Source organism: Kitasatospora sp. NPDC040550 (assembly GCF_055594965.1).
Genome location: NZ_JBVIWC010000002.1, coordinates 62,925 through 120,595, shown reverse-complemented (window position 1 = coordinate 120,595; position 57,671 = coordinate 62,925). Strand labels below are relative to the sequence as shown.

Below are 57,671 nucleotides of genomic sequence, written 5' to 3'. Positions count from 1 at the left end.
GGTGTTGCGGGCGACGTCGCCGGTGACCTTCCAGTGCGCCTGGGCGCCCAGGTCGAAGCCGATCGAGGCGGTACGCGGGCTGGTGGCCTGCGCGCCGTGGTAGGCGAAGTGGACGGCCGGGTGCAGCTGGAGGGAGCCGGAGGCGTCCAGGCTCGCGCCCTCGGGCAGCGGGACGGGGGCCTTGACGTCGATCCCCAGGGTGCCGGAGGCGTCGGCCTTCACGCCGTTGCCGTCGATGCCGGCGGTGGCCTTGAGGTCCTTGACCAGCGGGGTCACCCGGATGCCGTGCACGTCGATCGGCACCTGGCCGTCCGCCTCGGTGCCGCCGAGGAGTTCGGCCAGGGTGGCGGGCCGGGTGGTGAGGTTGACGGTGTTGCCCGCACCCGGGGTGGCGCCGGTGACGGCGACCAGGGCGCCCTGCGGGGCGGCGGCGGTGGGCGGGCTGGCGAGCAGCTGGCCGGGCCGCACGGCGGCGGCTGCGGCGGTGCCGCCGGCGGCCGAGGGGGCCGCGCTCGCGCTCGTCGCAGCGGCCGGCGGCGCACTCGGCGAGGTGGTCGGCGACGCACTCGCCGAAGCGGTCGGCGAGGCGCTCGGAGCCGCGCTCGCGCCACCGGAGGTGAGCACGGCCGTGCCCTTCCCCGGGTCGTACGCGATGAGCTGGAGTGCCTTGGTCGCGGCCGTGACCGCGCCGCCGTCCTTGCCCGGGACGCCGATGGCGGCCTGCTGGTCACCGGCCGGCGCCACCGTGACGTTGCCGGTGCCGCTGGTCGGCGTCGGACGGGCGGAGGCGGCGGCACCGGCCCGCGCGCGCGGCGCGCCGGAGGCGGGGGCGCCGCCCGCCGGGCTGCCCCCGGCGGTGGTGGCGCCGGTGTCGGCGGTGCCGGTGGCGGCGACCGGTTCGACGGCGGCCTGCGGGGTGCTGCCGGAGCCGGTGGGCCCGCACGCGGCCGTTCCGGCGAGGATGAGGGTGAGCAGGGCTGCGGGCGCGGCCCGGCCTATCGAGGGTTTGAACACGCGGCGTCATGTTACTGACGAGGAATAAGTTTGTCGAAGACAGGCCAACGGGATCCCCCGGCGCCCTGAACCGCAGGTCAGACCAGGCGTGCGACAGGCAGTCGACCGTCCGGCAGTGTACCCGCCGCGAGGCCCCCGACAGCCGCGGCGAGCTCCCCGAGGTAGCGGGAGCGCTCCGCCGGCTCCGCCCCGAGGCTACGCACGTACGGCCCGTCCCACTGGGCGTCGAGCAGCCGCCCGCCGGCTGCGCCGAACCGGGCCCCGAGGTCGGCGACGGCGATCCGGGCGGCGTCCGGGCGGCGGTGGAACATCGAGTCCAGGCTGAGCGCCGCCCCGACGGCCACGCCGAAGACCCCGCCGATCAGCTCCTCGCCCTCCCACACCTCGACGCTGTGCGCCGCGCCCTGCCGGTTCAGCTCGACCAGCACGGCCCGTAACTCCTCGGTGAGCCAGGCGGGTTGGCGCCCCTCGGCGCAGGCAGCGAGGACCGCGCCGAAGGCCCGGTCCGCGGTCGTCCACCACTCCGGGGCGCCATTCGCATCCCCTGCACCGCCCGCATCCGCCGCGCCGCCCGCATCCCTCGCACCGCCTGCACCGCCTGCACCGCCCGTACTGCCTGCACCGCCCGCATCCGCCGCGCCGCCCCCACCGCCCGCGGCGCGCAGCCGCCTGGCGAGCCGACGGGGCAGCCGGACGGCGCCGGGCCGCAGCACCGGCCGTGGGTCGGGCGACCACCACGCCAGCGCGTACGGGTCCGCCCCGCCGGGTAGCAGGGCCACCTCGCCGGCCTCGACGGCGTCCCCGTGCAGCGCCTCGTTGTAGGCGGCCGCGTAGTCGTCGGCGGCGGGCAGCGGGAACAGCCCGCGCCGGTAGGCCGACAGCAGCAGCCGCGGGCCGAGCACCCCGCCGAAGGCCACCGGCCCCTCCGTCGGCGCGTGGTGGAGGTCGAGGGCATCGAAGTCCGCCACCGTGCGGGTCACAGGAAGCCCTCGTCGGTCAGCCGCGCCAGGTAGTGGTCCAGCAACCCGGCGTCCACGTCCGGCAGTTCGATGCCGCTGCCCTCCAGGGCCGCGTCCGTGTTGAGCCGGTCGAACCGGGGGAACACCGGTTGGAAGTACAGCTCGCTGATGGACAGCCGGGAGCCGGGAGCCCGGTCGACGAACAGCGGCACGAACGGCGTGATCGGGTGGGTCGGGTGTCCGGCGGCGAACCGGACCAGCCGTTGCACCCAGTGCCGGTACGGGAGTTCGGCGATCCGGTGGCCGCGCGCCCGGAGCCGGTCGGCGAGTTCGGGGAGCCCGGCCGGGTTCGGCGAGGTGAGGTGGTAGACCTCGCCGTCAGCGGGCGCGTGCGCGGCGATGTGGGCGACCGCTCGGGCGAAGCGGTCGGCCGGCACGAAGTCCAGCGGCAGCCGGACGTCCGGGCAACTGCCGCTGTCGGCGAAGTACTTGATCAGCGCGCAGAGTTCGGTGCCGGTGTTCATCACCCCGGTGGTGAGGTCCCCGGTGACGTCGTTGGTGCGCAGCACGGTGACCGGGAGCCCGCTCGCGGCCGCGTTGTGCAGCAGCTGTTCGGCGACCCACTTGCTCTCCACGTAGCCGACGCCGAGCCGCTCGGGGTGGGCCAGCGGCGTCCGCTCGGTGACCTCGCGGACGCCGGCCGCGCCGAACCCGGCCAGCACGGCCAGGGTGGAGAGGTAGTGCACGGGCACACCCCGGCTGTGTCCGGCGAGCCGGACCACCTCCCGGGTGCCGTCGACGTTGGGCGCGCGCAACTGGTGGTACGGATAGAGGAAGTTGACCTGGCCGCCGAGGTGGTACACCGCGTCCAGGTGGCCGGCCAGCCAGTCGAACTGATGTTCCGTCAGGCCGAGCCGCTCGGCGGCCAGGCCGCCGACCAGCGGGACCACCCGGGCGTCCGCCAGGTCGTGCCGCAGGAACCGCTGCTGGGTGGCGCGTAGTCGTTCCAGGGCGTGTTCCTGGTCCGGCGCGCGGACCAGGCAGTGGATCCGTGCCCCGGTGGTGGCGAGCAGTTCGTGCAGCAGGTGGGCACCGCAGAAGCCGGTCGCTCCGGTGAGCAGGATCTCGGTGGGCTCGGCCCGGGAGGGCGCCGGGCTCCAGGACTGGCCGACGGGGTGGGTGAGCCGGGCCTCGGCCTGCCAGTCGACGGCGGCCTCCCCGGAGGCGGTGCCGCTGCGGGCGGCCTGGAGGGCGGCCGTGAAGTCGCGCAGCACGGGCGAGCGCAGCAGTGCCCGGGTGAGGGTGCGGACGTGGCCGACGTCCAGGCCGAACATCATCCGGGCCCGGGCGAGCATCTCCATGGCGAGCAGCGAGGTGCCGCCGAGGGCGAAGAAGTCGTCCTCGGGACGGACGAGTTCGGCGCCGAGCAGTTCCGCCCAGAGGTGGCCGACGGCGGCCTCGACGGCGGTCGGTTCGCCCTCGCCCGCCTGGCCCGGGGCCGGTTCGCCCCTGGCCTGCTGGGCCGCGGGCCCGGGTGCGGACACGGACTGGGACTGGGACTGGGATACGGACTCGGTTACGGATACGGCCGGCTGGTCGGTCCGGACCGGGGCGTGCGGCAGCGCGCGCCGGTCGATCTTCCCCGCCGCCGTGAGCGGCATGGCCTCCAGCACGACGTACTCGGCCGGCACGAGGTACTCCGGCAGCCGCTCCGCGAGGAACGCCCGCAGCCCCTCCGGCCGCTCCGGACGCTCCACCCGGTCGGACCGGTCGGACCGGTCGGCGAGCGTGTAGTAGGCGACGAGCAGACGGCTGCCGTCCGGCGCGCTGCCGTCGGCCGCGACCCGGGCCTGCCGCACCGCCGGGTGGCCGGCCAGCACCGCCTCGATCTCGGCCGGGTCGACCCGGTGCCCGCGCACCTTCACCTGGTCGTCGAAGCGCCCGAGGAGCTCCAGCTGCCCGTCGGCGCGCCAGCGCCCGGCGTCGCCGGTGCGGTACATCCGCTCGCCGGGCAGCGGCGCGTACGGGTCGGGCAGGAACGATTCGGCGGTGAGCCCGGCCTGTCCCCAGTAGCCGCGGGCCAGCCCCGGCCCGCCCAGGTGGATCTCCCCCCGTTCACCGGGCCGCACCGGGCGCAGCCGCCCGTCCAGCACGTGCACCCGCACCCCCGGCAGTGGGCGGCCGATCGGCACGTGCGCGGCCGGGGAGTCCAGCAGCCCGGGGGTGAGCTCGCAGTGCAGGGAGGTGACGGCCGCCTCCGTCACGCCGTACGCGTTGAGCAGCCGCACGCCCGGCAGCCGCTCCGCGCAGGCCAGGCAGTCGTCGGCGTGCACCACGTCCCCGCCGACCACCACCAGCCGCAACCCGGCCGGGGCCGGTCCGCCGGGCGGCAGCAGGTCGAGCACGTGGTGCCAGTACGCGGGGGTGAAGTCGGCGACCGCCAGGCCGAGCCCGGGCAGTCGCCGGACCAGTTCGGTCGGCGCCCAGGTGTCGCGGCCGCCGAGCACCACCGTCGCCCCGGCGAGCAGTGTCGAGAACACCTGCTCCAGCGCGGTGTCGGCGCCGAGCGCGGCCAGCTGGAGCACCCGCTCGCCGGGGGCGAGGGCGTAGGCGCGGACCACCCGGTCGAGGGTGAACAGCAGCGAACGGTGGGTGACCGGGACGCCCTTGGGTCGGCCGGTGGTGCCGGAGGTGTAGATCAGGTAGGCGAGGTCGTCGGGGGTGGCGCCGTCGATGGCATCGTCCGGCCCGGGACCGTCCTCCAGCCCGGGCCCGCCCTCCGACCCGGAACCGCCCTCCGACCCGAGCCCGTCCTCCGGTCCGGCCGGTACGGGAGCGCCGACGTCAACCTCCACCCGCTCCACCCCGTCGAACCCGTGCCCGTCCGTGACCGCCACCCGCGCCCCCACGTCCGCCACCAGCCCCGCGAGCCGCCGCTGCGGGTGCGCGGGGTCCAGCGGCAGGAAGGCCCCGCCCGCCTTGAGCACCCCCAGCCAGGCCACCACCAGCTCCACCCCGCGCCCCAGGCAGACCGGCACCACCTGCTCCGGCCCGACTCCCCGGGCGCGCAGCTCGGCCGCCAGCCGGTCGCTGTGCGCGTCCAGCTCGCGGTAGCTCAGCGTGCCCTCCTCGCTCACCACCGCGACCGCCGCCGGGTCGTGCGCGGCCCGGGTGCGGAACAGTCCGTGCACGGTGTCCGCGAAGCCGGCCCGGGCGCCGCCCGTGCCGCGCCGCGGTGCGGCCGATCCGTGCCGCTCCACCCAGGCGCGGCACTGCTCCCGCCCGTCCGGCCCGTACACCTGGCGCCACCCGCCGGGCAGGGTCAAGTCCCCGGGCCAGAGCGCGTACTGGCCGTCGTCGTTCCGTACCACGGCGTGACGCCCGGACCTCACGTCCGCGCGTACGCCCTGTGCGCTGTCGACTGCGTCGTCCACCGGCTTGACCTCGTGCTGGAGCGGCAGAATGCTGGGAGGTGCGACATTTCCGACTATACGCACTCAGGGGACACCCACCACGTCCGTCGCACAGCCCGCCGGACGCCACTCCGCCGTGGGCCGACCGGCCCCGGAGGACCGTCCGCAAGACCCGCCCTCGCCCGAACTCCCCCGCCCGAACGGCGGGTTGGTGTCGCGGAGGAGGTAGCCTCGTTGACTCGCCGGCGACAACGCCTGATGGCCTGTTACCTGCTCTGGATGGTGCTGTTCACCGGCATCTACTTCGCCGACCCCGAGCTGCGGATCATCTGGTGGACGGGCATGGGCCTCGGCGGCGTCGCCGCCGTGGTGGTCGGCGTCCGGCTCAACCACCCCCGCCACCCGATGTCCTGGTACGCCCTGGCGCTGGCCAACCTCAGCTTCACCACCGGCGAGGCGGTCCAGGCCCTACAGCTCGACATCCTGCACCTGCACAACCCGTTCCCGTCCGTCGCCGACGGCTTCTACCTGGCCGAGTTCCTGCTCTACGCGGTCGGCCTGGTCGGCTTCATCCGCTGGCGCACCGCCCGTCAGGACCGGGCCGGCCTGCTGGACGCCCTGATCATCACCCTCGGGCTGGCCCTGCTGGTGTGGATCTACCTGATCCTCCCGTACGCCCGGAACCCGGACCTCAGCTGGATCCAGAAGGCCGTCTCGATCGCCTACCCGCTCGGCGACGTGGTCGTCCTCGCCCTGCTGCTACGGCTGTTGACCCCGCGCGGCGGCAACTCCCGCTCGCTGCAACTGCTCACCGTCGGCGCCCTGGGCCTGCTCACCTCCGACATCCTCTACGGACTGATCCAGCTGCACGGCACCTGGCGGATCGGCACCGGCGTCGAACTCGGCTGGGCCGCCTTCTACACCGCCTGGGGCGCGGCCGCCCTGCACCCCTCGATGGTCGAGCTGACCAGACCCGTCCCCACCCAGCAGCCGGACCTCTCCGCCGGCCGGCTCACCCTGCTGACCCTGGCCTCGCTGATCGCGCCCGGCATGCTGATCATCGAGTCACTGGCCGGGAACACCAGCAACGCGGGCGTGATCGGCGCCTTCTCCGCCCTGCTCTACCTGCTGGTGCTGGCCCGGCTGGCCGTGGTGGTGGTGGCCCGCCGCGAGGCGGTGGCCCGGGAGCGGACGCTGCGCGAGACGGGCGCGCGGCTGACCGCCGCCGTCACGGTGGCGGAGGTCGCCGACGCCGTCCAGTCCGCCGCCGCGACCCTGATGCCCGCCGAGCGGGGGCACGTCGCCCTGCTCGCGGTCACCGAATCGGGCGTGCTGCACGTCCGCCGGGCCGGCAACCACAAGGACGACCGCCGGGACACCGCCGAGCGGAACGCGACAGGAAGCGAGGCAGGAAGCGCGGAGCGTGACCCCGGGCACGACCAGCACGATGCACACGACCAGCACGACCAGCACGACCAGCACGGACAGCACGACCAGCACGACCACGGCGAAGCCCTCGCCCGCCTCGCCGCCCACCGCGAGACCCGCCTGCTGCCCGTCGGCTCCGACGACCTCCCCGCCCACCTCGGCGGGATGCCCGCCGCCCTGGTCAGCCCGCTGATGCTGGCCGAACGCCCCTCCGGCGACCCGCTCATCGGCGCCCTGGTCGTCACCGGCACCGAGCAGGAACTGACCAGCCTCTGGGGCTCGCTGGAGATCCTCGCCGCCCAGGCCGCGCTGGCCGTGGAACGCGTGGTGCTGAGCCAGGAGGTCACCCGCCGCAACAGCGAGCTGTACTTCCGCACCCTGGTGCAGAACGCCAGCGACGTCATCCTGATCCTGGACGCCGACGACGGCATCCGCTACGCCTCCTCCTCCGCGGAGCGCGTCCTGGGCCACCCGGACCTGCACGGCACCCGGCTGACCGACCTCGTCCCGCCCGAGGACAGCCGGGAGGTCGGCGGCGCGCTGGCCCGGATGCGCGGCTCCGCCGAACCGCCCCGCGGCGACCAGCCGCGCGAGCACTGGCGCCTGCTGCGCCAGGACCGCACCCCGATCGAGGCCGAGGTCCGCTACACCGACCTGCGCGACGACCCGACCGTCGGCGGCCTGGTGCTCACCCTGCGCGACGTCACCGAGCAGCGCCAGATGGAGCGCGAGCTGACCCACCGGGCCTTCCACGACTCGCTGACCGGCCTCGCCAACCGGGTGCTGTTCCAGGACCGGGTCGGCCACGCGCTCTCCCGCGGCGAGCGCAGTGGCGCCGTCACCGGGGTGCTCTTCATCGACCTGGACGACTTCAAGGTGGTCAACGACACCCAGGGCCACGCGGTCGGCGACGAACTGCTGGTCGCCGTCTCGCTGCGGATCTCCACCGCGCTGCGCAGCTCCGACACCGCGGCCCGGCTCGGCGGCGACGAGTTCGCCGTCCTGGTCGAGGACGCGCTCCGCCCGACCGACGTGGACAAGATCGCGGCGGGCGTGCTCGCGGTGTTCACCGAACCGTTCAAACTCAGCGCCGGCGCCGTCCGGGTCAGCGCCAGCATCGGGGTGTCCACCACCGACGACAGCGTGGACCCCGCCGAACTGCTCGCCCACGCCGACCTCGCGCTCTACTCGGCGAAGGCGGCCGGCCGCCGCCAGTGGTGCCACTACCGGCCCGCCCTGCAGACCGGGATGGTGGAACGGCACGAGATGAACGAGAACCTGGACTCCGCCATCGCCGAATCGGCCTTCCAGCTGTACTACCAGCCGATCGTCGACCTGCGCACGGGCGACCTGGTGGCCTTCGAAGCCCTCGTCCGCTGGCCGCACGACCAGCGCGGCATGGTGCTGCCCGACGAGTTCATCGCCCTCGCCGAGGAGAGCGGCCAGATCGTCCCGCTCGGCGCCTGGGTCCTCGAACGCGCCACCGAGGAGGCCGCCACCTGGCACGCCGCCAGCTCCGCCGCCCGCACCGCCACCGGCCGCCCCCCGCTGCGCGTCAACGTCAACGTCTCCGCCCGCCAGTTCCGCGACGCCGGCTTCGTCGACGTGGTCCGGCACGCCCTGGACACCTCCGGCATCGACCCGCGCACCCTCGTCCTGGAACTCACCGAATCCGTCCTGATGCGCCACGACGACCGGCTGCGCGCCGACATGGCCACCCTCGGCGACCTCGGCATCGGCCTCGCCATCGACGACTTCGGCACCGGCTACTCCTCGCTCTCCTACCTGCGGGAGTTCCCGATCTCCCTGCTGAAGATCGACAAGTCCTTCATCGACGGACTCGGCCTCTCCCCCCAGCAGTACGCCCTGGTCGAGGGCATCACCCGGATCGCCGACACCCTCGGCGTCCAGGTCATCGCCGAGGGCATCGAACACCCCGACCAACGCGACCTGCTCGCCGCCATGGGCTGCCCACTCGGCCAGGGCTACCTCTTCGCCCACCCCATGGACGGCACCCAGGCGCGGGCCCTGGTCCGGCGCACGACGTACGAGCCGGCGTAGCCAGATATCCCGTCAGCAGTGCAATGTCCTGGAAAAGTGCCGGGAAACAACATTCATTCAGGCCCGCCCGGGAGGCCTGATCGCGCGCCAGACATTCTGCTGTTTTATCGACAAACCATCATCAATCCACACCCTGCGTGAGTGATCCGTTACGGAATCTTCATCCTGGCTGGTCACTGGGGGTCAGCCGGGAATGAGAGATTGTCGTTCGGCTTCGAAGAAGCCTTTACCAACAATGGCAATCTCTTGAGAGAGTCTTGATGTCACGACGGTCTCTGGCCTCGTCCGGTTCCACGGGCGGGGCCTTCTCCACGCGCAGGACCCGGCGAATAGCCGCGCTCCTGACGCTCGGTCTGCTGGTGCAGACCGGTGTCGCGGTGGACACCCTCACGGCGGCCCCCGCGGTCGCCGCGCCCACACCGCCCGCACTCCCGGTCACCCCCTCCACCGAGGCGCCCGACGAGGCGTCCGCCCTGCTCTCCGCCCGACTGCAGAAGCGGCGGATCGAAGTCACCGGCGCCCGCACCGAGTTCACCACCCTGTGGGCCAACCCGGACGGCACGTTCACCTCCGACCGGTCCACCGGGCCGATCCGGATGAAGGCCGGCGAGGCCTGGGTGCCGGTCGACACCACCCTGGTGCAGACGCCCGACGGCAAGGTCGCTCCGAAGGCCCACCCGGGCGGGGTGGTCTTCGAGGGCGGCGACGCCGGGGTGACGGTGGGCGACAGCCTGCCGGGTGCCGCGTCCGCGGTCGCTCCCACGGCCGCTCCGACGACCACGCCCAGCGCGGCACCGACGACGCCCGCTGCTACTCCGTCAGCAAGCAGTTCCACCGCGGCGGCTGCCTCGCCGTCGGCTGCCCCGTCCGCCTCCGGTCCGGCTTCCACCCCGGCCTCCCCGTCGGCCTCCGCGTCGGGTCCCGCCTCCGCGTCGGGTCCCGCCTCCGCGGAGCCGTCCCGGGCCTCCCGCAACGGCGCCCGCGCCGCAGCGGCCCCGGCCGCCGACCCGAAGCCCACCGACGCCAAGCCCACCGACGCCAAGCCCGCCGAGCGCGAGCTGGTCAAGATCGGTTCCGGTGAGCAACAGGTCAAGTTCGGCTGGCTGGGCAAGCTGCCCAAGCCCAAGCTCGAAGGCAACAAGGCCACCTACGTCGACGCCCGCCCGGGCGTCGACCTGGTGCTGGAGGCCACCCGGACCGGCTTCGAGCAGTTCCTGATCGTCAAGGACCGTGCCGCCGTCGCCCAGACCGGCACCGTGACGATCCCGCTCGACACCACCGGCCTCACCGTCGCCCCGCAGCAGGACGGTTCGATCCAGCTGCTCGACAAGGCGAACGGCAAGACCGTCGTCCGCATCCCCGCTCCGGTGATGTGGGACGCCGCCGTCGACCCCGCCTCGCAGGAGCACCTGAACCGCGGCGCGGTGACGATGCAGCTGCGTGGCCAGGGCGCCGACACCGAGCTGGTGTTCACCCCGGACGCGGCCTTCCTGGCGGACAGGAACACCCAGTACCCGGTCACCATCGACCCGGTGGTGGACGTCGGTACGCTCTTCGACACCTACGTCCAGACCAACGAGAACATCGACGCCTCCGCGTCGACGGACCTCAAGCTGGGCAGCTACGACGGCAAGGTCGTGGCCCGGTCGTTCCTGACCGTCCCGGGCGGCTCGTTCAACGGCAAGCAGATCCTGGGCGCCACCCTCAACGTCGCCAACTACCACTCCGCTTCCTGCACCCCCAAGCAGTGGGAGGTCTGGAACGCGCGCGGCGCGGGCTCCTGGACCCGCTGGGGCAACCAGCCCGCGCTGGAGCAGAAGTGGGCCACCTCGAACGACACGTACGACGTGGCGGGCGACGGTGACAACCACGACTGCTACGACGGCGCCGGCAACTTCTGGGCCAAGGCCGATGTCACCGAGATGATCCGGTACTTCTCCGGGTACGGCTACAACGAGTACGGCTTCGCCCTGAAGGCCGCGGACGAGTCCAGCAGCCTGTCCTGGAAGCGGTTCAGCTCCGCCGAGGGCTACTGGCCGCCGTACATCTCGATCACGTACAACTCGGTTCCGCCGACGCCCGCCGTGGTGGACGTCCTGCCGTCCCAGCAGGGCGACCCGCGCTACACCAACTCCGCCACGCCCCGGTTCCAGGTCCTCGCGGCCGATCCGGACGGCGGCGAGGTCGGGGTCAACTTCGACCTGTGGCGCAACGGTTCCTACGTGACCGGCATCTACCGCAAGGTCCCGGCGAACACCTACGCGCAGATCACCCCGGCGGACCTGGGCATCGCCAAGCTCGACGAGGGCGCGTCGTACGCGATCTGGGCACGGATCTCGGACGAGCGCTCGATGTCGAGCTGGGTCGGCACCAGCTTCGTCGTCGACACCGTCAAGCCCGGTACGCCGTTCGTGAGTTCGGCCGACTACCCGGCCGACGGGCTGTGGCACGGGACCGCCAACCAGGCGGGCTCGTTCACCTTCTCGCCCGCCCCGGGCACCGACGACACCGCCGCCTACGTCTACACCCTGGACGGCGGCACCCCGGTGACCGTCACCGCCACCGGCGCCCTGACCACGTCGATCACGCCGACCACCGAGGGCCGGCGTGTGCTCAGCGTGCAGTCCAAGGACCGTGCGGGCAACCTGTCCCCGCCGGCGTCGTACGTGTTCCAGGTCGGCCAGGCGGGCATCAGCTCGCCGGTGAACGGCACCCAGAGCGCCAAGCGCGTCAAGCTCTCGGTCGATGCCCAGACCCAGTTCAAGCGGGTCGTCTACCAGTACCGCCGCGGCCCCGGGGCCACCGAGTACAACGTCCCGCGGACCAACCTGACCAAGGCGGACAACACCCCGGTCACCGAGGACAAGCCGCGGCTCGCGGACCTCGGCCCGCACGCCAACTGGAACGTGCTGGACACCCTCGGCCAGATCGGCGGCGTCGTCCAGGTCCGGGCCGTGCTGTTCCCCGAGGACGGCTCCGGCAACGGCTACACCACCGTCTGGAACACCATGACGGTCGACCGCAACGCCGACGGCGCGGCATCCACCCAGGTGGGCCCGGGTTCGGTGAACCTGCTCACCGGTGACTTCACCACCAGCGCCACGGACACCGGCGAGTTCGGCACCTCGGTGAACCGCACGGCGTCCTCGCGCGACCTCGCCCGCGGCTGGCAGCCCCAGGGCGAGCGGCTGAGCGCCAACCAGCGCCAGGTCGGCACCGACACCGCGGGCTTCACGCCCGGTCAGGCCAACGTGTCACGCTCCACGGCGCGCGGCCACGACAGCTCCACCGACTCGCTGCTGGTCACCCCGGCCGCCTCCGGCTGGGACTCCTTCGCCGCGCTCGGCCCGGAGTACACCATGGGCCAGGGCATGAAGCCCGGCCGCACCTATCGGCTGACCGGCTGGATCTACGTCCCCGGTGCCACCGGCCTGGACAACCCGCTGGCCAACCGCGGTCTGCGCCTGGTCGGCGTGTACCGCACCCCGGCCGGCTACGGCGAGACCGCCTCGCCGAAGGCCTCCTTCACCGACGGCTGGCAGCAGCTGACCGTCGACATGGCCGTTCCGGCCGACGCCACCGAGGCCTGGTTCCGCCTCTACAACGGCAACGCGGCCGGCAGCGGCAAGGAGGTCTTCTTCGACGACCTGTCGCTCAAGGAGATCGTCGCGCCCTTCGGCCCGCAGTGGGCCGGCGGCCCCGACGCGGGCACCGGTACCGAACTGCGCTCGCTCTCCTTCCCGCAGTCCGACCTGGTCGAGATCAAGGGCAACGACGACAGCTCACTGACCTTCGCCAAGGGCGCCGACGGGAGCTTCTTCCCGGAGCCCGGCGCCGAGTCCCTGACGCTCAAGGCCGTCCCGGCCAAGTCCGGCGCGGTCGTGCTCTCCACCTCGGGCCAGTGCCTGGAGGTGCCGAACGGCGCCGCCGGCAACGGCGCGCGGCTGCAGTCCGCTCCGTGCACCGGTGGCACCAACCAGCAGTGGACCCGCGGCGACGACCTCACCCTGCGGCTGCTGGGCTACTGCCTGGACAACCCGTGGGGCCAGCTCAACGACAACACCCCGCTCGCGCTGTGGGGTTGCAACGGCGGCGACAACCAGCAGTGGGAGGTCCGCCCCGACAACACGGTGGTGAACCGTCACTCGGGCAAGTGCCTGGACGCCTACCAGGGCGGCACGATCTGGGCCTGCTGGGCGGGCCCGAACCAGGTCTGGGACGTCCAGACCGCCGGCACCACCTACGAGCTGACCGAGCTGGACGGCTCCAAGACCGTCTTCGCCCGCCAGGCCGGCTCGAACATCTACCAGGTGGTCAGCGAGACCGGCCCCGAGGCCAACTCGACGACCCGCTACCAGTACGACACCACCGACGGCCGCTCGCTGGTCAAGCGCGTCATCCCGCCGGTCGAGCCGGGCGTGGACGACGCCAACGGCTGCACCGTCGACCCGCTGCCGCGCGGCTGCCAGGTGCTGGAGTACGACTACGCCAAGGTGACCACGGCCACCGCGTCCGCCCCGGGCGACTACCTGGACCGGGTGCGCGCCGTGAAGGCCTGGTCGTGGAACCCGGCCACCTCCAAGCAGGAGCAGGTCGAGGTCGCCCGCTACACGTACGACAGCCGCGGACGGCTCGCCGAGGTGTGGGACCCGCGTGCGGCCACCCCGTTGAAGACCACCTACGGCTACGACGACGCCGGTCGCCTCACCCGCACCACCCCGGCCGGTCAGCTTCCGTGGAACCTCGACTACGGCAAGGCCGCAGCCGACCAGGACCCGGGCCGACTGTTGAAGGTGCGGCGCGCCGCGCTGGCGCAGGGCTCCAAGGACCAGGTCGTCGGCGAAACCGCCACCAGCGTCGTCTACGACGTGCCGCTGACCCGCGGCGCCGGCGGTCCGTACGACATGGCCGGTTCGGACGTGGCCAAGTGGGCCCAGACCGACGCCCCCACCGACGCCACGGCCGTCTTCGACCCCGAGGACGACCCGGGCACCAGCACGGCCACGGCCGCCAAGCCCGGCCCGGACGGCTACAAGCCCGCCAGCGTCCACTACCTCAACGCCTCCGGCAACGAGGTCAACACCGCCACTCCGTCCGTCACCCCCGGCGGAGACATCGACACCACGGAGTACGACCGCTACGGCCACGCCGTGCGCACCCTGGAGGCCACCAACCGATCCATCGCGCTCGGCACCCACCCGGACGCCGACAAGTACGCAGCCGAGCTGAGCCTCCCGACGGACTCCGCCTCGCGGGCCCGCCTGCTGGACTCCCGCACCGTCTACACGGCCGACGGCCTGGACGTGGCGGAGACCCTCGGCCCGGTGTACCGCGCCGCGCTCGCCGAGGAGGTCAAGGGCCAGACCACCCCGGTCACCGTGACCTCGGAGGCCGAGAAGCTCCCGCAGCTCGGCACCAACACCAAGGTCCAGGTCGACAACGACTGCTGCGGCCTCACCTGGTCCGGCGGCGCCCACCTGGGCATCCGCGGCACGGCGGCGGGTGCCTTCGACAGCATGCGGGTCAGCGTCCCCGAGGAGGGCGACTACGTCCTCTCCGGCCAGCTCACCAAGAACAGCGACCACGGCGTCATCCAGTGGGCGATCGACGGCCAGAACGTCGGCCGGCCGATCGACACCTACAGCGCCACCGGTGTGATCGCCCCGTTCACCGTCGGCCAGTCGGTGCACCTGACGCGCGGCGACCACGAGCTCAAGCTCACCCTGGTCGACAGCAACCCGGCCAGCGGCGGCGAGCGCTTCCACACCGGCGTCGACACCGTCACCCTGACCAAGACGACCGTCAACCCGACCCTCCCGGCCGGTACCTCGGTCATCGCCCGGGACCACAACAGCAACACCTACGACGAAGGGAAGCCCGACGGCCAGGCCTACCACCTGGTCACCACCGCCACCGACGGCGCCCGCATCGACGGCTACGCCGACGACGTGGAACGGCGGGTCACCAAGAACGGATACGGCACCCCGATCGGCGGCACCTCCGGCTGGGCGCTCAGGAAGCCCACCTCGGTCACCACCGACGCCCTCGGCGCCAAGCTCACCGGCACCACGGGCTACGACGCCCAGGGGCGCACCGTCGAGACCCGGGCCCCGGGCAACGACGCGGCGGACGCCGCCACCGTGAAGACCGCGTACTACACGGCCGGCGCCAACCCGGCCGCCCCGGCCTGCGCCAACCGACCGGAGTGGGCCGGCCTGCCCTGCACCACCGGCCCGGGCGCGGCCGTCACCGGCGCGGACTCCGCACGGATGCCGACCACCCTGCCGGTCAAGCAGTTCACCCGCTACTCGCGCACCGGCAAGCCGGAGGAGATCACCGAGACCAACGCCGGCAAGACCCGCAAGAACGTCACGGTCTACGACGCCGTCGACCGGCCGGTCTCCACCGAGACCACCGGTGACGAAGGAACCGCCGTTCCCAAGTCCGAGACCACGTACGACCCGGCCACCGGCCAGGCCGTCAAGGTCACCACGGGCGGCAAGTCGATCTCGACGGTCTGGGACGTCCTCGGCCGCACCGTCTCCTACACCGACGGCGACGGCGCGACCACCACGACCGAGTACGACAGGTTCGGCAAGCCGGTCAAGGTCGCCGACCCCACCAGCTCGCTCTCCTTCACCTATGACCGGGCCAAGGAACCACGCGGTCTGCTCACCTCGGTGACCGACAGCAAGGCCGGCGAGTTCACCGCCAAGTACAGCCCGGACGGCCAGCTCGTCGAGCAGACCTACCCCGGTGGCATCGTCCGCAAGGACACCTTCAACGCCTCCGGCAAGGCCGTCGCCCGCAGTTACACCCGGGCCTCCGACGGCGCGGTCGTCTGGTCGCAGACCAACGAGGTCTCCACCCAGGGCCAGGTCGTCAAGGACAGCACCGGCACCGGCAGTAAGAGCTACGGCTACGACCGCCTCGGCCGCCTGGTCAAGGCGGAACAGGGCAGCACGAGCAGCGGCTGCACCACCCGGGTCTACACCTACGACAACCACTACAACCGCACGACCAAGGCGGTCTCCGCACCGGCCGGCAACGGCAGCTGCACCACCGCCGGTGCCACCACGACCACGTCCACCTACGACAGCGCCGATCGGATCACCGACCCCGGCTACCAGTACGACGGCTTCGGCCGCACGGTGAAGACCCCGGCCGGCACCTCCATCGGCTACCGGGTCAACGACATGGTCGCCTCCCAGGAGACCGCCGACACCCGGCAGACCTGGACCCTCGACCCGGCCGGCCGCCTCAACGGCAGCACCACCGCCAAGAAGCAGGCCGACGGCAGCTGGTCCGACGCCGCGACCAAGCTCAACCACTACGGCGGCAGCGGCGACAGCCCGCGCTGGATCGTCGAGGACCCCGCCACCAGCGCCTGGACCCGCTACGTCCCCGGCACCGACGGCGACCTCTCCGCCACCGTCACCGACAAGGGAGACATCCAGCTCCAACTCACCAACCTCTTCGGCTCGGTGGTCCTCACCACCGACCCCGCCCTCACCAAGCCCGTCGTCCTCGACGCCGACGAGTACGGCACCCCGGCGGCCGGCCAGGGCGCCACCCGCTACGGCTGGCTCGGCGCCAAGCAGCGCTCCGGCGAGGCCCAGGACGGCCTGGTCCTGATGGGCGTCCGCCTCTACAACCCGGCCACCGGCCGGTTCCTGTCCACCGACCCGGTCGCGGGCGGCAACGCCAACGCCTACGACTACGTCTACGGTGATCCGATCAACCAGTACGACCTCGACGGCCGGTTCTGCCTCACCGGCACCCGCAAGGACGGCGGCTGCCACGGTGGCCGGACGTTCAACAAGGGCGTCAACAAGGTCAAGAACAAGTGGCAGGAGACCAAGACCGACTGGGGCAAGAACTGGAAGCACAAGCTGGTCAACATCGGTGTCGGCGCCGCAGCCGCGACCGGTGCCGGGATCTGCGTCGCCACCGTCGCCTGCGGTGGTGCCATGGTCCTGGTCGGCGGGGCCGCCATCTTCGGCGGCGGGCTGGCCGGCCACTACGCGGTGTCCACGTCCGCCGAACGGCGCAGGGGCATGGGCCAGTGGGTCACGTCCACTGCCAAAGCCGAGATCAAGGGCGCAGCCTGTGGCGCCCTGTGGGGCCGTGGCTGCCTGACCGGCATAGCCCGCGGAGCGGCACCCAAGTGGGGTTTGAAGGCGACCATGGGTGGCGGAACCCCGCCGCTGCTCTACAACACCCCGCGCACCCAGTGGAGTCGCAGCGTCTTCGGCTGGTTCAAGCGGCTATTCGACTAGCCTAAACTGACAGTTGACGTACGGGGGCGGGGGACACGGACATTCCGGTGTTCTCCCGCCCCCTTTCCAGATCTCCAGGAGGGAACATCTTGGTCGACAGAACGCTGTGCAACACGACGGACCACGTCATCGTCGAAGCGGACCAGAAAGCGTCAAGGACAGGACACGTTTCCCTGCTCAGGACCCTTCGCCAGACCGGACTCGGCATGGCCGCCCTCACCACGCTGGCCGCCATCCTCCTGGCATTCGTGGGACCGGTTCCGGGAATCGGCCTCCTCGCCGCCGCAGCCGTCGTCGTGGTAGCCGCATTCTGCGTCTTCGCCGCCTCCGGGCACGCACCGACCTGCGCCGGGAAGAAGGCGCTGATCCTCTTCTTCGGCTGGGTCGAGAACGCCTTCTGATCCGCCGGATCAGACCGTCGGCCGCTGCCAGTGCCACGGGCTGGAGGCCGCTGCCCAGCTGGGCAGCGGCCTCCAGCCCGTAGTGACACGTGTTACGACCCGGGATACCAGGCGGCCCACGGCACACTGAACTTCCGCAAAAATCTCCGGACTTCCGAATTCCCCGTGCCATACTGGCGACATGGAAAGCCCGGTGGAATTCAAGGTCGGGATCGAGAACCGCAGCGACCGGCGCACTGAGCTGATGCTCGAACCCGAGGGCAGCGACTTCTGGATGGAACCGGGTGAAACGTTCGTCGTACACAGCAAGGCGCCGGCCCACGACGAATTCCCCTTCACTGTCCAGGTGACGAACGACGGCATATCGGTCTGGGCCGCCCACGGCTGGATATCCACCCCGGCCGGCGAGGACCTCGACACCGGGCACAACAGGCCCGATGGCGCCTATCCGGAACTGAACCGGTCCGGGCGGGGATCCGACAGCCGGGTGGGGTGGTTCCGGAGGCTCCTCCCGAGCGGCCTGACGGCACGCGAACGAGGAAACTGACGACGACATGCACGCCCGATTCATCGGCCTGGACCCCTGGACCCCGCCGCTGCACACCATCGAACTGCAGGCGGCGGGCCGGTACCTGGACCTCCACAACGACACCGCACTGCTGGGCTTCCGCCTGGGCGGGCACCCGCAGCTCACTCTCACCGTCGACTTCCGGCACGACCGGCACGGGCCGTTCGCCCTGGAGTTCCGGGACGTCGGCGAACTGCACATGGAGCAGGACTCGGTCAGTTCCGACGGCTGGGTGGGCACCCCGGGCGCCGAGCCCGAGGGCATCGACATGATCCAGTACTACGAGTACGGCCGCGAGCTGCCGCCGGTCTTCGAGATCCTCTCGCTCAACTTCCGCCTCAAGTTCCGGGCCTGCGAGGTCGCGTACGTCACCGGGAACCGGGCCGGCACGGCCGGAACCCACCACCACTGAAGGACGTCATGGAGTTCATCGTTTCCGCCCTCCTCGCCATCGGCCGGGCGCTCGCCGCCGTCCTCGGCTGGATCGCGACCATCGACGGCATTCGGGGCTTCGTCCAGGACGTCAAGAAGCAGAAGTGATCCGGCCCGGCCCGCGCATCCGCGGCGGGGTCCCGGGCGAGTGACGCCCGGGACATGAGGCCCTTGGCAACAGCCCCCAACGAGTCGACACCTCCCAATGAAACCCGACCGCTGTGCACGTCAACACGCCGACAATGCTTGGGAGTTCACTCTCACGAGTGATTGTGGACGCTCCGCACACTGACCGACACTCGTAGCATCCGGAGAGCTCATGGGGCTCTCCCGGCGCAAGGAGTGACGCCATGACCGCAGCCGAATCCTCCGCCTCCGGGATCCCGCAGATCGCGGGCCACTCGCAGCCCACCGGCCACGGCCAGGACCTCGCGGCGATCGGCGGCAACGTCGGTTCCGTGTACCGGGCCTGGTGGACCTGGACCCCCTCGCACGGGACGTTCAACCTCCAGCTGTCCTGGAACGTCATCGGGATCGACTCCACCGTCGTGATCACCGCCTCCGAGATCGACTCCAACGGGAACCGCTTCGTGGGCGCCGCCGCCTTCCAGGTGTCGAGCATCGCCCCCGGCAACGGGATCGTGACCTTCAAGATCGATATCGGCTGGGGCAGCTCCCTGCCGATGCGCACCGACGTCGTGGTCTTCAACTGACCTTCCCCGCGCGGCGGAAGAGCTGATCGCCACCCCGGAGCCCGGGTGCACGGAGCCTCGCCGTGCGCCCGGGCTCCGGCATGTTCCGGCCTCGCCCGCGCATCAGCCCGGGGATGTAAACCCGTGGGCCAATGCGCCCCGCCCGGAGATCAACCGGCGGGCTGATGCCGCTCCCCCGCGCCCCGTGACAGCGTCCTCCGCATGGACACCACGCCGTTCACCGGCCCCACCGGACCGACCCGCCGCCCCGGACTGACCCGCCGTCGGATGCTGGGCACCGCTCTGGCCCTGGGCGCCGCAGCCCCGCTCGGTCTGGCCTCCACCGCCCGGGCGGACGCCCCCGCCGCACCCGGCGGCACTCCCACGCCAGCCCCGACGCCGGACCCGGCACCGGGCCGGATCACCCTGCCCGCGCCCACCGGCCCGCACCGCATCGGCACGGTCGCCCTGCACCTGCGCGACACCTCCCGGCCGGACCCGTTCGCCGGCCCCGGCCGGTACCGCGAGCTGATGGCCAGCGTCTGGTACCCCGCCCGGAAGGCCGAGGAGCTCCCGCTCGCCCCCTGGCTGAGTGACGGCGCCCTCAAGGCGTTCCTGGACGACGCCGGCTACAAGATCCCGCTCAGCGCGGCCCCGCTCACCGCCGCCCGCCTGGGCGCACCCGTCCACCGCCCCGGCCACCGGCTGCCCGTCGTCGTCTACTCGCACGGCGCCCACGCCCACCGGGCCGTCAACACCGTCATCGTCCAGGAACTCGCCAGCCACGGTTATGTCGTGGTCACCGTCGACCACACCTGGGACGCGTTCACCGAGTTCCCCGACGGCCGGGTGCTCACCCCGTGGATCGAGGGCGCCCCCAGGATCGGCCCGAACGACTGCGCCGCCGACGCCCGGTTCGTCCTGGACTGCGTCGAGGAGCTCGCCGCCGGACGCAACCCCGACGTCGACGGGAAGGCGCTCCCCGAGGGCCTCCTCGGTGCCCCCGACCCGCTCGACGTCGGCATGTTCGGCTGGTCCAAGGGCGGTTCGGCCACCGCCGCCGTCCTCATGGCCGACCGCCGGGTCCGGGCCGGCCTCGCCATCGACGGTCCGATGGCGGCGATCACCGTCACCGACCTGGACCGGCCGTTCATGATGATCACCGCCGAGTTCGGCCGCGACCAGAACCCGGACGCCGTCACCTTCTGGAACCACCTGCGCGGCTGGCACCTCAACATCCAGGCCGACGGCGTCCGTCACAACTCCTACCAGGACGCGGCCGTCCTGATGCCCCAGCTCGCCAAGCTGCTCGGCATCCCCGACGAGCAGCTCCAGCAGATGATCGGCACCCTCCCCGCCGACCGCTCCACCCGCATCCAGCAGTCCTACCCGCTCGCCTTCTTCGACGCCCACCTCCGGCACCGCCGCGGCGCCCTCCTCGACGGCCCCTCGCCGAAGTTCCCGGAGGTCAGGTTCCTCCCCTGACGAGCAGGACGGGCGGCCGCCACGGGGGTGCGGCCGCCCACCGGGGGCCGGGGCCATCGGGCCGGGACGCCGTACTACGGCGTCCCGGCCCGGATCTCGTCCAGGGACTCGGCGAGCACGCCCCGCGCCCGGGTGAACAGGTCGGCGATCACCGCGGTCTCGTCCGGCGTGTAGTCGGCGAGCACCGCGCCGATCCGCTCGTAGTACGGGCCGTAGACCTGGAGGATCCGCTGCTGCGCGTCCTCCGCCATCACCACCCGCACCCGGCGGCGGTCACCCGGGTCGGCCTCCCGGCGCGCGTACCCGGCCTTCTCCAGCCGGTTCAGCACTCCGGTCACCGCCCCGGTGGTCAGGTGGGCCCGCTCGGCGAGGTCGCCGGCGGCCAGTGGCTCGTCCGCCAGGGCGGCCCCGATCACGAAGCCGAGGCAGGTCAGGTCCGTCGTGTTGAGCCCGAGCCGGGCGGCGATGTCCTGCTGGCCGAACTGGGCCAGCGCGATCATCTGGTCCATCGCGTACAGCGCCTGCTCGGGTGTGGCCCGGGGGCGCGGCTTGCCCTTCACCCAGGATCTCCTTAGCATCTAAGTTACTTATCTCGTGAGATAAACGAACCGGTTCCGGCTGTCCACCGCCACCCGTCCATCTCACACCACAGGAGGATCCATGAGTGCCCACGGTGACCACGACATGGGACACACCGTCGCCGGCTGGACCGGCTCCGCCCTCGCCACCGCCGGCTTCGCCGTCGCCGGCGCGGCCCTCGTCCTCGGCTCGACCCCCGGACTCTGGGCCGGCGGAACCCTCACCGCCCTCGGCGCACTCGCCACCTGGCTGCTCCACCTCGCCGGCTGGGGCAAACCCACCGGCCCCCGCCCACCCCACCTCCGCCACTGGCGCACCCCCGACCCCACCGCCCGCGACGGCGGCCACCCCCACTGCCTCGGCTGCCGCCTTGCCCGCCGCCACCCCCACCCGGCCACCTCCACCTGCGCCAGGAGAGTGGCTACTCCGCCGTGACGTACTCGGGCGGCTCCATCTGGTCCATGAGGGACAACGACAAGGACATCCAGTCGCAGGCCAGCTCCACCGGCACCAAGGGCTTCCCCTTCTTCCGAACCGGCTGGTACCAGATCGACCACACGGCGGCCCACCGAGAACGGTGCCCCGCCCGGACTCCCGGGCGGGGCACCGCTGCTGTTCCCGCGAGCAGGCCCGCGGCCTGTGCGTCAGGCGTAGGTCGGCAGGAGCACCGCTACGGACATCGACCGCGTCGACTGCTCGACGTCTCGACCGACCAGGTCGAGCCCGGCCTCACCGTCAGGACGTCTCCGGCCGGCATCCACAGCATCCAGTGGTCGGCCGGATCATCGACGTCTCGCTGTGAGTAGATCGGGAACACATGGAGCTCGAAGCCGTCGAACTCGAACACCGTCTCCAGTGCCGGAGGCCGGATGGTCACGGTCGTCAGTCGACGTCCTTCGAGCAGCGCGACCGCGGGGACGAGCACGGACCGCGGATCCTCCGAACCTGCGATCACGCGACCTCCGCCTTCCAACCTCCAGGCGGCCATCGAAACCCACAGGTGCCACTCACCGAAGACCGACCCGTTTCCGTAGGGCTCGACCGGGCTACCGAAGTTCAGCGCCAGGTTGCTACCGGACAGGAGTCGGACGGCCCACGCCTGCCTTCCCAGGACCGGCCGGATCAGCTCCTCCATCGCCTCCACGTCCCCGCTCACCGAACTGCCCGCCGGACGGACCACGAACTCCCGGGCCCAGCACAGAGCAGGTAGCCGGACGGAAGGTGAAGGTTCCAGTAGATCGAATCCTCGTTGTCCATGACCGAGAATGCAGGGAAGACCCGCAGTTCGACATCCGTGAATCTGAATGTCGTATCCAGGCTTGGCGAAAGCACCTCGACAGCGACGAGGCGCTGACCCCCCAGAGTCGCAATCGAGTTCGCCAGGAAGTCCGGAGAGTCCTGCGAGGCAGCCACGATCGACTCACGGCTGTCGAGGCGCCACGCAACGCTGTAGATGCCGAGTCGGCAACCACGGGCCGATACGACCGAGTCGAAGTCCACGCGCAGCGATCCGGCCTGCGACAGTCGAGCTTCACGGACGCGATGCCCGACCAGAGGCACGACGGAGTTCCGAAGCTTCGCGATGTCCCGACTTTCCTCGATCTTGGAGTACTGGCTCACGGGCAACCTTCACCCCCGTCCCCGAGCTCACTCCGCGCGATGTCGATGATGTCGTCCTTTTCCATGTTGCCGTTTCCGTCCATGCCCGACTTCATCGTGTTGTGGATGCGTCGAGCTTGGTCCTTGTCGGTCACACCCCCCTGCCTCATCGCCCACCTGCCCGTCCTGTTGTGACTGGTGTTGTCCCCCCGCATCCCCTTCTCGAAGTTTGATTCATCGGAGGATAGGGCGCTAACGATCCAGCGGTCGAGCGGCTTGAGGATCCCCTGAGGGCGTGATTCACATCACACCTGAACGAAATCGGCGGACGGTCCGTCAAAGCGGACATGTGGCCCGGTTATGCGATTGACGACGAACCAGTAACCGAAGATCGGCTACGCCTCCACCAGCACCTGGACCTCGCTGGGTTCGGACGGTGACATCACCGGCAGCGGCAACGCCGCCCTCTGGGGCACCAAGGCCGACGGCTCCATCGACATCTGGTGGGGCAGGCCCACCACCCCCGGCAGCCCGACCGCCGGCTACACCTGGGAGGACGGTCCCGGCACCGTCGCCAGCACCGCCGTCAACCCGGCCCAATGGGTGCTCGACGGCCGCACCAGCGGCGACACCGGGGACGCGGACAAGAACCCGCTCTACCCGAACGGCGACCCGGCAACCGCGTACCCGGCCAAGGCCGCCTTCACGACCGACCACAACGGCACCGCCAACAAGGCGACGGTGTTCAACGGCTCGACCCTGTACCGCACCAAGAACGCGGTCGCGGCCAACGGCGCCGAGGCAGAGCCCGGTGCTGACCTTGATCTTGTTGTCCGAGGTCAGCGTGAAGTGCTGGAACTGGACCCGCCGGTACGACGGCTCGCTCGTCCACCAGGCGTCCGGTCTCTGCCTGGACGTCCACGGCTGGGACACCACCAACGGCAGTGCCCTGGACCTCTGGGACTGCAACGGCGCCGCCAACGAACGCTGGTACGCCGAGGCCCAGACCAAGTAGGGCCGCGTGGCCGACCCGTCGGCCACCGAGAACGGTGCCCCGCCCGGACTTCCGGGCGGGGCACCGCTGTTGTTCCCGCGAGCGGTCCGCTCAGGGTGGGGTCCGGGGCGGTCAGACCGACATGCCCTGGGTGGCGGTGGCGGTGGGTGGGGTGGTGCTGCCGGCGGTGGTGCCGAGGGTGCGCTCGACCTTGGCGACGGCGGTGCGGTACTGGACGGAGGCGGCCTGGGGGTCGGCGGCCTGGCGCTGGAAGAAGCCGTAGGCCATGCCGACGGTGCCGAAGCGTTCGATGCCGAGGTAGGCGCTGAGCTGGACGCCCGCGAGGGTGCCGTCGAGGCGGACGGCGGGGGCGTCCTGCCGGTCGCCGAGGGTGACGGGGGTGACGGTGAAGGTCACCGAGGCGTCGGTGCCGGCGTTGAAGGTGATGGTGTGGCAGGTCTTGAACGCGTCGGTGGCGGTGGCGAAGTCGGTGGCGAGCCGGGCCGGGTCCTCGGCGGTGAGGGCCTCGGTCACCATCGGGTTGCCGCCGTCCGGGCCGTCGAGTTCGGTCTCGGCGTGCGGGGTGGCGGGGCCTGGGCCGGTGGCGTGCATGTTGATCAGGGCGTTGAGCGCGTCGCAGCCGCGGACGGGGGTGGGGTTCTCGCTCGGGCCCGGGCTGCCGCTGGCGGGGGCCTCGGTGTAGCCGGGGCCGAGGTCGTTCGCGGTGAGCAGCGCGGCTTTCAGCTGGTCGGCGGAGGGCAGCACCGGCGCGGGACCGGCGGCGTTCGCGGCGGCGGTCGGCCCCAGGGCGGCCGCCGCGACGAGGGCGGCGGCGGCGAGGGCGTGGAGAGGCCTCGGGAGGGACATGCTGGCCCCCGGTCGAGAGGTCGGGCAGGGACAGCCACCAGTGTCGCACCGGGGCCCGGGCCGGGCGCGCGGGGCGGGCATCTCCGCAGGTCGGAGCGGGGACAGACAGGCGGGGCCCGCGGCGCGGCGCCGCGGGCCCCGGTGCGCCGGGTAGCCCCCCGGCCACCCGGTGTCAGAGGGTGGCGGCCAGTTCCGTCCCCTGCTTGATGGCCCGCTTGGCGTCCAGTTCGGCGGCCACGTCCGCGCCGCCGATGACGTGCACGGACAGGCCGCGTTCGCGCAGCGCCGCCTCCAGGTCGCGGCGCGGCTCCTGGCCGGTGCACAGCACCACGGTGTCCACGGGCAGGAGTTGGCGTTCGCCGTCGACGGTGTAGTGCAGTCCGGCGTCGTCGATCAGGTCGTAGCTCGCGCCGGCGACCATCACCACGCCGCGGTGCTTGAGTTCGGTGCGGTGGATCCAGCCGGTGGTCTTGCCGAGCCCGGCGCCGACCTTGCCGACCTTGCGCTGCAGCAGGTGGACGCTGCGCGGGGGCGTCGGCCTGACGGGCGGCCGCAGGCCGCCGCGCTCCCGGTACTCCGGGTCGATGCCCCACTTGGCCTGGAACACGGGCGGGTTGAGGCTGGCCTCGTCGCCCTGGTCGGTGAGGAACTCGGCGACGTCGAAGCCGATGCCGCCGGCGCCGAGGATGGCGACGCGTTCGCCGACGGGTGCGCCGTCGCGCAGCACGTCCAGGTAGCCGAGCACGCTGGGGTGGTCGATTCCCGGGATGTCGGCGGGAGTTCGGGGCGTGACGCCGGTGGCGAGGACGATCTCGTCGTAGCCGTCGGCGGCGAGCTGCTCGGCGCTGACGACGGCGCCGAGGCGCTGGGTGACGCCCAGCTCGGCGAGCCGGGTGCGGTAGTAGCGCAGCGTCTCGCCGAACTCCTCCTTGCCGGGGATCCGCCGGGCGATGTTCAGCTGTCCGCCGACGGTGTCGGCGGCGTCGTGGAGCGTGACGTCGTGGCCGCGTTCGGCGGCGGAGACGGCGAAGGCCAGGCCGGCCGGTCCGGCCCCGACCACGCCGATGGACTTGCGCGACCTGGTGGGGGCCAGGACGAGTTCGGTCTCGTGGCAGGCGCGCGGGTTGACCAGGCAGGAGGTGATCTGGAGGTTGAAGGTGTGGTCCAGGCAGGCCTGGTTGCAGCCGATGCAGGTGTTGATGGAGTCGGCGCGGTCCTCGCCGGCCTTGGCGACGAAGTCGGCGTCGGCGAGCAGCGGGCGGGCCATCGACACCAGGTCGGCCTTGCCGTCGGCGAGCAACTGCTCGGCGAGCTCCGGGGTGTTGATGCGGTTGGTGGTGACCAGCGGGATGCCGACCTTGCCCATCACCCGCTGGGTGACCCAGGCGAAGGCGCCGCGCGGGACGGAGGTGGCGATGGTGGGGATGCGGGCCTCGTGCCAGCCGATGCCGGTGTTGATGATGGTCGCGCCGGCGGCCTCGACGGCCTGGGCGAGCTGGACGACCTCGTCGAGGGTGGAGCCGCCGGGGACCAGGTCGAGCATGGAGAGCCGGTAGACGATGATGAAGTCCTCGCCGACCCGCTCGCGGACCCGGCGGACGATCTCGACCGGGAAGCGCATCCGCCGCTCGTAGGGGCCGCCCCACTCGTCGGTGCGGTGGTTGGTGGCGGCGACCACGAACTCGTTGATCAGGTAGCCCTCGGAGCCCATGATCTCGACGCCGTCGTAGCCGGCCCGGCGGGCGAGTTCGGCGCAGCGGGCGAAGTCCTCGACGGTCTGCTCGACCTGCTCGGCGGTGAGCTCGTTGGGCACGAAGGGGCTGATCGGGGCCTGGAGGGCGCTGGGGGCGACGAGGTCGCGGTGGTAGGCGTAGCGGCCGAAGTGCAGGATCTGGAGGGCGATCTTCCCGCCGGCGGCGTGCACGGCGTCGGTGACCACCCGGTGCTCGTCGGCCTCCGCCTCGGTGGTCAGCATGGCGCCGCCGTCCCAGGGGCGGCCGGCCTCGTTGGGGGCGATGCCGCCGGTGACGATCAGGCCGACGCCGCCGCGGGCCCGTTCGGCGTAGAACGCGGCCATCCGCCGGTAGCCGCCGGGGGCCTCCTCCAGGCCGACGTGCATCGAGCCCATGATCACCCGGTTGGGCAGGGTGGTGAAGCCCAGGTCGAGCGGGCTGAGCAGGTGCGGGTAGCGGCTGCTGCCGGGGGTCGAGCTCATCGACGTCTCCTGTGGGGGCGGCCGGCGGGAGGGGTCTCCCGGATTGTTACCGCAGGGTAGGGGACGTTCGCCGGGCTATGCAACTAGTTGCATAGCCCGGCCACCGGCAGCTCCGCCGGAACGTCCGCAACACCCTCCGCACCCGGTCCGCGCCGCGTATCGTCGAGTCCCTGCGCAAGGGGCCCGGAAGACCCTTCCCGGCCTCACAGGGCTCGGTGGAAGGGGACGGCCCATGCGGGGTGGCTCGGTGGCCGTGGTCGGTGGCAGCATCGCCGGAAGCGCCTTCGCGGGGGCGGCGGCCCGGCTGGGCGCCGAACGGGTCGTGGTGCTGGAACGCAGCCCGGGCCGGCTGGAGGACCGCGGCCTGGGGATCTGCACCCACAACGACCGCTTCGCCGAACTGGTCGACGCCGGCCACGTGCCCCCGGGCACCCGCCGCCACCGGCTCACCGTGCGCCGCTGGGTCACCCGGGGGCCGGCCGGCGAGGCCGGCGGGCCGGACGGTCGCGGGCGGCCGCTCTGGGTCCAGCCGTTCCCGTTCCACTCCCACCACTGGGCGGTGCTCTGGCAGACCCTGCGCGGGCGGACCCCGGACGCCGTCGAGTACCGGCCGGGCACCACCGTCACCGCCGTCGGCGGCAACCGCGGCGGCGCCTGGACGGAACAGTCCGACGGCACCCGCACCCCGTACGACCTGGTGATCGGCGCGGACGGCTACCGCTCGGTGGTCCGGGCCGCGATCTGCCCGGAGGCCGCGCCCGAGTACGCCGGTTACGTGTGCTGGCGCGGCAGTTACGACGCCGCGCTACTGGACGACCTACCCGGCGGGGCGGCGGCCTGGCCGGAGGAGGAGTGCGCCACCGTCTGCTACCCCGGCGGCCAGGTCGTGCTCTACCGCATCCCCGGGCTCGCCCCCGGCAGCACCCTGGTGAACTGGGTCTTCTACGCGCCCACCCCGGACTGGCTGCGCCTGGACGGCCCGACGGCCGTCGCCGCCGGCGCCCTCAGCGACGAACAGCTCGACGCCATGCGGGAGTTCGCCGCACGGCAGCTGCCCCCGTACTGGGCCGCCGTGATCGCGCAGACCCCGCGCGAACGGACCCTGCTGCAGCCCGTCTACGACCTGGCGGTCCCGTATCGCACCGCCGGACGGCTGCTGATCGGCGGGGACGCGGCGACCGTCGTCCGCCCGCACAACACCAGCGGCGCGGTGAAGGCACTGCAGGACGCCCACGCCTTCGAGCTGGCCGGGCGGCGGCTCGGCGGCCGCTCCTGGGAGCCGCTGCTGGCCGTGTACGACCGGGAACGGACCCCGGCCGGGCGGGAGTTGGTGAACCTGGGCCGGTCACTGGGCCGGGCCCAGGTCACCTCGGCGCCGGACTGGTCGGCCATGGACGCGGCGGCGATGGCCGACTGGTGGCAGGGCCAGCTCAGCGGCGGCGGCTCGGGGTTCGGCGGACACGCGCTCGGGCGGGCCGGCTGAGCCGACCCGCCCGGGCGGGGCCGCACCGGCCCCGGGGGTGTTCGAGCGATCAGACGTTCAAGCGCTCGGACGCTCAGGCGGTCAGACGTTCACGCCGTAGTCGGTGGCGATGCCGCGCAGACCGGAGGCGTAACCCTGGCCGATGGCACGGAACTTCCACTCGGCCCCGTTGCGGTAAAGCTCGCCGAAGACCATCGCGGTCTCGGTCGAGGCGTCCTCGGTGAGGTCGTAGCGGGCGATCTCCTGGCCGTTGGCCTGGTTGACGACCCGGATGAAGGCGTTGCGGACCTGGCCGAAGTTCTGCAGCCGGGCGTCGGCGTCGTAGATCGACACCGGGAAGACCACCTTGGCGACGTCGGCCGGCACCCGGGCCAGGTCGACCTTGATCTGCTCGTCGTCGCCGTCGCCGCCACCGGTCAGGTTGTCGCCGCTGTGCTCGACCGAACCCTCGGGGCTACGGAGGTTGTTGAAGAAGACGAAGTGCTGGTCCGAGACCACCTTCCCGAGCGCGTTGCAGAGCAGCGCGCTGGCGTCCAGGTCGTAGTCGGCTCCGGTGGTGGTGCGGACGTCCCAACCGAGACCCACGATCACGGCGCTCAGTCCGGGCGCCTCCTTGCTCAGCGAGACGTTGCCGCCCTTGGCCAGCGAAACTCCCACAATGCCCTCCTCGGATCTCTCCCTGCGGACGAATCTACAACACTGTAGAGATCGCGAGAATCCGCCTGCGGGCGGGCCCCGCCCCGGGGATTTCTCAGGGGCCGGAGCGGGAACCGATCGCCCCCCGATCCCCTCCACCCGATCCCTCCGAGCTCCGATCACGGTACCGGCCGGATCGCCGGGAGGATACGGCCGACCTAGACTGGCGATGGATCCCCTGGCCGTCCCCGTTCCGAGGCCCCTCGCGGGAGGTTGCCATGCGCCAGCGGTACAGCTTCCACCTCGACCGGGACGGTCACTCGGTCACCGTCAACGTCCGCTCCGGCTGGATCACCGAGACCGAGCTGCTGGTGGACGGCAAGGAGTGCGCCTTCCACCGCACCCACGGCCACGGCGGCTACCCGCTGACGCTGTCCGGGCAACTCGCCGAGGAGCCGCCGCGCCCACTGGCCGTGCGACTGGACCGGACGGGCCGGGCGGAGCACCCGCTCGCCTGCGTGCTGGAGATGGCGGGGGCCGAACACCCGATGCCGGAACGCACCGGGCGCTGAGACGGCCCACCAGGGCCGCTTGCGGATGACCACCGCAGAAAACTACGATCCCCCGTCCACCGCCACCCGTCCGAAGGCCTCCCGATGACCTCCCCCACCGCCCCGGACGCCTTCGACGGCCCCGACACCCCCGGCACCCCCGACGCCTTCGACGCCTTCGACGAGCTGCTGCGCGAGGTGATGGCCGACGCCGAGCGCTTCGGTCACCTCCAGCACGTCCGGCTCACCTGGCTGGCCGTCCGCCGCCACGGCGCCACGGCCGCGCTCGACCTGGTCGGCGAGGGCATCCGGCGCACCGCCACCAAGGCCGGGGCGCCGCAGAAGTTCCACGTCACCATGACCCGGGCCTGGGTCGAGCTGGTGGCCCACCACGCCGAGGGCGCGGCCGACTTCGAGGAGCTCTGCGCGCGCCACCCCGAGCTGCTCGACCGGAACCTGCTCGGCCGCCACTACCGGGCCGAAACCCTGGCCGACGACCGGGCCCGCACCGCCTGGGTCGAGCCGGACCTCATCCCCTTCCCCTGGGCCGACTGAGCCCCGGCCGCTACTCCGTTGCTCGGCGGCACGGCGGCACGGCGGCACGGCTACTCCGCTACTCCGCTACTCCGCTACTCCGCTACTCCGCCGCGAGCTTCCCGAGGATCTCCTCGACCGCCGCGCGGGCCCGTTCGGCGTCCTCCGCCACCAGCCCGATCCTGGTCCGCCGGTGCAGCACGTCGGCGGCGTCCAGCGCGCCCTCGTGGGTGACCGCGTACCCGACCTCGGCGCGGGTCACGTCGAGGCCCTCCGCCACCGGCGCCGACTCCCCCGCCGCCATGACCTCGTGGGACAGTCCGCCGTGCCGGGCGACCAGCGAGACGGGCACCCCCTGGATCGGCAGCGGGCGGCTGTCCCGGTGGCCGGGGGCGCCGACCAGCGGCAGCCGGGCCGTCCAGCAGGTGCGGGCGGGCAGGCCGCGCAGCCGGACGGCGGTGTCCACCGCGTCCTCGGCCATCCGCCGGTAGGTGGTGAGCTTGCCGCCGACCACGGTGATCACCCCGGACGGGGACTCCAGCACCGCGTGCTCCCGGGAGATGTCGGCGGTGTTCCCGCCCCCGGTGTCGATCAGCGGGCGCAGCCCGGCGTAGGCACCGCGTACGTCCGCCCTGGTCAGGGCGGTGGCGAGGGCCGCGTTGACGGTGTCGAGGAGGAAGTCCAGCTCGGCCTCGGTGGGCTGCGGCTCGTCCGGGACCGGGCCGGGGGCGTCCTCGTCGGTCAGGCCGACGGCGACCCGGCCGAGCTGCTGCGGCAGCGCGAAGACGAAGCGGCTGGTGGAGCCGGGCACCGGCACGGTGAGCGCGGCGACCGGGTAGCCGAGGGTCGCGGCGTCCACCAGCAGGTGGGTGCCCCGGCTGGGGCGCAGCTTGATCGAGGTGTCCACCTCTCCGGCCCACACCCCGGTGGCGTTGACCACCGCGCCCGCGCTGACGGTCAGCGACTGGCCGCTCAGCGCGTCGACCAGCCGGGCGGAGGTCCCGGTGACGGACTCGGCCCGCACCCGGGTCAGCACGCTCGCCCCGTACTGCGCGGCGGTGCGCGCCAGCGCGACCACCAGCCGGGCGTCGTCGACGAGTTGGCCGTCGTTGGCGACCAGCGCGCCGCGCAGGCCGTCGGTCCGCACGCCCGGCACCAGCTGCCTGGTCCGGGCCGCGTCGATCCGGCGGACCCGGGGCAGCAGGGCGCCCGGCGTCCCGGCGCTCAGCCGCAGCGCGTCCCCCGCGTGGAAGCCCGCGCGGATCAGCGCGGCCTGGCCCGGGCGCAGCAGGTCCGGGAGCAGCGGCACCAGTTGGGGCAGGGCGCGGACCAGGTGCGGGGCGGTGCGGGTCATCAGCACGCCGCGCTCGACGGCGCTCTCCCGGGCGACCTTGACCCGCCCGGAGGCGAGGTAGCGCAGGCCGCCGTGCACCAGCTTGGAGCTCCAGCGGCTGGTTCCGAAGGCGAGGTCGCGGGCCTCGACGAGGACGGTGCGCAGGCCGCGGGCGGCGGCGTCCAGTGCCACTCCGGCGCCGGTCACCCCGCCGCCGATCACCAGCAGGTCGATCCGCGGGTCGGCGGCGAGCGCGTCGAGTTCGCGCATCCGTCGTACGCCGTTGAGCTGGGCGGTGCCGGCGAAGCGGGCGGCCTTGGACGTCATGGCGCGAGGTATCCGTTCAGCGCTCTGGCCAGTTCGCGCCGCCAGGCCGCCTCGGGCAGCAGGGAGGCGACCATGCGGTGCGACTGGACGGTGGACTGGGCGATCAGCAGGACCATGGCGGCCAGCTCGGTCGGCTCCCCGGCCCGGACCGAACCGTCGGCCTGGCCGAGTGCGATGCCGGTGCGCAGCGCCTCCAGCAGGCCGCGCTGGCTCTCGCCGAGCCGCTCCACCACGTACTGGAGCAGCAGGTCGGAGTCGTCGGAGTGGAGCAGTGCGCCGAGCACGGGGTGGTCGCGCAGCCGGACGGCGACCTCGACCACCTGGTCCACGAAGGCCTCGCGGCGCTCCGGCGCTTCGCGGTCCCCCGGGGTCCCGTGGTCCGCCGAGGTCGTCGCGTGGCCCCCCGAGGTCCGGTGGCCCGCGGAGGTCCGGTGGCCCGCCGAGGTCCCGTGGTCCCCCGGCTCCCCCTGGTCGTGCCCGCCCAGCGAGGTGCTCTCCAGGGTGGCCATGATCTCGCGGGTGAGCAGCGCCCCGATCACCGCCTGGACGTCCGGCCAGCGCCGGTAGACGGTCGGGCGGCTGACCCCGGCGCGGCGCGCGATCTCGGCCAGCTGGGTGCGGCGGACGCCGAGGTGCACGACCAGGTCGGCGGCGGCGTCCAGGATCGCGTCATCGGTACTACGCGGCGCTCCGGCCGTGGCGTTACTACTTGACATGATGTGTGAAACTGTAACGCATGGCACCTGAGACGCAAGCGGGAGCGGCCGCAGCCGCGCTGCCGCTCCCCCCGATGAAGTGGAACGCCTGGGGCGACCCGGCCCTCGCCAAGGAGCTGTCCGCGGACATCAAGGGACTGCTCGCCGCCGCCCTCGGCGTCACCGGTGACGCCGCCCCCGGGCCGAGCGCCGCCGAGGTCGTGCTGCGCCCCACCCGGATCACCGCCGAGGACGTCGAGGCGCTCGCCGCCGCCGTCGGCGCGGAGCACGTCAGCACCGCCGACGCCGACCGGCTGCCCCGGGCCGGCGGCAAGTCCACCCCCGACCTGCTGCGCCGCCGCAGCCGCGCGGAGCAGGACGCGCCCGACGCCGTCCTGCTGCCCGGCAGCGAGCAGGAGATCGCGGCCGTCCTCGCCGTCTGCGCCGAACGCCGCGTCGCCGTCGTCCCGTTCGGCGGCGGCACCAGTGTGGTCGGCGGGCTCGACCCCGAGCGCGGCGACCTCCGGGCCGTCGTCTCCCTCGACCTGCGCCGCCTCGACCAGCTCCTCGACCTGGACGAGACCTCCGGCGAGGCCGTCCTCGGCGCCGGCCTCACCGGCCCCGCCGCCGAAGCCCTGCTCGCCGAGCGCGGCTGGGAGCTCGGCCACTACCCGCAGAGCTACCGGTACGCCACCATCGGCGGCTTCGCCGCCACCCGCTCCTCCGGCCAGGACTCGGCCGGCCACGGGCGCTTCGACGACATGGTCCGCGGCCTGCGCGTGGTCACCCCCAGCGGGACGCTCGACCTCGGCCGCGCCCCCGCCTCCGCAGCCGGCCCCGACCTGCGCCAGCTCTTCCTCGGCTCCGAGGGCACCCTCGGCGTCATCACCGCCGTGCGCCTGCGCGTCCACCCGCTGCCCGCCGTCAAAGCGTACGAGGCGTGGAGCTTCCCCGACTTCGCCACCGGGACGGCGGCGCTGCGCGCCGTCGAGCAGCAGGGCACCGGCCCCACCGTGATCCGGCTCTCCGACGAGGCCGAGACCATGATCAACCTTGCCCTGACCGAGCAGATCGGCGGCGCCCCCGCCGTCACCGGCTGCCTCGCCGTCACCGTCTTCGAGGGCACCGCCGAACAGGTCGCCGCCCGGCACGACCTCACCCGCGCCGTGCTGCTCGCCGCCGGCGGCACCTCGCTCGGCGAAGCACCCGCCCGGGCCTGGGAGCACGGCCGGTTCAACGCGCCCTACCTGCGCGACTCGCTGCTCAACGCCGGCGCGCTCTGCGAGACCCTGGAGACGGCCACCGACTGGAGCCGGCTCGCCGACCTGCGCGCCGCCGTCACCGAGGCCCTCACCACCGCCCTGCCCGGCGCGCTCGTGCTGTGCCACATCTCGCACGTCTACCCGACCGGCGCCTCGCTCTACTTCACCGTCGTCGCCGCCCTCGGCGAGGACCCGCTCACCCGCTGGGGCGCCGCCAAGCGGGCCGCCGGCGACGCCATCCTCCGCACGGGCGGCACCATCACCCACCACCACGCGGTCGGCGCCGACCACCGGCCCTGGATGACCGACGAGATCGGCGACCTCGGCGTGCGCATCCTGCGCGCCGTCAAGGCCGAACTCGACCCGGCGGGCATCCTCAACCCCGGCAAGCTGATCCCGTGACCGCGCCGAGAACCGTCATCCGCAGGGTCACCGTTCTCACCAACCCGGCGGCGGGCATCGGCCACGCCGAACCCGCCGCCCACCGGGCCGTCGCCCGCCTGCGCGCCCTCGGCATCGAGGTCGAACCGCGGGCCGGGCGCTCCGCCGACGACGCCGTCCGCCTCGCCCGCGAGGCGGCGGCCGGCGGGGCCGACGCGGTGGCCGTGGTCGGCGGCGACGGCATGATCAACCTCGCCCTCCAGGCCCTGGCCGACACCACCGTCCCGCTCGGCGTCATACCCGCCGGCACCGGCAACGACCACGCCCGCGAGTACGGCCTGCCCATCGGCGACCCGGAGGCCGCCGCCGAGGTCATCGCCGCCGGCCGCACCCGCACCGTCGACCTCGGCCGGATCACCGGCCCGGACGGCGCCGTGCGCTGGTACGGCTCCGTCCTCGCCAGCGGCTTCGACTCACTGGTCAGCGACCGCGCCAACCGGCTGCGCTGGCCGCGCGGCCGGATGCGCTACAACCTCGCCATCCTCGCCGAGTTCGCCAACCTGAAACCGCTGCCGTTCCGGATCACCCTCGCCGACGGCACCGTCATCGAACGCGACCTCACCCTCGCCGCCGTCGGCAACACCCGCAGCTACGGCGGCGGCATGCTGATCTGCCCCGCCGCCCTGCCCGACGACGGCCTGCTCGACGTCACCCTCGTCGACGCCATGCCCCGGCTGCGGATCGCCCGCTTCTTCCCCACCCTCTTCAAGGGCACCCACACCACCCACCCGGAGGTCACCACCCTGCGCACCGCCTCCCTGCGGATCGAGTCGCCCGGGATCACCTCCTACGCCGACGGCGAGTTCATCACCGCCCTCCCCGTCGACGTCACGGTCCGACGCGAGGCCCTGCGCCTGCTGGTGCCCTGAGGCCCCCGGAACCCCCCGGGCGGCGGCGGCCGCCCGGGGCCTTGGGGCCCGTCGTCACAGGTGCGCCCTGATCTGCCGGACCGGGTGGCCGAGGGCAGCGGCCAGGGCCGCCAACTGGGCCTCGGTGAACCAGGGTTGCTCCGGGTCCCACACCTCCAGCTCGAAGCGGGCGAAGCCGCACGGCCAGTCGTGCTCCAGGGCGTCCAGGGTCGTCGCCGCCGCGTCCGGCTGCCAGTGCGGGTCGGTCGGGATCACCGACAGCACGTCGGAACTCATCGTCCGGTCCTCGTCTGCGTCGGACGTGGTCAGCCGACCAGCCGTCGGCGCCAGAGCAGCGGGCGTATCTCGATCGCGTCGGACGGATCACCGCTCCACACCGCCGGCAGGCCGACGGCCGCGAGGGCGGCGACCACCTCCCGGCCGACGGCCGTGGTGGTCGCCGCGGAGCCGTCGAAGCCGCCGTAGAGCAGGGACAGGCCGCGCCCGACGGCGGCCGACTCCGTGCACTGGGAGTGGAAGTAGACGAAGCCCCGGGCCTCCGGCGCCCCGGCCGCGCCGATCTCCGCCTCCCCGCAGGAGCGGCAGCAGGCGAAGTTCTCCCGCGCCGTGATGCCGCCCGCCGCCAGCGCGGCGAAGGCCCGGGCGAGGCGCTCCGGATCCGTCTCGCCGATCCAGCCGCTCTGCACGCCGACCCGCTCCAGCCAGAGCCGGTCGGCGAGTTGCTCGGCCTGGGCCCGGGAGAGCGGGCGGCGCTCGCCCGACACCAGGTACTCCTCGGCCTGCTCGGCCAGCCGGGCGCGGTCGGTGTAGCCGCAGGCGAGGGTCAGCCGCAGCTGCTCCTCCAGCTGCCGCCGCTCCTCGGCCGCCAGCTCCGGCGCGGGCACCGGCTCGGGCGCCGGGCCGAAGTCCAGCGGCGCCCAGGCCAGGCCCTCGCCCCAGCCGGGCTCGTGCCGCGCCCAACCCGTCATCGCCGCGACCACGGCCTCCGGCCCGTCCACCCGCACCTCGAAGTGCCGGGCGGCGGAGCCGTCGCGGTGCTCCAGCGCGTAGTGGCCACCCGCCTTGTGCCACACCTGGATGTAGACGTCCGGCAGGTCCGGTATCCGCTGCACGACGAGGAAGGTGTCGGCCCCGGCGCCGATGCGCCGGACCAACCCCGCGAGTTCCTCCGCGGTCACCCTCGGGTGCCGCTCGTCGTTCGTCTGCACCGTGATCGCCAGCATGCGGCCACCCTTGCACACCCCACTGACACCCGGCCCGCCAGCCGGGTGGGGCCGCTCAGCCCCGCCGCTCCCGCAGCCGACCGGCCAGGTACGCGACGGCCGCCACCGGGTCGTCCGTCTCCAGCAGCACGGTGTTCTCCCGTCCGTGCCCTTCGAGCACGGTGAAGCCGGAGCGCCAGGCCACGATGCCGGGAATGCCCTCGGTGCCCCAGATCCGGAAGTCCGTCGAGGCGGAGACGCTCAGGCAGGCCATCGAGGCCCACGGGAACAGCGCCCGCAGCACGGGCGGGGCCGCGGAGGCATCGATCAGCCGCCACATGGGGGCGCGACCGCCCTCACACCCCCCGGGTCGCCCTGATCCGCCCCGAGGCGATCGCCTCGACCAGCTCCCGGTGGTCGGCCGCCGTCCGGTCCGCGTACCGCAGGGCGAAGTCGGCGACGGCGTCGGCGAAGGTGTCGGCGCCGCCCAGGTAGCCGGCGACGGCGAGGCGGTCGCCGGTGCGGGCGTGGGCCCGGGCGAGGGCGCGCCCGCACAGGTCGGCGTAGGCGCGCAGACCGGACGCGGTCATCGTGTCGACCTCCACCGAGCCCTTCATGTCGCGCAGTTGGCGGCCGTAGAAGTGCCGTCCGGCGGGGCCGGTGGTCCAGCCGAGGAAGATGTCGCTGGCGGCCTGCATCAGGTGCTGCCCGGTGACCACCCGCCGCCCGCCGTGGTGGACGGCCACCTCGGCCTCCAGCCGGACGGGCGGCAGGTGGTCCTCCAGCACCGACCGGCCGGCCTCCTTGAGCTGGAGGAACAGCGGGTCGCGGGCGTCCCGGCCCTCCAGCAGGACGATGTAGCAGCGGGTGCCGACGCTGCCGACGCCGACCACCTTCATCGCCGCGTCGACGAAGCGGTACCGGTCGAGCAGGACCCGCCGGTCCTCGGCGAGGGTCGCCCGGTAGTCGCTGAACACCATGCCCACGCCCCGCAGTTCGCTCCGCTCCAGCTCCTCGATCAGCGGCGGCGCGCTGACGATCCGGCGCCGGCCGTCGCGCTCCTCGGTGAGCTTGCCGAAGGCCTGGAGGCTGGTGCGGCGCCGGGCCCGGTCGAGGCCGGCCTCGACGGCCTTGCGCCGCTTGGTCCTGCGGACCAATGCCAGCAGGTCCGCGGTGTCGATCCGGCTGTACCAGACGTCGAGTTCACCGAGGCCGGCCAGTCGGCGCATCGCCGCGGCGTAGCCCAGGACGGCGGTGCGGGCGGCGCGCCGGGCCCGGTCGTCGTCCTGGCCTCGGTCGCGGGCGGCGACCGCGATGCTGGCGGCGAGGCGTTTGACGTCCCATTCGAAGGGCCCGGGGTGGGTCTCGTCGAAGTCGTTGACGTCGAAGAGCAGCGCGCGTTCCGGCGAGGCGTACACCCCGAAGTTCAACAGGTGCGCGTCGCCGCAGAGTTGGACGGTCAGCCCGGTGCCGGGGACGGCCCCGAGGTCGGCGGCCATCACCGCGGCGGCACCGCGCAGGTAGCCGAACGGGCTGTCGGCCATCCGCCCGTAGCGGATCGGTAGCAGCCGGGCGACCCGGTCCGCGCCCTGGGCCTCCAGCACGCCGAGCGGATCGGGCCGGTCCGCGGCCGGGATCCACCGGCCGTGCTCGGAGCGGGAGACCCGCTCGCGGGCGGCCCGGCCGGTGCGGCGGCGTTCGGCGGGGGTGGTCATGCGGCGGCTCCGTCCGTCACCGGGCGGCCGCACCCGTCGGCGCGGCGCTGGGACCAGCGTGCCGGAGGGCGCGGCGCGCGCCCCCCGGCGCTGGGCCGAACGGAGGAACGGAAGGGGCCAGAAGGGGCGGGGCGAGAAGGGGCGGGGAAAGGACGGGCGGACGGGCTCAGCCCACCGTGAAGTCCGCCATCATCGCCATGTCCTCGTGCTCCAGGTTGTGGCAGTGCAGCATGTACGTCCCCGCGTAGTCGGTGAACCGCACCAGCACCTCCACCGCCTCCGCCGGCCGCAGGTCCACGGTGTCCTTCCAGCCCACGTCCCACGGGCCCGGATCCTTGCCGTTGCGGGCGACCACCTGGAAGGGGTCGAGGTGGACGTGCACGGGGTGGTGCACGTCGGTGGAGAAGCGCCAGCGCTCGACCCGGCCGAGGGTGGGGGCGGCGAGGCTGCGCCCGGGCTCGTACGGGTCGCCGTTGACGGTCCAGCCGGCGCTGCCGCTGCGCCGGAAGGCGAAGTCGCGGGTGGCGACGGCCGCGGCCGGGTCCAGCCGCTCGACGGTGGACAGCTGGTCGGGCACCTTGACGTCGTCGTCCACCGCCCGGGAGGAGACGTCGAAGCGCATCACCTCGGCGGCGCGCCCGCTGCCGAAGCGGTTCACCAGGCGGACCTGGGTGCCCGGCTGGTAGCGGGAGAAGTCGACGACCACGTCGAAGCGCTCGGCGGGGGCGATCTCGATCCCGTCGTGGCCGACCGGTGCGGCGAGCAGGCCGCCGTCGGAGCCGATCTGGACCAGCGCGTCGCCGCCGGCGGGCTGCGGGTCCAGTTCGAGCCGGTAGAGCCGGGAGTTGGAAGCGTTGAGCAGGCGCAGCCGGTAGTGCGCGCGGTCGACGTCCAGGCGCGGCCACGGGGCGCCGTTGACCAGGATGACGTCGCCGAGGACGCCGTTCATGTAGCCGCCGGTGACGCCGGGCGTGGCCGACGAGGCGTCCGCGGCCGGGTACTTGAAGGAGCCGTCGGCGGCGAAGGAGCGGTCGGCGATCATCAGCGGCAGGTCGCGTTCACCGCGCGGCAGCGGCAGCCCGGCCTCCTCGTCGTCCTGGACGAGGTGGAACCCGGCCAGGCCGCGCCAGACGCCGGGGCCGGTGAAGCCCATCCGGTGGTCGTGGTACCAGAGGGTGGCGGCGCGCTGCTTGCCCGGGTAGGTGTGGGTGCGCTCACCGACCACGGTGTGGCCGCTCATGGGCCGCATCCCCGGCATCCCCGGCATCCCCGCCATGCCCGCCGTGCTGTCCGTCGCCGAGGCGGCGGGGTCGGGGGAGCCGACCGGCAGCAGCAGGTCGACCGGGTAGCCGTCGCTGTCGGCCGGGGTGTGCCCGCCGTGCAGGTGGACCACCGAGGGCACCGGCAGCTCGTTGCGGTGCTTGACCACCGCGGCCCGGCCGGAGCGGGTGACCAGTGTCGGGCCGGGGAAGGTCCCGCCGTAGGTCCAGGCCTCGGTCCGCACCCCGGGCAGGATCTCCAGCTTCGCGACCTGCTGGGTGATCTCGTAGTAGTCGTTGCCGCCGTCGCTGCGCACCGGCCGGAGTACGGCCGGCACCGGCAACGGGACCTGGAAGGCCGCGGGCAGTTCCAGGTCGCTGCCGAGCAGCCGCCCGGGGAGACTCTCCGCGAACAGGTACGCCGCCGACGGGACGGCGACGGCGGCCACCGCGCCCGCGCCGAGCACCGAGGCGCCGATGCCGAGGAACCGGCGGCGGTTCACCGCTCCACCGCCACCGGCCCGCCGGGGCGCGGCAGCCGTCCGCCGCCGTCCGGGCCCGCCTCGGGCAGGCCTTCCCGGGCGGGTAGCGGTAGCCGCCAGGCGCCGACCAGGCCGAACAGGATGCCGCTGACCAGCAGCACCCCGAGGGTGACGTGCAGCCCGATCGACCGGGCGTAGCCCGCGCCGATCTGCCCCGACACGGCGACGGCGAGCAGGGCGGTGGTCCACAGCGGCCAACGCGGCCCGCCGCCGGGCCGGCGCACCAGCACGGCCACCACCAGCTGGACCACCACCACGACGGCCAGCAGCGTCGCGTTGTCCTCGTGCTCCTCGAGGGAGTCGTAGGTGCCGTTGAGGAAGCTGCCGGCGAGCATGGTCTGGAGCAGGGCCAGCAGCGCCAGCGTGGTGGCGGTGGCCCGCAGGAGGACCAGCGGCCAACGGGGCGCGGGGGCGGCAGGAGGACTGCTCATGTCGTGGCTACTCTCTGCTTCGACGGCTCGGGCGGGGCGGGCGAGAGCGTAGCTGATTCCACCTCAGATTCCGTCGCACCCAAGGGTTCTGGGCAGGTCGGCCGTGCCGTTGCGCCGGTTCGCGCGGGGCTTGTCACCCGTCCGGGTGATCCGCCCGTACGGCCCTCCGGCGCCCGGGCCCGCCGCTCGGCCCCGCGTCGGCACCGGCCCCGCGTCGACGTCGGGTCGGCGTCCACACCGGGTCGGCGTCCACACCGGGTCAGCGCCTACACCGGGTCGGCGGCGATCCCGAGGTAGGCGGCACGCAGGTCGGCGAGCAGCGGGTGGTCCGGGTCGAAGGCGGTGCCGTCGACCGCGGCGAGCGGCCGCAGGCCCACGCCCGCGTTCAGTGCGAAGGCCGCGTCGAAGCGCGCCAGCCCGTCGACGCGGACCGGCTCGCGGGACTGCGGACCGTCGTACGCGCCGCTCAGCAGCGCCTCGGTGACGCCGGGCAGCGCGGGGCCGGCGGGCAGCACCAGCCGCTCCCCCGCCAGGAAGGCGACGTTCCAGGTCGCCCCCTCGGTCACCAGACCGTCCCCGTCGGTGAGCAACACGTCGTCGTAGCCGGCGAGTTGGGCCGCGCGGCGGTGGTGCACCAGGCCGAACAGCCCGACGTGCTTCACCGCCGGCAGCTCCCGCCGGTGAACCACCGTGCGCACCCGCAGCGGGGTCGGCGCCGCGGCGCCGACCGGGCGGGCGGTCACCAGCAGGACGGGGGCGGCCGGGGCGGCGGGGCGCTCCAGGCCCAGCGCGGGGTCGTAGCAGGTCACCCGGACGATCCCCGGCGCGCCGTCGGCCGGCAGCGCCGCACGGATCCGCTCCCGCACCACCGCCCGGTCCAGCTCGACGGCGAACAGCACCCGGCAGTCCCGGACCAGCCGGTCCAGGTGCAGCTCCAGGCCGCGGACGGCGCCCCCCTCGACCCGCAGGGTGGTGAAGTGCCCGTAGTTGAGCAGCCCCAGGGCGGCGAGCCGCGCCGGGTCCGCGGGCGCGCCGTCGATCTCGATCTCAGCCATCCCCCGAGTCTGCCAGCCGCGGCGACACCAGCGGCGGCGCCTCCGGCAGCACCACCGGGCGGTACGGACCGGCGACGGTGCGGCCCGCCGTCCGCGCCGTCCGCTCGAACTCCTCGATCCTGGCGGCCAGACCCTCCGGCTCGCCCGCCTCCGCCCAGCGCCAGGCCTCCGCCCACCACTGCGGCCCGCGCACCAGCGGCCGGCCGGCCAGCGCCAGGTACAGCGCCAGCGTCGACCGGGCGTACTCGTGCACCCAGCCGTCACAGCCCCGGTAGTCCGCCGTCTCGTCCAGCCGCAGCCAGCGGCCCTCCTGCCCGGCGGCCAGTATCGGCACCCAGCCGCGCTGCCGGTCCGCGACCAGCAGGAGCAGTCGGCCGTCCTCCTCCCGCACCCGGTGCGAGGGGAGTTGGGGCATCCGGGCGAACGACAGCGAGCGCTTCCAGCCCACCACCCACAGCCCGCGGCGCAGGTAGTAGCGGACCGCCGACTGCCAGCCCCAGTGCGCCTCCAGCCGGAAGCCCGGCAGGCCCTCGGCGGTGGCCGCCGCGTACACCTCGTCCAGCGCGGCGGCGCCCAGTCCCTGCCCGCGCGCCTGCGGCCGCAGGTAGAGCGAGGACACCGCGAGCTGGCTCGGGCCCTTGGTCCAGTTGTCCACCGCGACCGTCCCGGCGACATCGCCGCGCCCGTCCAGGACCCAGTACCGGCGCCGGTACAGCTCACCGCCCGGCCAGTCCCGGCCGCTCTCCCCCAGCCGCTCCCGCCAGCCCCGTTCGGCGGGCCGGTCCAGCCCGTCCGGGTCCACCAGCTCGCCCAGCTCACCCTCCAGCAGGGACGCCAAGTCCCAGCGGGCGAACCGCTGTTCCTCCCCCTCGACGGCGGCCCGCAACCGCACCCCCGCCACCAACCGGTCCTGCGCCCGCTCGACCGCCGCATCCCACGACCTCACCACGGAGGCCACCCTAGCGGCCCTCCGGGCACGACCCGTAATCCGTCGGCCACCGAACGTCAGCCCGATCACCCGGCCGGAGGCCGGGGCCGGGCGCCAGGGCCGGAGGGCGTCACCCGGGCCGGCGGTGGGGGGCACCGCCCGGCGCCGCCCGGTCGAGGCGGGCAGCCCGCGCCGACCGGGCGGGCGCGGCCGACGGGGTCCTCGGTGGGCGGGTGAGGGCGACGGCGGCGATCACCAGGACGCCGCCGGCCAGGGCGTTCCAGCCGACCGGCTCGGCGAGCAGGGCCGCGCCCAGCACGGTGGACCACAGCGGCATGACGTAGGTGACGGCGGAGGCCACGACCGTGCCGGCGGTGCGGACCAGGCCGAGGTTGAGCAGGTACGCGAGCCCGGTGCCGAACGCGCCGAGCACCAGCAGGGCGGTGGCCGCCGAGCCGCCCGGCCAGTGCGGGGCGCCGGCGGCGAGCGGGGCGACCAGGGCCAGTTCGGCGGTGGCGCAGCTGATCTGGACGGCGGAGAGGGTGGTGACCGACTCCGGGCGGCCGGACAGGAAGCGGCGCAGGTAGACGAAGCCCGCGCCGTAGCAGCAGGCGGCGGCCAGGCAGGCGAGGGCACCGGCGGTCGCCCCCGGGCCGAGTCCGCGCCACACCCCGAGCACGGTGAGCACCCCGACGAAGCCGAGCCCGAGTCCGGCCAGTCGGCGGGCCCCGGGGCGGCGCTCCTCGGGGACGGTGAGCACCGCGAACAGCAGGGTGAACAGCGGGGTGGTCGCGTTCAGCACTCCGGCGAGCATCGAGCTCACCCTGGTCTCGCCGAACGAGAACAGCGTGAACGGCACCGTGTTGAGCAGCACCGCGACGGCCGCCGAGTGGCCCCACAGGGCCCGGTCGCGCGGCGCCCGCTCGCCGCGCAGCAGCAGGACCGCCCACAGCGTGGCGGCGCCCAGCAGGCTGCGCCACAGCGCCACCCACACCGGCGGCACCCCCGCGTCGACCGCCACCTTGATCAGGGCGAAGCTCGCGCCCCAGATCGCCGACAGTGCCACGAAGCCCGGCCACCAGCGCCGCACCCCGACCACCTCCCCGTCCCGTTCCCGTGTCCGCCGCGCGGCCCGTTTCCCGCGTGCTGGACAGAGGGTGGCCCGCCGACGGAGCATGAGTCCAACAAGTGGCGATGCGCGGAGGATGAGGAAGTCTCATGGCCCCGGAGGTCAACCTGGCCCAGCTCAGGGCACTGGTCGCGGTCGCCGACACCGGCGGCTTCGGCGCGGCCGCCGACGAACTGGGCATCAGCCAGTCCGCCGTCTCGCACGCCGTCGCCGCCCTGGAGCGCGCGCTCGGCGCCCCCGTGCTGCGGCGCGGCGCCCCCTGCCGCCCCACCCCGCTCGGCGAGCAGGTGCTGCCGCACGCCCGCACCGCCGTCGCCTCCGCGGCGGCCGTCCGCACCATCGCCACCCGGCACGGCGGCGGCCTCACCGGCACCGTGCGGCTGGCCGCGCCGACCACCGTCTGCCAGGCCCTGCTGCCCGGGCTGCTGCGGGACTGGAAGGCGGCTCACCCCCAGGTCACCGTGCGGGTCTTCGAGGGCGAGGACGCCGAACTGGCCACCTGGCTGGAGGCGGGCACGGTGGACGCCGCCGTCCTGGTCGACGCCGGTCAACTGCCGCCCGGCGCGGTCGCGCTCGGCGCCGACTCGATGCACGCGCTGCTGCGCCGGGACCACCCGCTGGCGGGCCAGCAGACCGTCCACGTCGGCGAGTTGGAGGACGACGACTTCCTGCTCTCGGAGGGCGGCTGCGAGCGCCACATCCGCGAGGCCTACCGGCGGGCCGGCACCCGCTTCACGCCCCGGCACCGGATCCGCGACCTCAACACCCTGATCGGCATGGTCCACGCGGGCGTCGGCGTCTCGGTGATGCCCGCGCTGGCTGTGACCATGCTGCCGCCGGAGTGCGTCCTGGTGCCGATCCGGCCCGCCGTGCACCGCACCCTCACCCTCACCGGGCCGACCGGGCGCCCCTGGTCCCCGGCGGTCGGCGGGCTGCTCGCCGGGGTGGGGGCGGGCCTGATCCCGCCCGTGGCCGCACCGGCCTGAGCGGGATCAGGTCCGAGCCAACCCGGCCCGAGCGGGCCCGGTCCGTACGGGCCCGGTCCGTACGGGCCCGGTCCGTACGGCGGCCGGACCCGGGCGGCCGCTCAACCCCGCAGCCGCACCCGGTCGAGGACCACCCCCACCACGCGGTCCGCGGGCACCGCACCCCACATCCGGGAGTCGGTGCTGAAATCCGGATTGTCGCCCAGCAGCACCACGTGCCCGGCCGGTACGGTCCCGGCCGGGAGCACCGGGCGCACCGCCGTCGGAACCGGCTCCCCGGGCAGCGCGGCCAGCCGCTTCACCAGCAGCCGGGCGGACCGCCGGGCCACCGGGCCACCACCCGCCGGAGCGCCACCTACCGAACCGCCGCCCACCGAACCGCCCACCGGGACGAGCCCGTCCGGGGAGACCACCACGATCCGCCCCGCCCGCAGCCGGGCCGGACCGCGCCGCAGGACCAGGACCCGCTGCCCGGGCCGCAGCGCCGGGCTCATGCTCGGCCCCGCCACCACCACCACGGACAGCGCGGTGCGCAGCAGCACCAGGCCGGCCGCCGTGGCGGCGAGGGCCGCGAGGCCGAGTACCAGGAACAGCCGCAACGCTCCGCCTCCTCCGGTCAGCCGGCCGACGGGGCCGGCACGGCGGCGTCCTGGTAGCCGGACGCCTGCAGGGTGAACAGTTCCGCGTACGGGCCGCCGCGCGCCATCAGCGCCCGGTGCGTCCCCTCCTCGACCACCCGGCCCGCGCCGAGCACCACGATCCGGTCGGCCTCGCGCACCGTGCTCAGCCGGTGCGAGATCACCAGGCTGCCGGTGTCGCGGCGCAACTCCCGCAGGTTGTCGTGGAGTTCCTGTTCGGCGGCGGCGTCGAGCCCGGCACTGGGTTCGTCGAGGATCATCAGGTCGGCGTCGCGCCGCATGAACGCCCGTGCCACGGCGAGCCGTTGCCACTCCCCGCCGGAGAGTGAGCGGCCCCAGCCGGCGTCCGTCCCCTCCGGCAGGAAGATCCGGCTGAGCAGGGCGCCGTAGCCGCCGTCGAGGCGCTGCACCCGCTCGTGGATGCCGGCCGCGCGGGCGGCGGCGGTGATCCGGTCCGGGTCGTCGAGGTGGGCGAGCCGGCCGAGGCCGATGTTCTCCCCCGCCGTCAGGTCGTAGCGGCAGTAGTCCTGGAAGACGACGCCGATCCGCCGGCGGTACTCGTCGGGCGGGAACTCGCGGATGTCGACGCCGTCCCAGAGGATCCGGCCGCGGTCCGGGTCGTAGAGCCGGCACAGCAGCTTGACCAGGGTGCTCTTGCCCGCGCCGTTGAGGCCGACCAGGGCGGTGACGGCACCGGCCCGCAGGGTCAGGTCGACGCCCCTCAGGATCCACGGCGCGTCCTGGTGGTAGCGGAACCAGACGTCCTGGAACTCGACGGTGCCGGTGAGCGCGGCGGGTGTGCGCGGGTCGGTGGCCGGGGCGAGGTCGGGCGGGGCCTGGCCGAGCGCCCGGTAGTGGTCGAAGGTGAGGGCGGCCTGGTAGGCGGAGGCGCCGCTGGCGGCGAGCTGGCCGACGCCGGTCTGGATGCCGGCCACCGCGGCCAGGCACATCGAGACCTGGCCCAGCGAGAGTTCGCCGTGCCGGGCGGCGCGCACCGCCCACAGCAGGCCGAGCGCGTAGACGCCGACGCCGAGCAGCGAGGCGGGCAGCCGGCGGGCGAGGTTCTGCCGGTCGGTCCGCTCCTCCGCGCCGTTGACGGCCAGCAGTTCGCGCCGGGCGCGCCCGCGCAGGAAGTCCTGGAGGCCGAAGAGCCGGATCTCCTTCACCGCGTCGACGTCGGCGATCAGGCTGCCGTAGAAGGACTGGCGCCGGCTGCGGGCCATGGTCTCGCCCAGGACGGCGGCCCGGCGGCGGCCGGCCGCCAGCTGGCTGCGCACCAGGGGCAGGGTCAGCAGCAGGGTGAGCAGGCCGAGCAGCGGTCCGACGACGAAGACGCTGCCGAGGAAGCCGAGCACGGTGATCAGCGCCTGGAGGCTGCCGAAGGCCGCGCCGACCAGGATGTCCGGGGCGGCGCCGCCGGCCTGCTGGGCGAGCCGCAGCCGGTCCTGGAACCGCGGGTCCTCGAAGGGGCGCAGCCCGGGCAGCCGGTTGACGGCCTGGAACAGTTCCTCCTGGACCCGCAGCCGGATCGCCCGCCCGGAGCGGGCCCGGGTGTACTCGCTGAGCGCGGGGGCGAGGGCGAGACCGAGGCTCACCGCGATCAGCAGCACGCAGGTGCCGGTCGGCGAGCCGGCGGTCGAGCCGGAGGCCGAACCGGGTGCGGCACCGCCGAGCTCGTCGAACAGCCGGCTCACCAGCAGGGCGGCGACGGCGGGCAGCAGGCCGGCCGTCACCCCGCAGAGCAGCGAGAGCAGCAGCGCCGCCCGGCCGGAGCGCCAGGCCAGTGCGCAGGCGGCCAGGGCCGAGCGCAGGGCCCGGCCGGCCCCGGGCGGCTCGGCGCCGGGGCCGGCGGACCAGGGGGTGCTCATCGCGCGGTGGTCGGGAGGACGAGTTCGCCCGGGGCGAGGTGGTTGGTGATCCGGCCGTCGGCGGCGACGTCGACGTAGCTGGGCCAGCGGACGACCCCGAACGCCTCGGCGGTGGAGCCGGGCAGGGCTCCGGCGGGCTCCACCACCACCCGGGCCACCGGCTCCAGCAGGGTGCGCAGTTCGGCGACCACCGGGCCGCTGCCCTTGACCACGGCCAGGACCTGCCCGCGGCCGCCCGGGAAGCCGGTGACCGCCTTGACGAAGTCGGGCGCCTGCTCCAGACAGGGTCCGCAGCTGCCGGAGAAGAAGCCGACCACCGCCGGCGCCCCGGCGAGGTCCGCCCGGGTGACTTCTCCGTCCGTTTCGGACACCGCCCGGAATTCCGGCATCGGGGTGCCGTCGGGAAGTCGGTTCTCGGGCATGGAAACACCGACCCGGACGTTTCCGAAGGAGGTCGGCGAACCGTTGTTGTTGATTTTCCTGGCGAGCGCCAGGGTCAGCATCAGATTGACCAGGGAAATGCCACCGATGAGGACGGTGAAAAGCGTGGACATTACGGTTTCGCGCCTCGTTCCGGACTAAGGGGGATTCAGGGAGGTAGGGCCCGTTTTCCACCGGGGTGCGGCCCCGGCACCGGGCGGGGAGCTCAACGGCCGTGACTCTGGGCGACGGCTCAGCGGGCCGTCGAGAAGAGCTCGATCAGGGTGTCCGTGGCGATGATCAGGGCGCTCAGGAAGCCGGCGGTCAGCAGCACCACCGCCGCCCCGGCCGCGCCCGGGCCGCCGCCCGGGTCGGGGGCGGCGGCTGCGACGAGGCCCGCCGCGGCGACGGCGAGCAGCACCAGGTTGCGGGCCACGTGCGCCCGGCTGACCGGTACGCCGGAGGCCCCGAAGCAGGGGCAGGAGACGTCGGCGCCCTGCCGCAGCAGCCGGACCAGCACGCCGGCGAAGAGTGCGATCAGTCCGCCGGTCGCGGCGAAGGCCCAGCTGGCGACGGGTGCGGGCACCCAGACCAGCAGGGCCAGGAGGGCTTCGGCGAGCGGTACGCCGATCGCCGCGGCGCCGGTCAGCCGGGGCGGCAGGACGGCCATCGCGCGCAGCGCGGACCGGAAGTCGCGGTGGGCGCGGAGCTTGGCCCAGGCGGACCGGGCGAAGACCACCGCGATGACGGTGCGGCAGCCGAGCAAGAGGTATGCGGTCATGACTCCCCCTCCGCCGGTGCCCCCGCCGACGCAGGGCGGGGGCACCGGCGGCCGTGTGTCAGCCGGCCGGATCAGTCGGCCGAGCCGGTCGGGTCAGCAGCCGCCCACGATCGCGTAGGTGACGCAGCTGGGGGCGACGGCACAGTTCCAGGAGCAGCACTCCCGGACGTAGAGCGTCTCACCGACGCAGTTGGTGGTGGTGCCGGCCGGGCACTGGCAATACGCGTCGGCGGCCTGCGCCTTGCGTCCGCCGGAAACCGCCCGGTCGACCAGGTTGAGAATCGCCTGAACCATTTTTTCCTCCGCTCGGGAAGGTGGATTGGAGAGGCTGTGCGGTTACCCACGAGATCTCGTGGTCCGAAAGCTAACCGACCGTTCGAGAACCTGTCTAGACCAAATTCGAGGATCATCGAGCTTTGATCCGGAGCAGTGTATTCCTCTTCCGCCGCCCCGCTCGGCCCCCACCCGGGCCCCACGCGCCCCCCCGCTCCGCCGGACCCTTGACCGACCCTCCGAGACAGGTCTATACCAGTGGGAGCTCTGGGCAACCACCCCACGCCCCGGGACAGTTCGGCCTGCCCGCGCCACCCCCACCTCCGGCGCGCACCGGCCCTCCCCCACGCACGTTTCCCGGAAAGGCCCCCCGATGCCACGCGTACTTCCCCCACAGCCACGCACCGCACCGACCACCCGCAGATCCCGGGCCGCCCTCGCCGTGGCCGGCGCGCTCGGCCTGGTCGCCGGCGGCTTCGCCGCCCTGGCCGGCACCGGCCCGGCCTCCGCCTCCACCACCGGCACCGCCGCCGGACTGGGCAGCAACTGGTACGCCTCCGCGCCGTACCTGATGCCCGAGGACAACAGCCCGCCGGACGCCGCCGCCGTGATGGACGCCACCGGCCAGAAGGCCTTCCAGCTGGCCTTCGTCCTCGCCCAGGGCAACAGCTGTTCGCCCGCCTGGGGCGGCACCTCCTCGATCGACTCCGACACCACCATGCCCGCCGTCATCCAGACTGTCCGCGGCAAGGGCGGGGACGTCTCGGTGTCGGTCGGCGGGTACGGCGGCACCAAGCTCGGCCAGGTCTGCGGCACCCCGGAGGCGACCGCCGCCGGGTACCAGCAGGTCATCACCAAGTACGGCCTCAAGGCGATCGACTTCGACCTGGAGGAGCCGGAGTACGAGAACACCGCCGCCATCCACAACGAGATCGGCGCGGCCCGCATCCTCCAGCAGAACAACCCCGGCCTGTACATCTCGATCACCACGGCCGGGACCAACGCGGGCACCGGCTGGTTCGGCACCCAGATGCTCAACGAGGCCAAGTCGCAGGGCTTCACGCCGAACAACTACTCGATCATGCCGTTCGACGGCGGCTTCAACGGCGCCGCGGCGCAGACCGACGCGCTGGTGAAGTTCAACCAGATCCTGCAGACCACCTTCGGCTGGAGCGAGGCCACTGCCTACGCCCACGAGGGCGTGTCGATGATGAACGGCCGCACCGACGCCGCCGAGTACTTCCGCCAGGCCGACTTCCAGAGCGTGCTGGACTTCGCCACCGCGCACGGCCTGGCCCGCTACACCTTCTGGTCGGTGAACCGGGACCGCCAGTGCACCGGGCCGGTGGACCCGGGCCTGTCCGGCTCGTGCTCCAGCGTGGCCCAGAGCGACTGGGACTTCACCAAGTACACCGTGAAGTTCGCCGGGGCGACCCCGCCCACCACCCCGCCGACCACGCCCCCGACCACCCCGCCCACCGGCCCGGGCACGCAGACCGGCAGCCCCACCGGCAACCCCGGCACCTGCACCGCCCCGGCGTGGAGCGCGAGCACCACGTACACCGCGGGCGCCAAGGTCTCGTACAACGGCCACAACTACCACGCCAAGTGGTGGACGCTGAACGAGGTGCCGAGCGCCAGCGGCCAGTGGGGCGTCTGGGGTGACGACGGTCCCTGCTGACCCCGGCGGAACAGCGGTGAGGGGCGGGTGTCCTGGACGCCCGCCCCTCACCGCGTACCCGAGAGCGGCCCCGGGGCCTCCCGGCTCAGTGGCCGGCGATCCGCCCCCGCAGCTCGGCGAGCACCTGCGGCGCCTCGGTCAGGCCGGCCGCCTCGGCGCGGGCGATCGCCGCGGTCAGCCGCTTCACCGCGGCCTTCGGGCGGTCGAGGTCGCCGCCCTCGATCAGCGCGGCCAGCCGGACCGCCTCGGCCCGCAGCGACTCCGGCTGCGGCGCACCGGCCGGTTCACCCTGCTCGCCGTAGACCTCGATGGCCCGCTCGGCCTCGGCGAGCGCCTCCTCGAAGCGGTCGGCGACGGCCAGGCAGCGCGCCCGGGCGTAGTGCGAACCGCCGCGCAGGTACCAGGCGGTGTACTCCTGCCCGCCCCGCTCGGCGGCCTCGCCGAGCGCGTCGGCCTCGGCCAGCAGGGCGAGCGCGGCGTCCAGCCACTCGGGGCCACCCCGCTCGCGCATCGTGAGCTGAGCCAACTCCCGCAGTGTCGCCGCCAGTTGGTCGAACTGCGGAGCCTTCCCGTGCGCCTCCCGGGCCCGCTCGAGGGCGGCCTCGGCGGCCTCCCAGATGCCCGCCCGGGCCAGCGTCAGGGCGGTCTCGCAGGCGACCATGGTGTGGGTCTCCTGGTCCTCCCAGTCGGCGACCAGTTCGGCCAGCCGCAGGTACTCCTCGGCCGCGTCCCGGTACTCCTCCAGCTCGACCAGGCCCCGGGCGAGGTCCAGCCGGGCCTGGGCGACCATCCGGACGTCCAGGCCGGCGGTCGAGGCCGAGGCGTCCAGGACGGACTCCAGCACGGCCACCGCGTCGGCGTCCCGGCCGGTGCCGCGCAGCACGTCGGCGAGCTGCAGCCGCACCCGGGCCGCGTCCTCGACCGCCCCGGCGCCCAGCCGGTCGAAGCGCGCGGCGGACTCGGACAGCGCCCGGACCGCCCCGCCGAAGTCCTCGACCTGCAGGTTCGCGTGGCCGAGCAGCATGTACGTCGGCGCGTACGGGTAGGCGTCGTCGCCCCAGCGCACGGCCTCGGCCAGCGCCCGGTGGAACACCTCGACCGCCTGGCCGGGCTCGCCGCCCTGGAGCAGCACCTGGCCGAGCAGGCCGAGCACCCGCGGGGTGTGCCAGGGCAGTTCTGCCGCTTCCAACTGGGCCATCACCTCGCGCAGTTCGGCCGCCGCCTCGGCCGACCGGCCCGCTCGGGCGGCGGCGTCGGCGACGTACTGCCGGGAGGTCGCGGCCCGACGGGCGGAGCCCAGCTCGACGGCGGCGCGCCGGTAGCCGCCGACGGCCGCCTCGAAGCGCGCGGCCGTCCCGGCGGGCGGCTCGGGCAGCGCCTCGACCAGGTCGTGGTGGGCGGCGTAGGCGAGCGACTGCAGGACGATCAGGTAGTCGTCGTCCGTCATGGAGCCCGCGGCGTGCAGCTCCTCGGCCCGGGCCAGCGCGGCGTCCAGCGCCGGCCAGTCGGCCACCGCGCCGTCGACCTCGCCGAGTTCGACGATCAGCGTCCGGGTGCGGACCATCAGGGCCGGGCCGGGCAGCCCGGCCTGCTCGAACAGCTCGGCGGCCGCCAGCAGGCCGGCCGCGCCCTCGGCGTGGTCGTCCCGCTGCAGCGCCTCGTGGGCGCGCTGCTCGGCGAGTTCGGCGCGCAGCCGCTCCGGGCCGCCGAGTTCGGCGTGCTCCGGGTGGGTGAAGTCCGCGGCGGCGGCACGCTCGGCGACCCGCTTCCACAGCCGGTCGCCGTCCGGGTGGCCGAGCAGCTCCAGCTCGCGCGCGCGCAGCACCAGGTCGGCGAAGTCCTCCGGCTCGGCCTCGACGGTGCGCCGCGGGGCGGGCGCGGCCGCCGGGGCCGCGCCGGTCAACTCCGGTGCGGCGACCGCCCGTACGCCCAGCGCCAGTGGCTCGGCCAGCAGCGGCCGGACGGCCAGTCGGGCCCGCCGGGCGGCGCCGACCGCGTCGGTGCCGTTGCGGGCGTCGAAGCGGGCGGCCAGGGCGTCGGCCTCGGTGCGCAGGTGGGCGAGCAGGGTGTCGACCGTCCAGCTGCGGCCGGCCGGGCCGCTGACCGCGAGCTCGCCGTGGCCGGCCGCGGCCAGGGCGGCGATCAGCACCTCGACGCCGGTCAGGAAGTCCAGCCGGGCGCCGGGCTCCCCGGTGACCGCGAACAGGTCGCGGTTCTCGGCGAGCAGCTCCAGCCCGCGCGGCTCGTTGCCGGACAGCGCGCAGAACTCGATGTGCCGGGCCACCGCCGCCAGCATGGAGGCCTTGCCGCGGGCCGCGCGGTAGCCGGTGAGGTGGGTGGAACGGGCCTCGTCGAGCCGGCCCAGCCGCAGCAGCGGCAGCAGCGCGACGGACTGGCTGAGGCACGGCTCCTCGGCGCAGCAGCTGCGGCCGCTCAGCACCGGGACGAGGGTCTCCAGGGCGCGGGCGTCCTCGCCGAGGTCGAGGAAGTGCCGGGCGCGGGCGCGGGTCTCGCAGGCGTGGCAGTTGCTCAGCTCGGTGCGCGGGCGGGCCGTCCACAGCTCGTAGGCGTCCTGGACCCCGACGCCGGTGTGCCGGGCCAGGTGGTAGCGCTGGGCGTAGTACGGCTGGAGGCCGTGGCCGGCCGCCCGGTAGCGGTCGCGCAGTTCGGTGAGCCAGCGCTCGACGGCGGCCAGCGGAACGTCCGGGTTGTCCCGCAGCGAGCCGGCCACCCACTTGAAGCGCCAGAACACCTGCTGCTCGGCCCAGTCGCCGAAGCCGTCCGGGTCCTGGTCCCACAGCTTGAGGATGCGGGCGAAGACGACCGGGCTCTTGTTGCTCTCGCCGTCGTACTCGTAGGCCTCCATGAGTTCGAGCAGGGCCATCGAGCGGACCTCGGTGTCCTCGAACTGCTCGGCGGCGTCGACGAGTTCCTCGGCCGTGACGGTGCGGGTGCGGCCGTACGGGCGGGCGTCGTTCTCGCGCAGCGCGGCCATCACCGCACCGGGGGTGTCCAGCATCACGCCTCCTTCGGGCCGTCGTGGTCCGGGCCGGCCGCCTCGTGGCCGAGCATCGCGTGGTCGAGCAGGCTGATGAACGAACGGTTCAGCAGCGCGGACTCGCTGGCCTTGAGCGGGCGGCGGGTCATCAGCACGGCCTGCCCGTACAGCGCCTCGACGGCGGTGACGGCCAGGTCGTGGTCGGTGACGCCGGCGGCGCGGCGCACCAGCGGGTTGAGGTGGTTCAGCACCAGCTGGGCGCGGGGCGCCTCGGCGCGCAGCGAGCCCAGGATGTCCGCCCACAACCCGTCTGCCTCGTCGGCGAGTTGGGCGCGGGTGCGCTCGTGCCGGGCCTCCCGGTTGTCGAGCAGCAGGGCGGGCGCGTTGGTCGGGTGGAAGCTGCGCAGGGCGACGTCGCAGTCGAACCGGCCGACCACCTCGCGGGCGATCGCCAGGAAGGTGGCGGCGGCCAGCTCGGCGGCCGGGTCGACGGTGTCCAGGTGCGCGGTGACGGTGCCCGGGTCGAGGTCGGCGACCGAGACGCCGGGGCGTATCTCGGGCAGCCGGTGCACCAGGTCGCGGTCGTAGGTGTAGCCGCCGTTGACCACGCCGAGCCCGGCCGCGCCGGCGACCGGGGCGACCTGGCGGAACTCCTCGACCGTACGGGTCACCAGCACCACCGGGTGACTGCGGGCGAACTCGTCCAGGGTGACGTTGCCGTCGGTGGTCTCGAACGGCAGCCAGGGCAGCATCATCCGCAGCAACTCGTCGTCGTAGCGGGCGAGTTCCTTGACGGCCAGGTGGTGCACGGAGAGGAAGCGGTGCAGCAGCGCCGGGTCGCTGGCGGACAGGCCGGTGAGCCAGTCGCGGATCCGGGCGCCGAGCGCGTCCCGGACGGCGGCCAGCGTCTCGTCGGCGTACAGGCCCTCGCGCGAGGCGGTCGGGCGCAGCCCGTCGGTGTCCACCACGCAGCGGACGAAGAACGCCCAGTCCGGCAGCAGTTCGTCGGCCTGGTCGGAGAGCAGCATGCCCTTGAGGTGCACCCGGTGGCCGTGGCGGCGCGAGGGCGGGGCGGCGTCGGGCAGCACGTAGGCGACGCCGCGCAGGCCGACCAGCGGGAGGTCCAGCTCGATGGTGTCGAGCGGGACGAAGTCGAAGGTGCTCCGGCAGTACTCGGCGAGCGCGTCGCGCCGGGCCAGCGGGGAGCCGTGCCGCTCGGCCCACGGCGGGGTGCGGTTGACCGCGTGCTCGGTGCCGCCCGCGTCGATCACGGTGACGTCGTGGCGCAGCAGGCTGCCGAAGTCCCGGGCCAGGGTGAGCACCCGGGCGGGGCGGGCCCACTCGGCGGCGTCGGCGCGCGGGGCGAGGGTGACGGTGGTGCCCGGCTCGGGCTTGGCCGAGGCGGGCAGGGTGCGGATGGTGTAGCTGCCGTCCGACAGGCCGCGCCACTCGATCACCGGCGCGTCCGGGCTGCCGGCGTGCCGGGTGACCACGGTGATCTCGTCGGCGACCACGAAGCAGGCCAGCAGGCCGATGCCGAACTGGCCGATGAAGTCGCCGCGGGCCCGGGCCAGGCCGTCGCCGTCCAGCCCGCCGTCGGCGTCGCGCTTGGAGCTGCGGCCGATGGTGGCGAGGAAGGTGTGGACGTCCTGCTCGGTCAGGCCGATGCCGGTGTCGGTGACGGACAGCTCGTCGTCGGCCCGGACGGTGATGGCGGCCGGCGCCCCGGGGTCGAGGGCGCGGCGGGCGGAGATCGCGTCCACCGCGTTCTGCAGCAGCTCGCGCAGGTAGACCCGCGGGCTGGAGTAGAGGTGGTGGGAGAGCAGGTCCACCAGGCCGCGCAGGTCCACCTGGAAGGTGTGCGCACTCGTCGGGTTGTCGGATGGGGACACCGGAGGCTCTTTCGGTCGCGGAATGCGGAAGGGGTGACGTGCGGGTGACGTACGGGGGTGGACGTACGGGGGTGGCGCCGCGGGTCAGTACGCGGCGCAGCGGTCCCGGTGGGAGCGGAAGGCCGTGACCGGGTCTCCGGCCAGGTAGTGCCAGGGCGACTCGGTGACCAGGCCGTCCAGCGCGTCGAACAGCAGCCGCGCGGTCTTGCGCTGGCCGGCGAGCGAGAAGGCCATCGCGAAGGTGTTGAAGCTCGACTGCCAGCCGCGCTCCGGGACGAAGTCCGGGTGCAGGACGGAGCGGAACGCGGCCTCCTGCAACTCGGCCACCACGGCGGGGCCGGACAGGTAGGCGTGGTCCTCGCCCTCCGGGAGGTCCAGCCAGCGCTCCAGGTGGGCGAGCGCCACCAGCTCGCCCAGCGGGCTGCCCTCGGGGGCGGCCAGCATCGAGGAGCGGGCGAACGCGTGCATGGCGTCGTGCGAGCCGCCCCACTTGGCGCACAGCTGCTGCAGGCGCTGGCGGTGCGAGCCCGGGTGCCCGGGCACGCGGCGCACCGCCGCCTCGAAGCGGGCGGTGGCGACCTCCTCGCCGAGCGAGGCGCCGCGCGCGCTGATCTGCAGGAAGAACCAGGGGGCGAGCCAGCCGGGCTCCCGCTCGGCGACCTCCAGCAGCTGCTCCTCGGCGACGTCCAGCCGCTGGTGGAACAGCTTCCACTGCTCCTCGCTGACGTGCTTGGCCCGGGCGCCGCTGCGCGCCTCCCAGGCCCAGGTGACGTGCCGGGCGCCGGAGAGCAGCAGCGGCAGCGCGTCGTCAGGGGCGTCCGCCATCGCGCGGGCCGTCCACTGCTCGACCCCGGCGACGTCGGACACCGCGCCGACCAGGAAGTTCAGCTCGGCGCCGGTCGCGGCGGCCAGCGCGGGGCGCAGCGCCGTCCAGTCCCCGGCGGCGGCCTGCCCGAGCAGCAGCCGCACGGACTCGTCGCCGTACGCCGGGTCGAGCCGAGGCGCCGGACCCCGGCCGGCCGCCGGCGCCTCGGCGGCCCGCCTGCCCAGCCCGAGCCCGAACCCGCGCCGACCGGCCCGGTCCTGCGCGCCGGGCTCGCCCTCCCCGCCCGAGCGGCGTCGGAACAGCGGCATGTGTGTGGCCCCCTCGAACATCATCGGCATCTATCGCACGGCCGCACAGTGACCGCCCCAGGTGAGTACATATCACGGCCGACCGACATCCGTTTGCCCAGCCCAGCGCCGCCCGCGGCCGGGGGCGCCGGAGCCCGGGAACGGGTGACATCTTGCTGCCTGACAGTTTTCTGACAGCGAGCTGGGTGCCGCCCGGGCCGACGATCCGTCAGGCTGGGTCACGTGCACGCCATTCGCTTCCACCTCCGCGCCCCCGACCGCCCCGACCGCCCGCTCCCGCACCCGCCCTCCCCCGAGGCCGTCCGGGACGGGCTGACCCGCGGCCTGCCCGCCGGGGCCCGGATCGAGCACACCCGGATCCTGGTCGGGCCGGACGCGGTGGACGGCGTCGCCTTCGTCCTCGCCGACGGCCTGCTCGCCGCCGAGGCCGCGCTCACCGCCGCCTGCGCCGCCGCGACCGGCCCGACCGGCCCGCTGCCCGGCTGGCTGGTGACCCACTGCGCCCTGGACACCCTGCTCGCCCTCGGCCTCCACGAACTGCCCGCCTGCCCGTGAGGCCCGGGGCGGCTCCGGGACACCCGGGGCGGGGCGGTTCGTGTGCAGGGGGGTCGCTATCTTGAGGGGTCACGGACAGCCGTAAGGGAGTGGGCGCATGGGGATGGGTGGTCGGCGGGTCACCGCCGTGGTGGCGGCCGGAGTGTTGGCCGGCGTGCTGGCGGGGTGTTCGTCCGGGGGGTCGGAGGCGGCCGAGGGGGCTGCGGCGGCGCCCGGTTCGGCGGTGGCGAGCAGCGCCGTCCCGAGTGGGGCGGCGTCGACTGCGGGTGGTACGGCGACGACCGCCGGAGCTCCCTCGCCGGGTGGGCCCGCCGGGGCCTCGGCGCCCGCGGCCGGGGCGGGCGCCGGGGTGACGGCGCCGCCGGCGGCGGCGCCCAGCGCGGACCTGGAGGCACCGCTGCTGGACGACAAGGTGGTCGGGCAGGTGCTGCCGGACGCCAAGGCGATGGCCGGGTGGCAGGAGGAGAAGCGCAAGGTCGACACCGCCGACCACGCCGTGACCTGCACGGCCTCGGCACCGTGCAGCGGCAAGCCGCTCAGTGGCTCGGTCCGGTTCTCCTCGGGGGATCTGGTGACCCGCTTCCTGGTGGAGACCCTGCCCAGTCGGGACGCCGCGAAGAGCCGGGCGAAGGAGACGTTCGCCTCCTACCCGGTCGGGCCGTTCAAGAAGGTCGAGGCTCCGGCGGTGGGCAGCGAGAGCCAGGCCTTCGTGGGGCCGCTGGCGGACGGTGACGGGGTGAGCATCGTGGTGCGCTCGGGCACCGTGGTGGCGAGCGTGACCACCGAGGGCGGGCCGGTGGACCTGCCCGCCGCCCGGCGGTTCGCGGTGATGCTGGTCAACCGGATCGAGCAGGCGCAGTCGGGCAAGGTCCCGGACGCGGGCCTGGCCACCGCCTGACCGCCCCTCCCCCACGCGGGCGGGGGGGGGGGGGGGGGGGGGGGGGGGGGGGGGGGGGGAGGGGAGAGGGGGAGGGGGGGGGGGGGGGGGGGGGGGAGGGAGGGGGGGGGGGGAGGGAGGGGGGGGGGGGGCGGGGGTGGGAAGAGATTGGGCTGTCGTATACGCAAGG

General features: G+C 73.9%; 47 protein-coding genes (1 of these 47 only partly in view). 18 read left to right on the top strand and 29 right to left on the bottom strand.

Annotation, left to right across the window (positions count from 1 at the left end):
* From ACZ58X_RS03315 to ACZ58X_RS03305, 3 genes are all read right to left on the bottom strand, one after another.
* On the bottom strand, window positions 1–1,014 hold the 5' portion of the coding sequence (locus ACZ58X_RS03315) for a hypothetical protein (RefSeq protein ID WP_470331986.1). It extends 582 nt beyond the left edge of the window; the window shows 1,014 of its 1,596 coding nt (coding positions 1–1,014); it begins with the start codon at window positions 1,012–1,014; its stop codon lies off the left edge, out of view.
* 77 nt (window positions 1,015–1,091) lie between these two features.
* Window positions 1,092–1,994 carry a leucyl/phenylalanyl-tRNA--protein transferase gene (locus tag ACZ58X_RS03310; protein ID WP_470331985.1) on the bottom strand — a complete coding sequence of 301 codons (903 nt, stop codon included), beginning with the start codon at window positions 1,992–1,994 and terminating at the stop codon, window positions 1,092–1,094.
* Window positions 1,991–5,407, bottom strand: coding sequence for an amino acid adenylation domain-containing protein (locus ACZ58X_RS03305; protein WP_470331984.1), 3,417 nt, complete (start codon window positions 5,405–5,407; stop codon window positions 1,991–1,993). The genes ACZ58X_RS03310 and ACZ58X_RS03305 overlap by 4 nt, the downstream gene beginning before the upstream one ends.
* A 213-nt stretch (window positions 5,408–5,620) precedes the next feature.
* On the opposite strand from ACZ58X_RS03305, the gene ACZ58X_RS03300 reads away from it, so the two are divergent.
* From ACZ58X_RS03300 to ACZ58X_RS03270, 7 genes are all read left to right on the top strand, one after another.
* Window positions 5,621–8,875, top strand: a complete 3,255-nt coding sequence (locus tag ACZ58X_RS03300) for a putative bifunctional diguanylate cyclase/phosphodiesterase (protein WP_470331983.1) — start codon at window positions 5,621–5,623, stop codon at window positions 8,873–8,875.
* A 260-nt stretch (window positions 8,876–9,135) separates the two neighbouring features.
* Window positions 9,136–17,154, top strand: a complete 8,019-nt coding sequence (locus tag ACZ58X_RS03295) for a ricin-type beta-trefoil lectin domain protein (protein ID WP_470331982.1) — start codon at window positions 9,136–9,138, stop codon at window positions 17,152–17,154.
* 89 nt (window positions 17,155–17,243) lie between these two features.
* Window positions 17,244–17,555 carry a hypothetical protein gene (locus tag ACZ58X_RS03290; RefSeq protein WP_470331981.1) on the top strand — a complete coding sequence of 104 codons (312 nt, stop codon included), beginning with the start codon at window positions 17,244–17,246 and terminating at the stop codon, window positions 17,553–17,555.
* 181 nt (window positions 17,556–17,736) lie between these two features.
* Window positions 17,737–18,102, top strand: a complete 366-nt coding sequence (locus ACZ58X_RS03285; protein ID WP_470331980.1) for a hypothetical protein — start codon at window positions 17,737–17,739, stop codon at window positions 18,100–18,102.
* Window positions 18,103–18,109: 7 nt separating this feature from the next.
* Window positions 18,110–18,535, top strand: a complete 426-nt coding sequence (locus ACZ58X_RS03280; protein WP_470331979.1) for a hypothetical protein — start codon at window positions 18,110–18,112, stop codon at window positions 18,533–18,535.
* 370 nt (window positions 18,536–18,905) lie between these two features.
* A complete protein-coding gene (locus ACZ58X_RS03275) occupies window positions 18,906–19,268 on the top strand; it encodes a hypothetical protein (protein ID WP_470331978.1) in 363 nt (120 codons plus the stop codon).
* Window positions 19,269–19,469: 201 nt separating this feature from the next.
* Window positions 19,470–20,732 carry an alpha/beta hydrolase family protein gene (locus ACZ58X_RS03270; RefSeq protein ID WP_470331977.1) on the top strand — a complete coding sequence of 421 codons (1,263 nt, stop codon included), beginning with the start codon at window positions 19,470–19,472 and terminating at the stop codon, window positions 20,730–20,732.
* Window positions 20,733–20,806: 74 nt separating this feature from the next.
* Here the strand turns inward: ACZ58X_RS03270 and ACZ58X_RS03265 are convergent, their stop codons facing one another.
* The gene (locus tag ACZ58X_RS03265) at window positions 20,807–21,292 is read right to left on the bottom strand and encodes a MarR family transcriptional regulator (protein WP_470331976.1); all 486 of its coding nucleotides are present in this window, start codon (window positions 21,290–21,292) and stop codon (window positions 20,807–20,809) included.
* 100 nt (window positions 21,293–21,392) lie between these two features.
* On the opposite strand from ACZ58X_RS03265, the gene ACZ58X_RS03260 reads away from it, so the two are divergent.
* On the top strand, window positions 21,393–21,746 hold the full coding sequence (locus ACZ58X_RS03260) for an HGxxPAAW family protein (RefSeq protein ID WP_470331975.1): 354 nt from the start codon (window positions 21,393–21,395) through the stop codon (window positions 21,744–21,746).
* Window positions 21,747–21,981: 235 nt separating this feature from the next.
* Here the strand turns inward: ACZ58X_RS03260 and ACZ58X_RS03255 are convergent, their stop codons facing one another.
* Genes ACZ58X_RS03255 through ACZ58X_RS03245 form a run of 3 tightly spaced genes read right to left on the bottom strand, consistent with a single transcriptional unit; the run spans window position 21,982 to window position 23,065 of the window.
* Entirely contained in the window at window positions 21,982–22,446 is a 465-nt protein-coding gene (locus ACZ58X_RS03255; RefSeq protein ID WP_470331974.1) for a hypothetical protein, read from the bottom strand.
* Window positions 22,447–22,463: 17 nt separating this feature from the next.
* The gene (locus ACZ58X_RS03250; protein WP_470331973.1) at window positions 22,464–22,931 is read right to left on the bottom strand and encodes a hypothetical protein; all 468 of its coding nucleotides are present in this window, start codon (window positions 22,929–22,931) and stop codon (window positions 22,464–22,466) included.
* A complete protein-coding gene (locus ACZ58X_RS03245) occupies window positions 22,928–23,065 on the bottom strand; it encodes a hypothetical protein (protein ID WP_470331972.1) in 138 nt (45 codons plus the stop codon). Before ACZ58X_RS03245 ends, ACZ58X_RS03250 begins: the two co-directional genes overlap by 4 nt.
* A 674-nt stretch (window positions 23,066–23,739) precedes the next feature.
* On the opposite strand from ACZ58X_RS03245, the gene ACZ58X_RS03240 reads away from it, so the two are divergent.
* Window positions 23,740–23,925 (top strand): RICIN domain-containing protein, encoded by a 186-nt coding sequence (locus ACZ58X_RS03240; RefSeq protein WP_470331971.1) that lies wholly within the window; start codon window positions 23,740–23,742, stop codon window positions 23,923–23,925.
* A 111-nt stretch (window positions 23,926–24,036) separates the two neighbouring features.
* On the opposite strand, the gene ACZ58X_RS03235 is transcribed toward ACZ58X_RS03240, so the two are convergent.
* Together ACZ58X_RS03235 and ACZ58X_RS03230 are read right to left on the bottom strand one after the other, a co-directional pair.
* A complete protein-coding gene (locus ACZ58X_RS03235; protein WP_470331970.1) occupies window positions 24,037–24,771 on the bottom strand; it encodes a hypothetical protein in 735 nt (244 codons plus the stop codon).
* A gap of 172 nt (window positions 24,772–24,943) precedes the next feature.
* Window positions 24,944–26,986 (bottom strand): oxidoreductase, encoded by a 2,043-nt coding sequence (locus ACZ58X_RS03230; RefSeq protein ID WP_470331969.1) that lies wholly within the window; start codon window positions 26,984–26,986, stop codon window positions 24,944–24,946.
* Between the two features lie 232 nt (window positions 26,987–27,218).
* Between ACZ58X_RS03230 and ACZ58X_RS03225 the strand changes: the two genes are divergently transcribed.
* Window positions 27,219–28,469, top strand: coding sequence for an FAD-dependent monooxygenase (locus ACZ58X_RS03225; RefSeq protein WP_470331968.1), 1,251 nt, complete (start codon window positions 27,219–27,221; stop codon window positions 28,467–28,469).
* 81 nt (window positions 28,470–28,550) lie between these two features.
* Here the strand turns inward: ACZ58X_RS03225 and ACZ58X_RS03220 are convergent, their stop codons facing one another.
* Entirely contained in the window at window positions 28,551–29,126 is a 576-nt protein-coding gene (locus ACZ58X_RS03220) for a TerD family protein (RefSeq protein WP_360241946.1), read from the bottom strand.
* Between the two features lie 257 nt (window positions 29,127–29,383).
* Between ACZ58X_RS03220 and ACZ58X_RS03215 the strand changes: the two genes are divergently transcribed.
* Both ACZ58X_RS03215 and ACZ58X_RS03210 read left to right on the top strand, forming a co-directional pair.
* Window positions 29,384–29,677, top strand: coding sequence for a hypothetical protein (locus tag ACZ58X_RS03215; protein WP_470331967.1), 294 nt, complete (start codon window positions 29,384–29,386; stop codon window positions 29,675–29,677).
* Between the two features lie 84 nt (window positions 29,678–29,761).
* A complete protein-coding gene (locus ACZ58X_RS03210; RefSeq protein WP_470331966.1) occupies window positions 29,762–30,211 on the top strand; it encodes a hypothetical protein in 450 nt (149 codons plus the stop codon).
* Window positions 30,212–30,293: 82 nt separating this feature from the next.
* On the opposite strand, the gene ACZ58X_RS03205 is transcribed toward ACZ58X_RS03210, so the two are convergent.
* Both ACZ58X_RS03205 and ACZ58X_RS03200 read right to left on the bottom strand, forming a co-directional pair.
* Window positions 30,294–31,850 (bottom strand): glycerol-3-phosphate dehydrogenase/oxidase, encoded by a 1,557-nt coding sequence (locus tag ACZ58X_RS03205; protein WP_470331965.1) that lies wholly within the window; start codon window positions 31,848–31,850, stop codon window positions 30,294–30,296.
* The gene (locus ACZ58X_RS03200; protein WP_470331964.1) at window positions 31,847–32,566 is read right to left on the bottom strand and encodes a TetR/AcrR family transcriptional regulator; all 720 of its coding nucleotides are present in this window, start codon (window positions 32,564–32,566) and stop codon (window positions 31,847–31,849) included. The genes ACZ58X_RS03205 and ACZ58X_RS03200 overlap by 4 nt, the downstream gene beginning before the upstream one ends.
* A 20-nt stretch (window positions 32,567–32,586) precedes the next feature.
* On the opposite strand from ACZ58X_RS03200, the gene ACZ58X_RS03195 reads away from it, so the two are divergent.
* Both ACZ58X_RS03195 and ACZ58X_RS03190 read left to right on the top strand, forming a co-directional pair.
* On the top strand, window positions 32,587–34,209 hold the full coding sequence (locus tag ACZ58X_RS03195) for an FAD-binding oxidoreductase (RefSeq protein ID WP_470331963.1): 1,623 nt from the start codon (window positions 32,587–32,589) through the stop codon (window positions 34,207–34,209).
* A complete protein-coding gene (locus ACZ58X_RS03190) occupies window positions 34,206–35,117 on the top strand; it encodes a diacylglycerol kinase (RefSeq protein ID WP_470331962.1) in 912 nt (303 codons plus the stop codon). The genes ACZ58X_RS03195 and ACZ58X_RS03190 overlap by 4 nt, the downstream gene beginning before the upstream one ends.
* Window positions 35,118–35,171: 54 nt before the next feature.
* On the opposite strand, the gene ACZ58X_RS03185 is transcribed toward ACZ58X_RS03190, so the two are convergent.
* The 9 genes from ACZ58X_RS03185 to ACZ58X_RS03145 form a co-directional block, all read right to left on the bottom strand.
* Entirely contained in the window at window positions 35,172–35,393 is a 222-nt protein-coding gene (locus ACZ58X_RS03185; RefSeq protein ID WP_470331961.1) for a hypothetical protein, read from the bottom strand.
* Between the two features lie 29 nt (window positions 35,394–35,422).
* Entirely contained in the window at window positions 35,423–36,340 is a 918-nt protein-coding gene (locus ACZ58X_RS03180) for a DUF6891 domain-containing protein (protein ID WP_470331960.1), read from the bottom strand.
* 55 nt (window positions 36,341–36,395) lie between these two features.
* Window positions 36,396–36,659, bottom strand: a complete 264-nt coding sequence (locus ACZ58X_RS03175; RefSeq protein ID WP_470331959.1) for a DUF6193 family natural product biosynthesis protein — start codon at window positions 36,657–36,659, stop codon at window positions 36,396–36,398.
* A gap of 16 nt (window positions 36,660–36,675) precedes the next feature.
* On the bottom strand, window positions 36,676–38,034 hold the full coding sequence (locus ACZ58X_RS03170; protein ID WP_470331958.1) for a DUF2252 domain-containing protein: 1,359 nt from the start codon (window positions 38,032–38,034) through the stop codon (window positions 36,676–36,678).
* Between the two features lie 166 nt (window positions 38,035–38,200).
* Window positions 38,201–39,796, bottom strand: coding sequence for a multicopper oxidase family protein (locus ACZ58X_RS03165; RefSeq protein ID WP_470331957.1), 1,596 nt, complete (start codon window positions 39,794–39,796; stop codon window positions 38,201–38,203).
* The gene (locus ACZ58X_RS03160) at window positions 39,793–40,266 is read right to left on the bottom strand and encodes a hypothetical protein (RefSeq protein ID WP_470331956.1); all 474 of its coding nucleotides are present in this window, start codon (window positions 40,264–40,266) and stop codon (window positions 39,793–39,795) included. The genes ACZ58X_RS03165 and ACZ58X_RS03160 overlap by 4 nt, the downstream gene beginning before the upstream one ends.
* 266 nt (window positions 40,267–40,532) lie before the next feature.
* Window positions 40,533–41,321: an aminotransferase class IV gene (locus ACZ58X_RS03155; protein ID WP_470331955.1), complete on the bottom strand. Its 789-nt coding sequence runs from the start codon at window positions 41,319–41,321 to the stop codon at window positions 40,533–40,535.
* Window positions 41,314–42,270 carry a GNAT family N-acetyltransferase gene (locus ACZ58X_RS03150; RefSeq protein WP_470331954.1) on the bottom strand — a complete coding sequence of 319 codons (957 nt, stop codon included), beginning with the start codon at window positions 42,268–42,270 and terminating at the stop codon, window positions 41,314–41,316. Before ACZ58X_RS03150 ends, ACZ58X_RS03155 begins: the two co-directional genes overlap by 8 nt.
* Window positions 42,271–42,379: 109 nt before the next feature.
* Window positions 42,380–43,339: a DMT family transporter gene (locus ACZ58X_RS03145; RefSeq protein ID WP_470331953.1), complete on the bottom strand. Its 960-nt coding sequence runs from the start codon at window positions 43,337–43,339 to the stop codon at window positions 42,380–42,382.
* Window positions 43,340–43,467: 128 nt separating this feature from the next.
* Between ACZ58X_RS03145 and ACZ58X_RS03140 the strand changes: the two genes are divergently transcribed.
* Window positions 43,468–44,364 carry a LysR family transcriptional regulator gene (locus tag ACZ58X_RS03140; protein WP_470331952.1) on the top strand — a complete coding sequence of 299 codons (897 nt, stop codon included), beginning with the start codon at window positions 43,468–43,470 and terminating at the stop codon, window positions 44,362–44,364.
* 101 nt (window positions 44,365–44,465) lie between these two features.
* Here ACZ58X_RS03140 and ACZ58X_RS03135 read toward each other — a convergent pair whose 3' ends face one another.
* From ACZ58X_RS03135 to ACZ58X_RS03115, 5 genes are all read right to left on the bottom strand, one after another.
* Complete coding sequence (locus tag ACZ58X_RS03135) at window positions 44,466–44,963, bottom strand: S26 family signal peptidase (protein WP_470331951.1); 498 nt, start codon at window positions 44,961–44,963, stop codon at window positions 44,466–44,468.
* Between the two features lie 17 nt (window positions 44,964–44,980).
* The gene (locus ACZ58X_RS03130) at window positions 44,981–46,870 is read right to left on the bottom strand and encodes an ABC transporter ATP-binding protein (protein ID WP_470331950.1); all 1,890 of its coding nucleotides are present in this window, start codon (window positions 46,868–46,870) and stop codon (window positions 44,981–44,983) included.
* A complete protein-coding gene (locus tag ACZ58X_RS03125) occupies window positions 46,867–47,424 on the bottom strand; it encodes a TlpA family protein disulfide reductase (RefSeq protein ID WP_470331949.1) in 558 nt (185 codons plus the stop codon). The genes ACZ58X_RS03130 and ACZ58X_RS03125 overlap by 4 nt, the downstream gene beginning before the upstream one ends.
* Before the next feature lie 119 nt (window positions 47,425–47,543).
* Window positions 47,544–48,071, bottom strand: coding sequence for a MauE/DoxX family redox-associated membrane protein (locus ACZ58X_RS03120; protein ID WP_470331948.1), 528 nt, complete (start codon window positions 48,069–48,071; stop codon window positions 47,544–47,546).
* A 93-nt stretch (window positions 48,072–48,164) separates the two neighbouring features.
* Window positions 48,165–48,365, bottom strand: coding sequence for a hypothetical protein (locus tag ACZ58X_RS03115; protein ID WP_470331947.1), 201 nt, complete (start codon window positions 48,363–48,365; stop codon window positions 48,165–48,167).
* Window positions 48,366–48,717: 352 nt separating this feature from the next.
* On the opposite strand from ACZ58X_RS03115, the gene ACZ58X_RS03110 reads away from it, so the two are divergent.
* A complete protein-coding gene (locus ACZ58X_RS03110) occupies window positions 48,718–50,025 on the top strand; it encodes a carbohydrate-binding protein (protein ID WP_470331946.1) in 1,308 nt (435 codons plus the stop codon).
* An 85-nt stretch (window positions 50,026–50,110) separates the two neighbouring features.
* Here the strand turns inward: ACZ58X_RS03110 and ACZ58X_RS03105 are convergent, their stop codons facing one another.
* The 3 genes from ACZ58X_RS03105 to ACZ58X_RS03095 form a co-directional block, all read right to left on the bottom strand.
* On the bottom strand, window positions 50,111–53,044 hold the full coding sequence (locus ACZ58X_RS03105) for a hypothetical protein (RefSeq protein ID WP_470331945.1): 2,934 nt from the start codon (window positions 53,042–53,044) through the stop codon (window positions 50,111–50,113).
* Entirely contained in the window at window positions 53,044–54,915 is a 1,872-nt protein-coding gene (locus tag ACZ58X_RS03100; RefSeq protein ID WP_470331944.1) for an HSP90 family protein, read from the bottom strand. Before ACZ58X_RS03100 ends, ACZ58X_RS03105 begins: the two co-directional genes overlap by 1 nt.
* A gap of 84 nt (window positions 54,916–54,999) precedes the next feature.
* Window positions 55,000–56,049, bottom strand: coding sequence for a hypothetical protein (locus ACZ58X_RS03095; RefSeq protein ID WP_470331943.1), 1,050 nt, complete (start codon window positions 56,047–56,049; stop codon window positions 55,000–55,002).
* 222 nt (window positions 56,050–56,271) lie between these two features.
* Between ACZ58X_RS03095 and ACZ58X_RS03090 the strand changes: the two genes are divergently transcribed.
* Entirely contained in the window at window positions 56,272–56,604 is a 333-nt protein-coding gene (locus ACZ58X_RS03090) for a hypothetical protein (protein WP_470331942.1), read from the top strand.
* 349 nt (window positions 56,605–56,953) lie between these two features.
* Window positions 56,954–57,502 (top strand): hypothetical protein, encoded by a 549-nt coding sequence (locus tag ACZ58X_RS03085; RefSeq protein WP_470331941.1) that lies wholly within the window; start codon window positions 56,954–56,956, stop codon window positions 57,500–57,502.
* Window positions 57,503–57,671: the final 169 nt, after the last annotated feature.

Excerpts from the sequence above, each read along its gene's own strand:
- ACZ58X_RS03295 (WP_470331982.1), top strand. The coding sequence starts at position 9,136 with ATGTCACGACGGTCTCTGGCCTCGTCCGGTTCCACGGGCGGGGCCTTC.
- ACZ58X_RS03285 (WP_470331980.1), top strand. The coding sequence starts at position 17,737 with ATGGAAAGCCCGGTGGAATTCAAGGTCGGGATCGAGAACCGCAGCGAC.
- ACZ58X_RS03280 (WP_470331979.1), top strand. The coding sequence starts at position 18,110 with ATGCACGCCCGATTCATCGGCCTGGACCCCTGGACCCCGCCGCTGCAC.
- ACZ58X_RS03275 (WP_470331978.1), top strand. The coding sequence starts at position 18,906 with ATGACCGCAGCCGAATCCTCCGCCTCCGGGATCCCGCAGATCGCGGGC.
- ACZ58X_RS03270 (WP_470331977.1), top strand. The coding sequence starts at position 19,470 with ATGGACACCACGCCGTTCACCGGCCCCACCGGACCGACCCGCCGCCCC.
- ACZ58X_RS03260 (WP_470331975.1), top strand. The coding sequence starts at position 21,393 with ATGAGTGCCCACGGTGACCACGACATGGGACACACCGTCGCCGGCTGG.
- ACZ58X_RS03255 (WP_470331974.1), bottom strand. The coding sequence starts at position 22,446 with ATGGAGGAGCTGATCCGGCCGGTCCTGGGAAGGCAGGCGTGGGCCGTC.
- ACZ58X_RS03235 (WP_470331970.1), bottom strand. The coding sequence starts at position 24,771 with ATGTCCCTCCCGAGGCCTCTCCACGCCCTCGCCGCCGCCGCCCTCGTC.
- ACZ58X_RS03230 (WP_470331969.1), bottom strand. The coding sequence starts at position 26,986 with ATGAGCTCGACCCCCGGCAGCAGCCGCTACCCGCACCTGCTCAGCCCG.
- ACZ58X_RS03225 (WP_470331968.1), top strand. The coding sequence starts at position 27,219 with ATGCGGGGTGGCTCGGTGGCCGTGGTCGGTGGCAGCATCGCCGGAAGC.
- ACZ58X_RS03215 (WP_470331967.1), top strand. The coding sequence starts at position 29,384 with ATGCGCCAGCGGTACAGCTTCCACCTCGACCGGGACGGTCACTCGGTC.
- ACZ58X_RS03210 (WP_470331966.1), top strand. The coding sequence starts at position 29,762 with ATGACCTCCCCCACCGCCCCGGACGCCTTCGACGGCCCCGACACCCCC.
- ACZ58X_RS03205 (WP_470331965.1), bottom strand. The coding sequence starts at position 31,850 with ATGACGTCCAAGGCCGCCCGCTTCGCCGGCACCGCCCAGCTCAACGGC.
- ACZ58X_RS03200 (WP_470331964.1), bottom strand. The coding sequence starts at position 32,566 with ATGTCAAGTAGTAACGCCACGGCCGGAGCGCCGCGTAGTACCGATGAC.
- ACZ58X_RS03195 (WP_470331963.1), top strand. The coding sequence starts at position 32,587 with ATGGCACCTGAGACGCAAGCGGGAGCGGCCGCAGCCGCGCTGCCGCTC.
- ACZ58X_RS03185 (WP_470331961.1), bottom strand. The coding sequence starts at position 35,393 with ATGAGTTCCGACGTGCTGTCGGTGATCCCGACCGACCCGCACTGGCAG.
- ACZ58X_RS03180 (WP_470331960.1), bottom strand. The coding sequence starts at position 36,340 with ATGCTGGCGATCACGGTGCAGACGAACGACGAGCGGCACCCGAGGGTG.
- ACZ58X_RS03175 (WP_470331959.1), bottom strand. The coding sequence starts at position 36,659 with ATGTGGCGGCTGATCGATGCCTCCGCGGCCCCGCCCGTGCTGCGGGCG.
- ACZ58X_RS03170 (WP_470331958.1), bottom strand. The coding sequence starts at position 38,034 with ATGACCACCCCCGCCGAACGCCGCCGCACCGGCCGGGCCGCCCGCGAG.
- ACZ58X_RS03160 (WP_470331956.1), bottom strand. The coding sequence starts at position 40,266 with ATGAGCAGTCCTCCTGCCGCCCCCGCGCCCCGTTGGCCGCTGGTCCTC.
- ACZ58X_RS03155 (WP_470331955.1), bottom strand. The coding sequence starts at position 41,321 with ATGGCTGAGATCGAGATCGACGGCGCGCCCGCGGACCCGGCGCGGCTC.
- ACZ58X_RS03140 (WP_470331952.1), top strand. The coding sequence starts at position 43,468 with ATGGCCCCGGAGGTCAACCTGGCCCAGCTCAGGGCACTGGTCGCGGTC.
- ACZ58X_RS03130 (WP_470331950.1), bottom strand. The coding sequence starts at position 46,870 with ATGAGCACCCCCTGGTCCGCCGGCCCCGGCGCCGAGCCGCCCGGGGCC.
- ACZ58X_RS03125 (WP_470331949.1), bottom strand. The coding sequence starts at position 47,424 with ATGTCCACGCTTTTCACCGTCCTCATCGGTGGCATTTCCCTGGTCAAT.
- ACZ58X_RS03120 (WP_470331948.1), bottom strand. The coding sequence starts at position 48,071 with ATGACCGCATACCTCTTGCTCGGCTGCCGCACCGTCATCGCGGTGGTC.
- ACZ58X_RS03115 (WP_470331947.1), bottom strand. The coding sequence starts at position 48,365 with ATGGTTCAGGCGATTCTCAACCTGGTCGACCGGGCGGTTTCCGGCGGA.
- ACZ58X_RS03110 (WP_470331946.1), top strand. The coding sequence starts at position 48,718 with ATGCCACGCGTACTTCCCCCACAGCCACGCACCGCACCGACCACCCGC.
- ACZ58X_RS03105 (WP_470331945.1), bottom strand. The coding sequence starts at position 53,044 with ATGCTGGACACCCCCGGTGCGGTGATGGCCGCGCTGCGCGAGAACGAC.
- ACZ58X_RS03095 (WP_470331943.1), bottom strand. The coding sequence starts at position 56,049 with ATGCCGCTGTTCCGACGCCGCTCGGGCGGGGAGGGCGAGCCCGGCGCG.